This is a genomic window from Clostridium sp. DFI.1.208 (assembly GCF_024463855.1).
GTDB lineage: Bacteria > Bacillota_I > Bacilli_A > Erysipelotrichales > Erysipelotrichaceae > Clostridium_AQ.
The window spans coordinates 228,773-276,629 of sequence record NZ_JANGCA010000001.1 but is presented as its reverse complement, the minus strand read 5'-3'; the positions used below and the strand labels follow the sequence as shown (position 1 = coordinate 276,629).

Annotated in this window: 44 protein-coding genes and 1 other RNA gene (1 of these 45 only partly in view); 34 read left to right on the top strand and 11 right to left on the bottom strand. The window is 44.4% G+C overall.

What is annotated here, in order from left to right; translation table 11 throughout:
* Positions 1 to 481: 481 nt before the first annotated feature.
* The 5 genes from NE665_RS01390 to NE665_RS01370 all read right to left on the bottom strand — a co-directional run bounded on the left by NE665_RS01390 (position 482) and on the right by NE665_RS01370 (position 5,760).
* A complete protein-coding gene (locus NE665_RS01390; RefSeq protein WP_117441459.1) occupies positions 482 to 1,066 on the bottom strand; it encodes an ANTAR domain-containing protein in 585 nt (194 codons plus the stop codon).
* A gap of 28 nt (positions 1,067 to 1,094) precedes the next feature.
* Complete coding sequence (locus NE665_RS01385; protein WP_117441460.1) at positions 1,095 to 2,306, bottom strand: glutamine synthetase family protein; 1,212 nt, start codon at positions 2,304 to 2,306, stop codon at positions 1,095 to 1,097.
* 18 nt (positions 2,307 to 2,324) lie between these two features.
* Positions 2,325 to 3,047 carry a glutamate synthase gene (locus tag NE665_RS01380; RefSeq protein WP_117441461.1) on the bottom strand — a complete coding sequence of 241 codons (723 nt, stop codon included), beginning with the start codon at positions 3,045 to 3,047 and terminating at the stop codon, positions 2,325 to 2,327.
* 113 nt (positions 3,048 to 3,160) lie between these two features.
* Positions 3,161 to 4,666, bottom strand: coding sequence for a glutamate synthase-related protein (locus tag NE665_RS01375; protein ID WP_117441462.1), 1,506 nt, complete (start codon positions 4,664 to 4,666; stop codon positions 3,161 to 3,163).
* Positions 4,663 to 5,760, bottom strand: coding sequence for a glutamine amidotransferase family protein (locus tag NE665_RS01370; RefSeq protein ID WP_117441463.1), 1,098 nt, complete (start codon positions 5,758 to 5,760; stop codon positions 4,663 to 4,665). The genes NE665_RS01375 and NE665_RS01370 overlap by 4 nt, the downstream gene beginning before the upstream one ends.
* 318 nt (positions 5,761 to 6,078) lie before the next feature.
* On the opposite strand from NE665_RS01370, the gene gdhA reads away from it, so the two are divergent.
* The 12 genes from gdhA to sigK all read left to right on the top strand — a co-directional run bounded on the left by gdhA (position 6,079) and on the right by sigK (position 19,876).
* Entirely contained in the window at positions 6,079 to 7,413 is a 1,335-nt protein-coding gene (gene gdhA, locus NE665_RS01365; RefSeq protein ID WP_117441464.1) for an NADP-specific glutamate dehydrogenase, read from the top strand.
* 112 nt (positions 7,414 to 7,525) lie between these two features.
* On the top strand, positions 7,526 to 9,622 hold the full coding sequence (locus tag NE665_RS01360) for a glutamine synthetase III (protein ID WP_117441696.1): 2,097 nt from the start codon (positions 7,526 to 7,528) through the stop codon (positions 9,620 to 9,622).
* Positions 9,623 to 9,645: 23 nt separating this feature from the next.
* Positions 9,646 to 11,358 carry an ammonium transporter gene (locus NE665_RS01355; protein ID WP_117441465.1) on the top strand — a complete coding sequence of 571 codons (1,713 nt, stop codon included), beginning with the start codon at positions 9,646 to 9,648 and terminating at the stop codon, positions 11,356 to 11,358.
* A gap of 267 nt (positions 11,359 to 11,625) precedes the next feature.
* Positions 11,626 to 13,206 (top strand): asparagine synthase B, encoded by a 1,581-nt coding sequence (gene asnB / locus NE665_RS01350; protein ID WP_117441466.1) that lies wholly within the window; start codon positions 11,626 to 11,628, stop codon positions 13,204 to 13,206.
* Between the two features lie 47 nt (positions 13,207 to 13,253).
* On the top strand, positions 13,254 to 14,681 hold the full coding sequence (purF, locus tag NE665_RS01345) for an amidophosphoribosyltransferase (RefSeq protein WP_117441467.1): 1,428 nt from the start codon (positions 13,254 to 13,256) through the stop codon (positions 14,679 to 14,681).
* Between the two features lie 615 nt (positions 14,682 to 15,296).
* On the top strand, positions 15,297 to 15,614 hold the full coding sequence (locus NE665_RS01340) for an anti-sigma factor antagonist (protein ID WP_002608860.1): 318 nt from the start codon (positions 15,297 to 15,299) through the stop codon (positions 15,612 to 15,614).
* Positions 15,611 to 16,048, top strand: a complete 438-nt coding sequence (spoIIAB, locus tag NE665_RS01335) for an anti-sigma F factor (protein WP_044904946.1) — start codon at positions 15,611 to 15,613, stop codon at positions 16,046 to 16,048. The genes NE665_RS01340 and spoIIAB overlap by 4 nt, the downstream gene beginning before the upstream one ends.
* Complete coding sequence (locus tag NE665_RS01330; RefSeq protein WP_117441468.1) at positions 16,026 to 16,751, top strand: sigma-70 family RNA polymerase sigma factor; 726 nt, start codon at positions 16,026 to 16,028, stop codon at positions 16,749 to 16,751. The genes spoIIAB and NE665_RS01330 overlap by 23 nt, the downstream gene beginning before the upstream one ends.
* Positions 16,752 to 17,168: 417 nt before the next feature.
* The gene (locus NE665_RS01325; protein WP_117441469.1) at positions 17,169 to 17,825 is read left to right on the top strand and encodes a GNAT family N-acetyltransferase; all 657 of its coding nucleotides are present in this window, start codon (positions 17,169 to 17,171) and stop codon (positions 17,823 to 17,825) included.
* Positions 17,815 to 18,867 (top strand): hypothetical protein, encoded by a 1,053-nt coding sequence (locus tag NE665_RS01320; RefSeq protein ID WP_233104491.1) that lies wholly within the window; start codon positions 17,815 to 17,817, stop codon positions 18,865 to 18,867. Before NE665_RS01325 ends, NE665_RS01320 begins: the two co-directional genes overlap by 11 nt.
* An 18-nt stretch (positions 18,868 to 18,885) precedes the next feature.
* Complete coding sequence (locus NE665_RS01315) at positions 18,886 to 19,077, top strand: hypothetical protein (protein ID WP_233104937.1); 192 nt, start codon at positions 18,886 to 18,888, stop codon at positions 19,075 to 19,077.
* Between the two features lie 70 nt (positions 19,078 to 19,147).
* Positions 19,148 to 19,876, top strand: coding sequence for an RNA polymerase sporulation sigma factor SigK (gene sigK, locus NE665_RS01310; protein WP_117441471.1), 729 nt, complete (start codon positions 19,148 to 19,150; stop codon positions 19,874 to 19,876).
* Positions 19,877 to 20,084: 208 nt separating this feature from the next.
* Here sigK and NE665_RS01305 read toward each other — a convergent pair whose 3' ends face one another.
* From NE665_RS01305 to NE665_RS01295, 3 genes are all read right to left on the bottom strand, one after another.
* A complete protein-coding gene (locus NE665_RS01305; RefSeq protein ID WP_117441472.1) occupies positions 20,085 to 21,125 on the bottom strand; it encodes a M20/M25/M40 family metallo-hydrolase in 1,041 nt (346 codons plus the stop codon).
* 21 nt (positions 21,126 to 21,146) lie between these two features.
* Entirely contained in the window at positions 21,147 to 22,403 is a 1,257-nt protein-coding gene (locus tag NE665_RS01300; protein ID WP_117441473.1) for an MFS transporter, read from the bottom strand.
* 65 nt (positions 22,404 to 22,468) lie between these two features.
* On the bottom strand, positions 22,469 to 23,125 hold the full coding sequence (locus NE665_RS01295) for a TetR/AcrR family transcriptional regulator (protein ID WP_117441474.1): 657 nt from the start codon (positions 23,123 to 23,125) through the stop codon (positions 22,469 to 22,471).
* A gap of 151 nt (positions 23,126 to 23,276) precedes the next feature.
* Here NE665_RS01295 and NE665_RS01290 point away from each other — a divergent pair, with 151 nt between their 5' ends.
* The 10 genes from NE665_RS01290 to nth all read left to right on the top strand — a co-directional run bounded on the left by NE665_RS01290 (position 23,277) and on the right by nth (position 29,759).
* Complete coding sequence (locus tag NE665_RS01290; RefSeq protein ID WP_117441475.1) at positions 23,277 to 23,801, top strand: YqeG family HAD IIIA-type phosphatase; 525 nt, start codon at positions 23,277 to 23,279, stop codon at positions 23,799 to 23,801.
* The gene (locus NE665_RS01285; protein ID WP_117441476.1) at positions 23,794 to 24,876 is read left to right on the top strand and encodes a GTPase; all 1,083 of its coding nucleotides are present in this window, start codon (positions 23,794 to 23,796) and stop codon (positions 24,874 to 24,876) included. Before NE665_RS01290 ends, NE665_RS01285 begins: the two co-directional genes overlap by 8 nt.
* Positions 24,876 to 25,160, top strand: coding sequence for a ribosome assembly RNA-binding protein YhbY (yhbY, locus tag NE665_RS01280; protein WP_117441477.1), 285 nt, complete (start codon positions 24,876 to 24,878; stop codon positions 25,158 to 25,160). The genes NE665_RS01285 and yhbY overlap by 1 nt, the downstream gene beginning before the upstream one ends.
* Before the next feature lie 3 nt (positions 25,161 to 25,163).
* Positions 25,164 to 26,192 (top strand): nicotinate (nicotinamide) nucleotide adenylyltransferase, encoded by a 1,029-nt coding sequence (gene nadD, locus NE665_RS01275; RefSeq protein WP_117441478.1) that lies wholly within the window; start codon positions 25,164 to 25,166, stop codon positions 26,190 to 26,192.
* 16 nt (positions 26,193 to 26,208) lie between these two features.
* Complete coding sequence (rsfS, locus tag NE665_RS01270; RefSeq protein WP_002608873.1) at positions 26,209 to 26,547, top strand: ribosome silencing factor; 339 nt, start codon at positions 26,209 to 26,211, stop codon at positions 26,545 to 26,547.
* Complete coding sequence (locus NE665_RS01265; RefSeq protein WP_117441479.1) at positions 26,544 to 27,257, top strand: class I SAM-dependent methyltransferase; 714 nt, start codon at positions 26,544 to 26,546, stop codon at positions 27,255 to 27,257. Before rsfS ends, NE665_RS01265 begins: the two co-directional genes overlap by 4 nt.
* Positions 27,254 to 27,934 carry a 5'-methylthioadenosine/adenosylhomocysteine nucleosidase gene (locus NE665_RS01260; RefSeq protein WP_117441480.1) on the top strand — a complete coding sequence of 227 codons (681 nt, stop codon included), beginning with the start codon at positions 27,254 to 27,256 and terminating at the stop codon, positions 27,932 to 27,934. The genes NE665_RS01265 and NE665_RS01260 overlap by 4 nt, the downstream gene beginning before the upstream one ends.
* Positions 27,935 to 28,115: 181 nt before the next feature.
* Complete coding sequence (locus NE665_RS01255; RefSeq protein WP_117441481.1) at positions 28,116 to 28,574, top strand: hypothetical protein; 459 nt, start codon at positions 28,116 to 28,118, stop codon at positions 28,572 to 28,574.
* A 1-nt stretch (position 28,575) separates the two neighbouring features.
* Entirely contained in the window at positions 28,576 to 29,112 is a 537-nt protein-coding gene (locus NE665_RS01250) for a DnaD domain protein (protein ID WP_117441482.1), read from the top strand.
* Positions 29,112 to 29,759: an endonuclease III gene (nth, locus tag NE665_RS01245; protein ID WP_117441483.1), complete on the top strand. Its 648-nt coding sequence runs from the start codon at positions 29,112 to 29,114 to the stop codon at positions 29,757 to 29,759. Before NE665_RS01250 ends, nth begins: the two co-directional genes overlap by 1 nt.
* A gap of 236 nt (positions 29,760 to 29,995) precedes the next feature.
* On the opposite strand, the gene NE665_RS01240 is transcribed toward nth, so the two are convergent.
* From NE665_RS01240 to NE665_RS01230, 3 genes are all read right to left on the bottom strand, one after another.
* Entirely contained in the window at positions 29,996 to 33,460 is a 3,465-nt protein-coding gene (locus NE665_RS01240; RefSeq protein WP_117441484.1) for a transglycosylase domain-containing protein, read from the bottom strand.
* On the bottom strand, positions 33,429 to 34,046 hold the full coding sequence (recU, locus tag NE665_RS01235; protein ID WP_256302441.1) for a Holliday junction resolvase RecU: 618 nt from the start codon (positions 34,044 to 34,046) through the stop codon (positions 33,429 to 33,431). The genes NE665_RS01240 and recU overlap by 32 nt, the downstream gene beginning before the upstream one ends.
* A gap of 131 nt (positions 34,047 to 34,177) precedes the next feature.
* Positions 34,178 to 36,847, bottom strand: coding sequence for a transglycosylase domain-containing protein (locus NE665_RS01230; RefSeq protein ID WP_117441485.1), 2,670 nt, complete (start codon positions 36,845 to 36,847; stop codon positions 34,178 to 34,180).
* Positions 36,848 to 37,159: 312 nt separating this feature from the next.
* Here NE665_RS01230 and NE665_RS01225 point away from each other — a divergent pair, with 312 nt between their 5' ends.
* From NE665_RS01225 to NE665_RS01170, 12 genes are all read left to right on the top strand, one after another.
* Positions 37,160 to 37,483 carry a DivIVA domain-containing protein gene (locus NE665_RS01225; RefSeq protein WP_117441486.1) on the top strand — a complete coding sequence of 108 codons (324 nt, stop codon included), beginning with the start codon at positions 37,160 to 37,162 and terminating at the stop codon, positions 37,481 to 37,483.
* Between the two features lie 7 nt (positions 37,484 to 37,490).
* Positions 37,491 to 37,834: RNase P RNA component class B (gene rnpB, locus NE665_RS01220), an RNA gene on the top strand.
* A 295-nt stretch (positions 37,835 to 38,129) separates the two neighbouring features.
* Entirely contained in the window at positions 38,130 to 39,074 is a 945-nt protein-coding gene (locus tag NE665_RS01215; RefSeq protein ID WP_178759945.1) for a helix-turn-helix domain-containing protein, read from the top strand.
* Positions 39,058 to 39,648 (top strand): CDP-diacylglycerol--glycerol-3-phosphate 3-phosphatidyltransferase, encoded by a 591-nt coding sequence (pgsA, locus tag NE665_RS01210; RefSeq protein ID WP_233104492.1) that lies wholly within the window; start codon positions 39,058 to 39,060, stop codon positions 39,646 to 39,648. Before NE665_RS01215 ends, pgsA begins: the two co-directional genes overlap by 17 nt.
* Positions 39,649 to 39,650: 2 nt before the next feature.
* Positions 39,651 to 40,133, top strand: coding sequence for a CinA family protein (locus NE665_RS01205; RefSeq protein WP_117441489.1), 483 nt, complete (start codon positions 39,651 to 39,653; stop codon positions 40,131 to 40,133).
* A 12-nt stretch (positions 40,134 to 40,145) separates the two neighbouring features.
* Positions 40,146 to 41,198: a recombinase RecA gene (gene recA / locus NE665_RS01200; RefSeq protein ID WP_117441490.1), complete on the top strand. Its 1,053-nt coding sequence runs from the start codon at positions 40,146 to 40,148 to the stop codon at positions 41,196 to 41,198.
* A gap of 152 nt (positions 41,199 to 41,350) precedes the next feature.
* Positions 41,351 to 42,904 carry a ribonuclease Y gene (rny, locus tag NE665_RS01195; protein WP_117441491.1) on the top strand — a complete coding sequence of 518 codons (1,554 nt, stop codon included), beginning with the start codon at positions 41,351 to 41,353 and terminating at the stop codon, positions 42,902 to 42,904.
* On the top strand, positions 42,873 to 43,691 hold the full coding sequence (locus NE665_RS01190) for a TIGR00282 family metallophosphoesterase (protein ID WP_256302440.1): 819 nt from the start codon (positions 42,873 to 42,875) through the stop codon (positions 43,689 to 43,691). Before rny ends, NE665_RS01190 begins: the two co-directional genes overlap by 32 nt.
* 149 nt (positions 43,692 to 43,840) lie before the next feature.
* A complete protein-coding gene (locus NE665_RS01185; protein WP_009272164.1) occupies positions 43,841 to 44,014 on the top strand; it encodes a 4Fe-4S binding protein in 174 nt (57 codons plus the stop codon).
* A 74-nt stretch (positions 44,015 to 44,088) separates the two neighbouring features.
* Complete coding sequence (gene miaB, locus NE665_RS01180) at positions 44,089 to 45,525, top strand: tRNA (N6-isopentenyl adenosine(37)-C2)-methylthiotransferase MiaB (RefSeq protein WP_117441493.1); 1,437 nt, start codon at positions 44,089 to 44,091, stop codon at positions 45,523 to 45,525.
* A 202-nt stretch (positions 45,526 to 45,727) separates the two neighbouring features.
* Positions 45,728 to 47,386 (top strand): ribonuclease J, encoded by a 1,659-nt coding sequence (locus NE665_RS01175; protein ID WP_117441494.1) that lies wholly within the window; start codon positions 45,728 to 45,730, stop codon positions 47,384 to 47,386.
* Positions 47,387 to 47,416: 30 nt separating this feature from the next.
* Positions 47,417 to 47,857 carry the 5' end (the start) of a DNA translocase FtsK gene (locus NE665_RS01170; RefSeq protein ID WP_117441495.1) on the top strand. Its footprint extends 1,920 nt past the window's final position, so 441 of the gene's 2,361 nt are visible here — the first part of the coding sequence; the start codon lies at positions 47,417 to 47,419; its stop codon lies beyond the right edge, outside the window.

Sequence of the window (47,857 nt, the reverse complement as noted above, 5' to 3'; positions counted from 1 at the left end):
AATAGAAGTTCACTATTTGCACACACCCTTAAGTAAGTAAGAACCCAAAAAGTATAGGTGTCTTTTTATTTATGGTTGACAAAAATTAGAAAATCGTACGCTTTGTTACATTTCGCGTTATGTAAAAGACATTATACAAAAAAAAGTTCTTACTCCATTCTGGAGAGATGAAAACAGCGAGACTTAAACACTATTGTATTTATCAATAGAAGTTCACTATTTGCACACACCCTTAAGTAAGTAAGAACCCAAAAAGTATAGGTGTCTTTTTATTTATGGTTGACAAAAATTAGAAAATCGTACGCTTTGTTACATTTCGCGTTATGTAAAATGTAGGAGATGTTCTTATATGATCCTTCGTAATAAATTCAACGCTTGCTCTACCTTCCTATTCGATAAAAGAATTGAGGGGATTGTGGTATGACTTCTATCCATACATCACCATTCTTTGAAAATAATTATACGCTTGGACTTTTTTGATTTAAGAGTAGGTTTTAATGATATCCTCAGCAATGCTTCTTTTTGTTATACACTGATCCATAGCCTGTTTTTCTATGTAACGATGAGCATCTGCTTCGCTCATTTTCAATTCGCTGATTAATAGCCATTTTGCTTTATTGACAATACGTATTTCTACCATTTTTTCCTCAATAGAGAGTGATTTCTTCTCGAATTGTCTTAGACGTTCACGCATACTTTCCATCCAGTAAAGTGCTTGTGTCAAAATCGATTTAGAGGTTGGTTTTGGTAATGTAAACACTCCGTGCTCAGCTACTTTATCGTGAATAGCGGCATGTATATCGGCTTTTACTAAGAGCAATACAGCGGTTTGCTTTAGCGTGCATGTGTCAATTGCAAAACGTGTCCCTGCATCATCCGGTAACGGGGAATTAATAATAACAAAATCGTAGGATCGCTCAGCAATCATTCTTTTTGCCACACTGATACTGGTTACTTTATGTATAGGAGAATATCTGGATTCAGAAAGCAACTCGCCGATGGCAGAAGTAAAGCTGTCTGTTGCTGATACGATAAGTATATTATAGCAACGCTCTTTTAGGCTCATGCTGCATTCCTCCTTCCATTTATTGATATTATCTATTACAGTATATTTCTAATATTTTAGTGGGAATATGTTGTTTGATGAATTCACTGTTAAGGGCTGATTCACAGGCATCTCTTAATGAAGTTGGTAACATTTTTAACTTGGAAAGTACATCTGCATCAGCTTTATAAAGATCGATATCCGTAGGTTCTGCTAATTGCAAATGATTCTGAATACCATAGAGTCCGGCATATATCAGTAATGCAAATGCTAAATAACTATTGGCTGTCGGATCGGGAGAACGAAGCTCAGCACGACGATATTTTCCTACTGCAGCGGGAATTCGAATCAGTTGCGAACGGTTTTCACTAGACCAAGAAATATACTGTGGTGCTTTATCATTACCAAATCTTTGATAAGAGCAGTTTAATGGATTTAAAAAGAGAGTCATATCACAAACTTTTTCAAGAATACCTGCAATAATCAGGTGTAAATAATCTGAATCATCATCTGCCTTAGCTGAAATGTTAATATGAAAACCGTTGCCTGGTTTATCAGTAAGCGGTTTAGGGCTAAAATCAGCAATCAGTCCATTACATCCGGCAACGGTTTTCACAACTGTTTGAAAAGTCATTGCATTATCTGCGGCTGTAAGTGGATCAGAGTAGCGAAAATCAATCTCGTTTTGCCCGGGACCTTGTTCATGATGAGAACGTTCCGGATAAATGCCCATTTGTTCTAAAGTAAGACAAATTTCACGTCGGATGTTTTCACCTCGATCATCCGGGGCAATGTCCATATATCCGGCATTATCATATGGTTTTTTGGTGGGTTCCCCGGTTTCACTTAATGTAAAAAGGTAAAATTCCTGCTCAGCACCAAAGTAAAAATGAATACCTGCCTTATCTGCATCCTGAATGGCTTTTTTCAGTATGGAACGCGTATCACATTCAAATGTCCTTCCATCAGGATATGCTATATTACAGAACAATCGAACAACTCGTCCATGCTCCGGTCTCCAAGGTAGCGGCATTAATGTATCTGCCTCAGGATGAAGAAGTAAATCAGAATGTGTTTCATCGCTGAAGCCGGCAATAGCGGAGGCATCAATGGCAATACCATCCTCAAAAGCACGAGGCAGTTCATCCGGCATAATGGATAAATTTTTTTGCCTGCCGAATACATCACAAAAAGCAAGCCGTATAAACTTAACATCTTCTTCACTCACATACTGTAAAACTTCTTGTTTTGAATACTTCATAAGCGTACCTACTTTCTTTTAATTTGCTACATACATTTGTTTATATGGATTTTTGCTGTCAGGAGTAATGACGGTAAAAGCGGCATTTAATATAGTTTCTAAATTCTGTCCTAAATCAAAAGAATATTCACAAAGGTATTCTTCGATTTCTTTCATATCATCTAAAGTTGCCACTTTGGCTGTAACCTGTTTTGGTAAGTTGATATTGTCATAATTTCCACGAATATATAGTTTACCACCATGCATTCCTGTACATGGGAAATTACCGACAATATGCTCGGACTTGGAATTTAAGCCTAAAACAATAATGATTCCCCCTGCCTGATACTCACCTAAGAAACTTCCGGCAGAACCACCGATGATCATGACAGGAATCTTACGTTTGTATGCCTTCATATGGATTCCAGCACGATAACCCGCATTGCCTTGTACATAGATTTTACCACCACGCATAGCATAGCCGGCAGCATCACCGATATGACCATAAATGATGATTTTTCCCTCATTCATCGTATCACCAACTGCATCCTGTGCATTTGCCTTTACTGTGATGACTGCATCATTTAAGTACGCACCCAGGGCATTTCCGGGAATCCCGTGTATGGTGATATTTTTATTAGCCATACCGGCTCCGATAAAGCGTTGTCCACAGCACGATTTTATAATGTAGTTATCGTCTGTTTTACGGATCAATTCATTTATTGTTTTGTAATCTAAACCTGTAGCATCTATCAATTGCATTATAGCATACCTCCATTCATATTTTTATGAGTTTCTTTAGAATATCTTTTCAATGTATCGAAATTGATGCTATTAAGTGGTATCAGTTCTCTGATGAAATCCAAACAAGCCGATCATTCACCTGCATAGGAGATACCGAGAATTTCTAATTCTTTTTCATTCAGACCAATTCCACGAAGCATAAGACGATTACCGCGCAGTGCTTCTATAGAATTAATTCCCATGCCACCCATAAGTTCTTTGATTTCATGTTGCCATGCCTTCAGTAAGTTTATTAACCGTTTACTTCCAATTTTGGGATCAAGTCTTTTTACAAGGTTGGAGTTCTGCGTGGCAATTCCCCAATTACACTTACCACTTTGACATGTGCTGCAAAGATGACAGCCCAGAGCAAGTAAAGCGGCAGTGGCGATATAACATGCATCTGCACCTAATGCGATTGCTTTAACTACATCAGCGGCAGTTCGAATGCTACCACCTACCACCAGAGACACATTGTTACGGATTCCTTCATCTCTAAGCCTTTGGTCAACTGCAGCCAATGCCAGTTCGATTGGAATACCTACATTGTCACGTACTCTGGTTGGAGCAGCACCGGTACCGCCACGGAAACCATCGATGGCAATGATATCTGCACCACTACGGGCAATACCGCTGGCAATAGCGGCAATGTTATGCACAGCAGCTACTTTAACGATAATTGGTTTTTTATACGCTGTAGCTTCTTTTAGGGAAAAAACAAGTTGTCTTAAATCTTCAATTGAATAGATGTCATGGTGGGGAGCTGGAGAAATGGCATCAGAGCCTACGGGTATCATGCGAGTACGAGAAACATCACCGACAATTTTGGCTCCGGGCAAATGTCCACCAATCCCAGGTTTAGCACCCTGTCCCATTTTAATTTCAATTGCAGCTCCTGTATTCAGATATTGTTCGTGTACACCAAAACGTCCGGATGCCACTTGGACAATTGTATGCTCGCCATAGCAATAAAAATCTTCATGCAAACCACCTTCACCGGTATTATATAAAATGCCAAGCTCAGTAGCAGCAAGAGCAAGTGATTTATGAGCATTGTAGCTGATAGAGCCATAACTCATTGCAGAAAACAGTAACGGCATGGACAGTTCTAGTTGCGGTGGTAATTTACAAGAGAGATCGCCGTTTGAAAGACGCTGAATCTTTTCCGGCTTTTTACCAAGATAAACCCGTGTCTCCATTGGTTCACGCAGGGGGTCAATGGAGGGGTTCGTGACCTGAGAAGCGTTAATAAGTATATTGTCCCAAAAAACAGGAAGTGGTTTTGGATTACCCATGGAGGACAGAAGAACACCTCCGCTATTTGCTTGCTTGTAAATTTCTTTTATAATATCATTCTGCCAGTTGGCGTTTTCACGTAAAGTACAATTAGTTTTTACAATTTTTAAGGCTCTTGTAGGGCAGAAGCTAACACAGCGCTGGCAATTTACACAATTACTGTCATCACATTTCATCATGCCCTTTTCTTCGTCATAATAGTGAACCTCGTTCGCACATTGTTGTTCGCATACACGGCAGTGGGTACATCTGTTTTCATCTCTGACAACTTCAAATTCAGGATATATAAATTCTAAGCTCATTCATATGCACCTTCCTTCACTTTAACGATAACTGGTTCTCCGCCAACAGGTGCCCAGATATTTTCAGCATCTGGCTCCATCATGCGGATTGCTGCCTCCTCACTGGCAATCAACACTTTATCGTCTTTTTCGCCAACGACCATAGAGCGGAGTTTAAGACGATCATTAAGAGCCATCAGTCCTCCGTTAAAACCGAATACAATAGAAAAGGGACCTGTTATCAAGAGACTGGAAAAGATGGTTCTCAGATATTTTAATTTCTCCCGCATTTCCAAGTTTTTTTCAGTAGAAAGGGTGCTCCAAAAGGGTGCTGCAATCACATGGGCAACTTCTTCTAAAGTAAGTCCCTGTACACGAAGAAGATAATCCATCATATATGTAATCACTTCTGTATCTGTCTGTAAGGTACATTTATATCCGAACATTTCAATGAAACGTCTGTTCGCATCATAAGAGGATATTTCACCATTATGAACTATAGAATAATCAAGCAAAGTAAAAGGGTGTGCTCCTCCCCACCATCCAGGTGTATTTGTTGGATAACGTCCATGAGCAATCCAAGAATATCCTTCATATTCTTCTAATTTATAAAACACTCCCACATCTTCGGGAAAGCCGACAGCTTTAAATGTTCCCATATTTTTACCACTGGAAAATATATGTGCACCAGGCATATCTTTGTTGATTTTCATAACAGTCCTGGCTACGAATTCCTTTTCGTCTAATTGCATGGTTGTCATAACGGATTTCAGAGGATCAACAAAATATCGCCAAATAATAGGTTCATTTGTAATGGCAGGAATCTTACATGTAGGAATCAGTTCAGAATGAATGATTTCAAAGTGCTCCTTTAGAAAAGATTCACATGTTTTTCTCGTGGTTCTGCATTCATAAAACATATGGAATGCATAAAAATCCTTATACTGCGGATAAATACCGTATCCGGTAAAACCACCTCCTAATCCATTTGAACGATCATGCATGGGTTTCATAGAATCTATAATCATTTCTCCGGACATTCTGTTTCCTTCTTTGGAAATGACAGCAGCAATAGCACATCCGGACGGGATTCGTATTTGACCTTCTTTCTTCATAGAACTACATCCTTCCTTTCAAATATAACAAAAAATATAACAAAAAAACAAAGACGCTCATTTAAAACAGAAACTTACCTGTTCTTTAAATGAACGCCTTTGCTCACTTAAAGAATTTATACACCTGTTTACAGTTTTTGTCAACAAAAAGATTTGTTTTCAGAAAACGAATGAAAAAAGATGATTGACAAATGAAAAAAAACGGGTGTATAGTCTTTAAGCGTAAAGGCAATGGTGTCTTTGAGGAATATACCTTGAAGAATCTTTGCCTTTTTTATTTTAGGAAAACAAAGCAGTTTAAGAGAGGAGAAATACGGTATGACATATGTTGATGAAGTGATTGCGCACGTAGTAAAAAAGAATCCTGCTGAGCCGGAGTTCCATCAGGCTGTGAAGGAGGTACTGGAGTCTTTAAGAGTAGTGGTAGATGCAAATGAAGAAAAGTATCGAAAGGATGCCCTACTTGAGCGTCTGGTTCATCCCGAGAGACAGATTATATTCAGAGTACCTTGGATAGATGATAAGGGACAAGTACAGGTTAATACCGGTTACCGTGTTCAGTTTAATAGTGCAATCGGACCATATAAAGGAGGTCTTAGATTGCATCGTTCTGTAAACTTAAGTATCATTAAATTCCTGGGATTTGAACAAATTTTCAAAAATGCACTTACAGGTTTACCGATTGGCGGCGGAAAGGGTGGTTCTGATTTTGATCCTAAGGGGAAGTCAGATCGAGAAATCATGGCATTTTGTCAAAGCTTTATGACAGAGCTTTGCAAGTACATTGGTGCAGATACGGATGTTCCGGCAGGGGATATCGGAACCGGGGCAAGAGAAATCGGTTATTTGTTTGGTCAGTATAAGAAAATTCGCGGAGTATATGAGGGGGTTCTTACAGGAAAAGGATTAAGCTATGGCGGATCTTTGGCAAGAAGTGAAGCTACAGGTTATGGTTTATTATATTTGACTGAGGAATTGTTGAGGTTAAATGGTATTTCCCTTAAAGGAAAGACAGTTGCGGTTTCCGGTTCAGGGAATGTTGCAATTTATGCAGCAGAAAAAGCGCAGCAATTAGGGGCAAAGGTCGTGACAGTAAGTGATTCTACCGGGTGGGTATATGATGCTGAAGGGATTGATGTTGCAGTTCTTAAGGAAATCAAGGAGGTTAAGAGAGCAAGATTAACGGAATATAAGAGTTATCGTCCGAATTCAGAATATCACGAAGGTCGTGGTGTATGGTCTGTAAAGGTAGATTTGGCACTACCGTGTGCAACGCAGAATGAACTTACGTTGGAAGATGCAAAACAGTTGGTAGCAAATGGCTGTTTGGCTGTCTGTGAAGGTGCAAACATGCCTACTACACTAGAAGCTACTCAATATTTACAGAATAATGATGTTATTTTTGCTCCGGGTAAGGCAGCTAATGCTGGCGGTGTTGCAACATCCGCATTGGAAATGTCTCAAAACAGTATGAGAATGAGCTGGTCGTTTGAAGAAGTGGACTCTAAATTAAAAGATATCATGGTAACCATATGTCATAATATGTCAGATGCTACAGAAAGATATGGAGCAAAGGGGAATTATGTATTAGGTGCGAATATTGCCGGATTTGAAAGAGTGGCAGAAGCGATGAGTGCACAAGGTATTGTATAAACATATAGAAGTAAAGGCAAAGGCGTCTTTCATGCAGATACAGCATGTAAGACGCCTTTCTTTTATGATAAATGATTTAGAAGAAGGACAGGTGGAAAAGGAGGAAAACATTATGAAGAATGTTTCGGAGTATTTTGGTAATCTGGTGTTTGATGATAGGGTTATGAAAGCAACTTTATCTGCAGAAGTATATCAATCTTTGAAGAAAACGATTGATGGAGGGGAACGGTTGGATATCAGTGTAGCAAATGCGGTAGCTGGTGCTATGAAAGATTGGGCAGTGGCAAATGGAGCTACTCATTACACACACTGGTTTCAGCCTCTTACCGGAATTACAGCAGAAAAGCATGATAGCTTTATAACTCCATCACCGGATGGTGGAGTTATTATGGAATTTTCAGGAAAAGAAATGATTAAGGGGGAGCCTGATGCATCATCGTTTCCATCCGGAGGGCTTCGGGCAACTTTTGAAGCAAGAGGATATACTGCATGGGATCCAACATCTTATGCATTTATCAAGGGGAAGACATTATGTATTCCTACGGCATTCTGTTCTTATGGTGGGGAGGCCTTGGATAAGAAAACCCCATTGCTTCGTTCTATGGAAGCACTGAATAAGCAGGCTCTTCGAATTTTACGTTTATTTGGAAATGAGGATGTAAACTATGTGCGTACTTCGGTAGGGCCGGAACAGGAATATTTCTTGATTACCAGGGAGATGTTTGATAAACGTCCGGATCTTCAGTATACAGGAAGAACACTTTTCGGTGTAAAGCCTCCAAAGGGGCAGGAAATGGATGACCACTACTTCGGTGCCATTAAGCCGAAGGTTGCAGCGTTCATGGAGGATTTAAATGATGAATTATGGAAGTTAGGAATTCTCGCAAAGACCGAACATAATGAAGTGGCTCCGGCACAGCATGAATTAGCGCCTATTTATACTACAACAAACATTGCTACGGATCACAATCAGCTTACCATGGAGATTATGCAAAGGGTTGCTATCAAACATGGTTTGGTTTGCTTACTTCATGAAAAGCCTTTTGCAGGAGTGAACGGTTCCGGTAAGCATAATAACTGGTCTCTTGCAACAGATACCGGTGTGAATCTTCTTTCACCGGGTGAAACGCCATATGAAAATGCACAATTCCTATTATTCCTATGTGCAGTTATCAAGGCGGTCGACAATTATCAGGATTTACTTCGTATTTCTGTCGCAACAGCGGAAAACGATCACAGATTAGGCGCAAATGAGGCTCCTCCTGCTGTAGTATCGATGTTTTTAGGGGATGAACTGAACGCAATTTTAGAAGCAATCGAAACAGATGCACCATATATAGCAGCCGGAAAAACGAAGATGAAACTGGGAGTAAGCGTACTCCCTAGATTTACAAAAGATACGACAGATCGTAATCGTACATCACCATTTGCCTTTACCGGTAATAAATTCGAATTCCGTATGCTTGGTTCATCAAACAGCATAGCTTGTGCAAATATTATGTTGAATGCGGCAGTCGCGGAGTCTTTGAAGATTTATGCGGACCGATTAGAAGGTGTAGAAGATTTTGAATCAGCACTTCATGAAATGATTAAGAAAACAATTAAGGATCACAAGAGAATCATCTTCAATGGCAATGGATATGATGACAATTGGATCAAGGAAGCTACAGAAAAGAGAGGACTTTTGAATTACCGTACAACGGCGGATTGTATGCCGCATTTGATGGATAAAAAAAATGTAGATATGCTTACATCTCATAAAGTATTTACTGAGAGAGAATTGGAATCAAGAATGGAAATCATGCTTGATAACTACTGTAAGACTGTCATTATAGAGGCAAACACTATGGCGGAAATGGCAAAATGCTCCATTGCTCCGGCGGTTGAAAAATTTACCGCAAGCCTGGCGAAAAATGCTTCCATAAAGAAAAGTCTTGATGGTTCTCTTCCATGTGTGTATGAAACGAGTATAGTAAAGAAGTTATCTATCCTTACAGATAAGATAGACATGGCTGTTGATGAGCTAAAGACTTCTCTTGTGGAAATTCAGGATGTTACAGGAATCATAGAAGAATCTGTCATGATTAGAGATGAGATACTTAGAAAGATGAGCGAGCTTAGGATTGTTTGTGATGAAGCAGAAACGCTTACATCAAAGGAATATTGGCCGTATCCTTCCTATGGAGATATTTTGTTTAGTGTGAAATAGATAAAGAAAGAGGGATGAAGATTATGTTATACAGTCCTGTAAACACGATTTGGGTACTTGTTGGAGCTGCATTGGTATTTTTTATGCAAGCGGGTTTTTCACTCTGTGAGGCAGGATTTACCAGAGCCAAAAATACTGGAAATATTCTTATGAAGAATTTAATGGATTTCTGTATAGGTACACCGGCATTTTGGTTAGTAGGATTTGGTATTATGTTTGGTGCAGGAAACGGTATCATAGGATCATTTGATCCACTTATCAAAGAAGATTATGGCAATATACTCCCATCAGGTGTACCGCTTTGGGCATTTGCAATTTTCCAGACTGCATTCTGTGCAACATCCGCGACCATCGTTTCCGGAGCCATGGCGGAGAGAACAAAATTCAGTGCATATTGTATTTACTCCGCCGCCATTTCATTGTTGATTTATCCTGTTTCCGGTCATTGGATCTGGGGTGGAGGATGGTTATCAGAGCTTGGGTTCCATGATTTTGCAGGTTCAACCGCAGTCCATATGTTGGGTGGTGTCTGCGCAATGATCGGAGCTGCTATTCTGGGACCACGTATCGGTAAATATGATAAAAATGGTAAACCGAAAGCAATCTTAGGACATAACATTACGTTTGCAGCTCTTGGTGTATTTATTCTTTGGTTCTGTTGGTTCGGTTTCAATGGTGCATCCACTGTCGGTATGGATAGTGATGCATTGTTGGAAACCGCAGGTCGTGTATTTTTCAATACAAACATAGCTGCAGCAGTTGCCTGTTGCACTACTTTGATTTTTACCTGGGTTCGCTATAAGAAACCGGATGTATCAATGACTTATAATGCAGCACTTGCTGGTCTAGTCGGTGTAACTGCAGGTTGTGATGCTATGTCCTCAGTAGGAGCGGCAGGTATCGGTATCGTATGTGGTATTTTAGTAGTAGTATCCATCGAATTTTTTGATAAGATTGCTAAGATTGATGATCCTGTTGGGGCAGTATCCGTTCATTGTGTTTGCGGAGCTGTGGGTACGATTCTAACCGGATTATTTGCAACAGGCGTTACCACTGAAAAAGGCTTATTCTATGGAGGTGGCTTGCATTTCTTCCAGATTCAGACATTAGGTGTAATGTCGGTAGCAGCCTATGTGGCATTTGTAATTACCATTGTGTTTCTTGTTATCAAACATACGATTGGACTTAGAGCTGATAAAGAAGATGAACTGACAGGTCTGGATATCTCAGAGCATGGTTTACTTACCGCCTATGCAGGATATGCAATGCTTCCTGATACATGTGAAGAAGACAGTGTTGAGCCGGTAACGGTGTCGCAAGATGTTCCTCTTGACGAAGCGGTTGAGGTAAAAAAGATGCCAAGCTTTCATGATGAAATGCCTAAGATTACAAAGATTGCAATTATTTGTAAGGAACATAAGCTTGAGGCATTAAAAACATCTATGATGAACCTTGGTATTAAGGGGATGACAGTTTCCCATGTACTGGGGTGTGGTGTACAGAAGGGGAAACCGGAATATTATAGAGGTGTTCAGGTAGAAGCTACCCTACTTCCGAAGGTACAAGTGGATATCGTAGTAAGTAAAATACCGGTAAGGAATGTCATTGATGCAGTGAAAAAAGTACTTTATACAGGACACATCGGAGATGGTAAGATTTTTATCTATGATGTAGAAAATGTTGTAAAGATTCGTACCGGTGAAGAAGGGGTCGATGCTCTTCAGGATATAGATTAAAAATAAATAAAAGCGTTTGAGAAAAGAGAAGTAACATAGGTGATTGCTTACAGCGAGTATGGGATGGTGAGAGCCATATAGTGGAGCCTGTGCGAATAACACTTTTCGAGCTGCAATCTGAAAAGATATTCTTAGTAGGTGCGCCGTTTCGTTATGCGTAAAGGAACTAGTCTTGTTGAAGACTTGGAAAATGAGAAAAAATATAGGTGGCACAGCGAGTACAGCACTTGCCCTATAGAATGCTGAAACTGATTTTGGAGGAAAAATATGTGTTCTATAATGGGTTATTGCAGTCGCAGTGCTGCCTATGATACGTTTATGAAAGGATTTGAGGCAACGATTTCAAGGGGACCTGATGACAGTAGAGTGATGGATACCGGTAAGGGGTATTTGGGTTTTCACCGTTTGGCGATCATGGGACTTCATGACGCCGGTATGCAGCCTTTTCAGTTAGATAAAAGTTACGCTGTTTGCAATGGAGAAATATATGGATTTGAGGAACTTAGAAGCAGGCTGTCAAGAAAGTATGAATTCAAGAGTGATTCAGATTGTGAAATAATTTTGCCCATGTACAAGGAATATGGTACGGCTATGTTTGCCATGCTGGATGCGGAGTTTGCATGCATTATTTATGATGGAGATCGTGAAGAATATATCGCAGCAAGAGATCCGATTGGTATACGACCGTTATATTATGGTTATGATATGCAGGAGGTGATTATCTTTGCCAGTGAGCCAAAGAATTTAGTAGGTATAGTTGAAAATATCATGCCGTTTCCTCCCGGTCACTATTATAAGGATGGGGAATTTATATGTTACCTGGATATTTCAACAGTTACGAAAGTTTGTGAAGATGATTTAGAAAAAGTATGTAGAAATATTCGTGAAAAGTTAGTCTTAGGTGTGGAAAAACGTCTTGTAGCAGATGCAAAAGTTGGCTTTTTACTTTCAGGGGGGCTGGATTCTTCCTTAGTTTGTGCAATTGCAGCTAAAAAAAGTAAAGAAGCAATCAAGACATTTGCAATAGGTATGAATGAAGATGCTATAGACCTGAGATATGCAAAGCAGGTGGCAAATCATATCGGAAGTGATCATACTGAGATTTATATGACACCGGATGATGTAATCGCATCGCTTAGAACCGTGATATATGTATTGGGTACTTTTGATATTACTACGATTCGAGCTTCGATAGGAATGTATCTGATATGTAAAGTGATTCATGAAAAGACGGATATCAGAGTTTTATTAACAGGTGAAATTTCAGATGAATTATTCGGATACAAATATACAGATTTTGCGCCAGATGAAGAAGCTTTTCAACTAGAATCACAGAAGAGAATAAAAGAACTCCACATGTATGATGTGCTCCGAGCTGATCGCTGTATCTCTGTGAATTCTCTGGAAGCAAGGGTCCCGTTTGGGGATATAGATTTTGTAAAGTATGTAATGTCTATCGATCCCAAGCTGAAAATGAATCGATACGGAAAGGGGAAATTTTTACTTCGTCATGCTTTTGAAGTGGGAGATTATCTTCCTGATGAAATCCTGTGGCGAGAAAAAGCTGCATTTTCAGATGCGGTAGGACACTCTATGGTTGATTACTTGAAAGCATATGCTGAAAAAATATATACGGATACAGAGTTTAAGGATAAGTGTAAGAAATATGATCATGCACAACCCTTTACAAAAGAATCTTTACTATACCGTGAGATATTTGAAGAGTATTACTTGGGACAAAGCAAAATGATTGTAGATTTTTGGATGCCGAATAAAGAATGGGACGGTTGTCATGTAAATGATCCATCGGCAAGAATTCTTTCTAACTATGGTGATAGTGGAATTTAGAAAAAGACAGATATGATGTGGGCTTATAGAAATAAGGAGATGAATGAATGGCGATTCATGAGGAATGTGGCGTGTTTGGAATCTTCGGCACTAAAAGGGAAAATGTTGCAAACATTGCTTATTATGGTTTATATGCACTACAGCATCGAGGCCAGGAGAGTTGTGGGATTGTTGTAAATGACGATGGTGTATTTTCATCATATAAGGATTTGGGACTTGTGAGTGAGGTGTTTTCGAAGGACACACTATCAAGTTTATTGAAAGGAAATATGGCGGTCGGTCATGTAAGATATGGAACAACAGGAGGAACTACCCGTAGTAATTCTCAACCTATTGAAGTAAATCATCAGAGGGGAAAAATGGCAATCGCACATAATGGGAATTTGAGTAATACATTAGAGCTTCGAGATAAATTAGAACTATCCGGTGCAATTTTTAATACCACAAGTGATACTGAGACAATTGCTTATGTTATTACAAGAGAAAGGCTTAAGGTTTCTAGTATAGAAGAAGCGGTAAGTAAAGCAATGAATTCTTTGGAAGGTGCTTATTCATTGGTGTTAATGTCTTCTACCAAATTAATTGCGGCAAGAGATCCACATGGTTTCAGACCGTTATGCTATGGTAAGATGATGGATGGGAGGTATGTAGTTGCTTCAGAGAGCTGTGCATTATCTGCAGTAGGAGCAGTCTTCATAAGAGATGTTCTCCCAGGAGAAATCGTTGTTTTTAGTGAGGAAAATGTCGTATCTCGAAAAGAACACTGCAATAAAGAAAAGAGAAAGACCTGTATCTTTGAATTTATTTACTTTGCCAGACCGGACTCTGTAATAGATGCTATTTCGGTATCATTGTCAAGGTGTAGAGCTGGGGAATTATTGGCAGAGAGTTATCCTGTAGATGCAGATGTTGTGATTGGAGTTCCCGATAGTGGCATGGAGGCAGCATTAGGTTATGCAAAAGCATCAAAAATACCATATGGAATCGGTTTAATAAAAAACAAATATATTGGTAGAACCTTTATTTCTCCGGGGCAGGATGAACGTCTAGATCAAGTAAGAATAAAATTAAGCCCCGTTAAAAATGTTATAGAAGGTAAAAGAGTTGTATTGATTGATGATTCCATTGTCAGAGGTACAACCAGTAAACGTATTGTGAAACTACTCAAAGATGCAGGCGCAAAGGAAATACATATGAGAATTTCCGCGCCGCCATTTTTACATCCCTGCTATTATGGCACAGATATTGATTCTGAAGAGAATCTGATTGCTTGTCATCATAACATACGGGAAATAGAGAAAATCATAGGTGTAGATTCTCTTGGATACTTACCGATTGAAAAATTAAGCAGGTTGGTAGAGGGAACTGAATATTGTGCAGCATGCTTTAATGGAGAGTATCCGACAAATATACCGAAGGATATTCGAAAAGATCGTTTTGAAAGAAAGTTATCAGAAAAAATCAGTTCCGGGTAGGGAAAGGAACAGTTTCCATTCATAACGAGGATTGCTGATATTGATACTGCGCAAATGCATGGTTTAGGAAATGACTACCTATACAATTATGGAGAATGAAAGCATTAATCAGAGTGGGAATCGGTTCTGATGGAATCATCACAATAACAGAATCTGGATTTATTTGGTTGAGATAAAACAGTTATAATCATGGAACCTGCTTATCTGGCCAGTGTAGATGCCGATGTTATTGTAGGCAATCGTATATTCAAAAGGTTATGCAGCTATTTTTACAGAGGAAGGACAGAAACAGATTCTTCATAACAATTTATAAGCAAGATTCAGCTTGTTTAATGAACGCATTGGATATGTTGGGGTTTTGATAGCATGAAGGTAAAAATGCATCATATTTTCTAATACATTTTTCTTATCTATTTAACTTAATGACATTGGGGCTTTAGCACATCTTTTTTGTGAAATGGCAGGAATGATTCTCGATAAAGCCTTCCTGTAATCAGCAAACTTCGTCCTTATGCAAGTAGGATGAAGTTTATTCTGTCGAACCTCCGGATGCTTTGTCGAATATCCCCAAAGGCAAATGAAAACGTGGTAAGATGATGGCCGGAGGGATGAAACATGAAACATCAGTATATTGACGGTATCCTTTACTTTTATTTTTACGGGGATCTGGATAACCTTACCGTTTGCAATCTCAAGCAGATCTGCATCGACCTGATAGAAAAATATCAGCCCAAAACGGTTAAGCTTGATTTTGAAGAGGTCACCTTTGTGGACAGCACCGGCATCGGCTTTGTCCTGGCACGCTACAAGCAGCTGCAAAAGCTGCATGCCCAGCTTATTTTATGCAATCTGTCCAGAGTCAACCAGACATTGTTCAAGATGTCCGGGATCTTTCAGATCATGAAACATGAGAGAAATGAGGTAAAGCTATGAATACGATGAAACTGGAATTTGTAAGCAGACTGGAGAACGAGGCATTTGCCAGAACGAGTGCAGTAGCTTTCCTGATGCCGCTGAATCTGGATATGGAAGCGATTATGGAAATCAAGACGATGCTGGCAGAGGCGATTGTCAATGCCATGATACACGGCTATGAGAGCAGAGAGAGCGGAACAATCGTATTGCAGATTTCCTATGATGAGGAATTTATACATATGACGGTACAGGATGAGGGCTGCGGCATCGATGATCTGCAGCTGGCAATGCAGCCATTATATACGAGCAAAAAGCATATGGAGCGAAGCGGTATGGGGATGACGATCATGCAGACCTTTGCGGATGATTTCCATATTGAATCGGAAAAGGGAAAGGGAACGCTTGTCACGATAAAGAAAAGAATCCATCATGGAAAAGACAGCGAGCAATGAGGAGCTGATTGAACGGATCCGATTGGGGGATGAAGACGCGAAAAGCTGCTTTGTTCAACAGAACAGCGCGCTTGTCTATTCGATTATCCGGCGATTTTCGCGACAGCGGATATCGAATGAGGATCTGTTTCAGATCGGCTGTGTCGGTCTGATGAAGGCATTGAATAATTTCGATACCAGCTATGAGGTGAAATTCTCCACCTATGCCGTCCCTATTATCATGGGAGAAATCAAGCGATTTTTCCGTGATGACGGCAGTATCCGTATTTCCCGCAGCCTGAAGGAGGGCTATCTGCAAATGGTGAAAGCCAAGGAGGTTTTATTGCAGAAGCTGAACCATGAGCCGACCTATCAGGAGATTGCCGATGCGATGGAGCTGGATGTGGCAGATGTCATACTGGCATTTGAAGCGAATCAGTTCATCTATTCACTGGATGAAACGATTTATGAAAATGACGGCTCTCCGATTTTGCTGGAGGACAAGGTGTCTAACAAAAAGGAGGAGGATGTCGTCATGAAGGTTTCCCTGCGTGATGAAATTCAGAAGCTGGATCAGCGGGAACAGCTGCTGCTGCATTACCGCTATGATCTTTCCATGAAGCAGGAGGAGATCGCGCGAAAGCTGAATATTTCTCAGGTCCAGGTCAGTCGGCTGGAAAAAAAGATCATTAAGAAGCTGAAGGAGCGTCTGGCAGTTGCCTGATGCTTTTTTGTGCTGTCTGCTTCCTGTCATGCACAGCATACGCTTTTTGAATATCACCTGTATAAGGATATGCCGTTAAGGCGTTCAGAGTGTGATGAAAGCAATATAAGCGAACAGGTCTTTTCGGATCATCACCTCCCGCAGGAAATCAGCAGCATCGTACGGCTTTATTTCAAAGCGATGCTTGTTGTTTTTTTCACTGCTTTGCCTTCGTCAATGCGCTCATACATACCATAAGCGAATGATGAGTATCCTGCGCTTGGCATCACCTGTTTCTCATCATACAGATAGATGTATGCGCTGCTGAGGGAATACAAACGCTGAAGTGCACTCCTGCCTGTGTCATCTGCCGCCTTCTTGTACCGTGTGAAAAAACATGCTATAATATGGGTTCGAGAAAAGAATGGATGTGTAACTATGCCGTTATCAGAATTTTACCTGATGAATGACGAGCAGATTGCTTCTCTGCATACGCAGCTCGCAGAAAATTTTTACGACGACGACTTATATAAGACGGTATTTATGGATGACAGAACACGATTAAAAACCTTGCGCTACCTGTTTCGCCACTATGTAAAGGCATTGCAGCCGTATTGCCATTTTCTGGCGGATAGTGCGGAATGCAGAAGTGTCATGGTCGTATGGGATTCCACTCTGGAGCGACCGCTGCAATATCACCTGCAGCTGCTCTGGCTGAATTTGAAAATGATTCCCATGCTGGCAGGGCTGCGGTCTGTGAAAAGTATCCGGCATGTTATTGAATGCTGGGATATGTTTACGAGTCGCTGGATTCAGGAATTCGTACAGGGGGAGTATCTGCATCTGGATTTGTTTTTTACAAAAAAAGAGTATCGTGGAACCGGCATTGGCTCCACCATGCTGAGCGCACTGCTTGCGCATGCACAGGAAATCGGGAAGGATGTCACGATGGAAACGCATCATGCGGAAAACCTTTCTCTTTATTATAAGGCAGGCTTTGTGCTGATGAGTGAAATCACGCATCCCGATCATGACATCCATCAATATAATCTTATGCGAAAATGCATCAGAGAGGAGAATCTGAATGAACAGTAAACATCGTGTGCAGAATTTCTGGAATTATTTTCTGACGATTCAGCAGCCGCTGGAAACCGCTTTGCGTGAGCAGGACCGTCACGAATATGAGCATCTGCTCAATGATATCAACGAACAGCTGAAGTCTGTATGCGGCTGTAAGCTGGAAGTGGAAATGAGTGAAACCGGCTTTTTTGAAATGACATTTGTGACCGGTGGAGATAAAACAGCTCAGCTGTGCAGTGCGTTGCTAAAAAAGGATGCTCCCCAGCAGCTCAGTGAAAACTGGATCATCAATGCCTTTCGTCCGCCGTTGAGTGAGCGGGCGCTGAACAGCTATCTGCAGCTGAACGGACAAACGGTTCGCGGTGCGGATTTCAAGGTGTATTATACGATTGAAGAGGAATCCAAGACAGTGGAGCTGAAGGTTTACTGTGCGGCGTTACAGGGGCTGGAGGAAGCAAACAAGGAAAGCATTGTCGCTTATATGCTCGAGCTGTTTATCGGAGAGCTGGAATTTGAAGCACGGATTTCCCACGTGGAACTACTGGATGAGGAAATCGATGAGGAAAATGTCTGTCTGCTGCCGAATCTGTATGAGGATCTTTGCGATATTATCGTCGATCAGGAATGGATGGAATATCATGATCCCTTATCCATCTATATGGCCTATAAGCTGGATGAAAAGCCGGTCAGTGAAACCCTGCGCCGGGATATGAAGCTGATTGTCACCACCAATCCGCAGCTGCAGGAGGAGGTTCTGAATAAGGAATATATGACCTGCAAGGATTTTGCCGATAAGGGCGGAGAATACGGCTATCTGTATTATGAAAAGCTGTATGAGGATGAAAAGGAAGCGCTTGTCCGCCAGCAGCTGGAAAAAGAAATCAATGATCTATTGTATCCGATGTCCATTGCACGCACGATGGGTGGTGCTATCGGTATCTATTATTCCTATATTGATCTGGCGGTTTTTGACCGTGACGGCTTTGCAATCGCGCTGGAGAAAATCAATGAAAAAATGAAGTTTAAAATTTATTATCATTCCTTTTTGGAAGACTAGGTCCCATAGGGGCCTTTTTTGAAATGTTTTATATCGTATTGTACAGCACAGCCGCCTGCGGCTCAAGAGGTTTGGATGCTGCAGGCCGTTAAGGATGAAAAGCACAGGGAAGCGATAGCCGCAGAATCTGGTCCTCAGGCACGCCTGCGTGACATCGCTGCTTTTTCAGCTCGCAAACAGGACGGCTTGCTGCTTGCTATTCGCGCTTAGCCGCAAGTACCGTCGTATTTTCTTAACATAAAACAGAGCCTGCTTCCATATACTGGTAACAGGTGATCGTATGTTTACAACAATATTTGAAGTGCTTTCCAATGCGTTATGCTATGTGGGCTACATCCGCAGCAACTCCTTTCAGCAGCCGCTGGACAAGGAGGAGGAGGCGCGCTGCATCTCCCTGCTGAGCGAGCGAGATGAGGAAGCCAGAAACAAGCTGATTGAACACAATCTGCGTCTGGTTGCTCACATCGTAAAGAAATATGATATCAAAAAGGAACAAACGGAGGATCTGATCAGCATCGGTACCATCGGACTCATCAAGGCGGTAGATTCCTTCAAGCCGGAAAAGGGGCATAAGCTGACAACCTATGCCTCTAAATGTATTGAAAATGAAATTCTGATGTATTTGCGCAGCAGTAAAAATTACTTTCAAAACGTTTCATTGAATGAACCGATTGCCACAGACAAGGATGGCAGTGAGATAACACTGATTGATGCCATTTCCTCGCCGGAGGACAGTAGCATTATCGATGATATGATCGTGGAGGATAACATTGCACGATTAAAGCGCTATATCCATGTTCTGGATGCAAGAGAGCTTGAAATCATCACCAAGCGTTTCGGATTATACGGGCAGGAGGAAGAAACACAGCGGGAAATTGCCAGACAGCTGCATATCTCACGCTCCTATGTATCCCGTATTGAAAAGCGTGCCTTCATGAAAATCTATCGGGAATTTCAAAAGGAAGAAAAGCGCAAGGAGCGTCAGCGTCAAAATAGGGAAAAGGAATAGGTCAGACCAGCAGCTGCTGGTCTTTTCTGTGTTAAAGGATATGGGATACAGGTGCAGTTAGCTGCAGGAGACAGACTGTTGATCAGCGCATAGCGGTGCCTGTATGCAAGCTGCCCTGTGCAGTGCAGCTTATGGTCTGAAGGAAGCAGGCAGCGAGAAAAAGCAATGCCTGTGTGCATCGCTTGTTTTCTGAGATGGGATTTGTTTTCTATTTGCTCAGCAGATATGCATATAGCAGCTGAGCCGTCTGCACAACGCTTTGTATATGACAGCGCTCCATGCCGTGAGATGCAAAGCAGCCCATACCGAATGCTGCAGCATACACATTATTTCCTGCGCGTATCGCTGCACTGGCATCGGTGCCGTAGTGATAAAATACATCCACGCTGTAATCCAGCTTCGCTTCCTTGGCAAGGCGAATCAGCTTCGTTGTCAGTGCTCTATCATAAGGGGTATAGTTATCCTTTGCACAGATGCTTACCTTCGTTTCGCTGCCGCAGTAGTCCGGACCGATCAAACCGATGTCCAAAGCGACATACTCGCTGACCTCCTGTGGCAGATAGGCGCCGCCATGTCCGATTTCCTCATATAGCGGAAAGGCGAACAACGTGGTATACTGCGGCTTTCTGCCGGTTTTTTGTAAGTCCTCCAGCACAGCGAACACAGCTGCCACTGCCGCCTTGTCATCGATGAAGCGGGATTTGATGAAGCCGCTTTTTGTATACTGATAATCCGGATCGATGGAAATGATATCCCCGTGCTCGATTCCCAGAGCGCGCACCTCATCACTGCTGTGTACCAGCTCATCCAGTATGACCATCATATTGGATTCCTCGCGAACGGCGCTTCTCGCATCATCAAATACATGCGTGGAATGAGACGTACAGGCCAACAGACCGGTAATCGTGTTTCCTTCCCGTGTATGCACCTGAACGCTGCAGCCTTCAATATTGTTATAATTGATGCCTCCCAGATTACGCAAAGCCAGTGTTCCGTTATCGTTGATGTGGCGAACCATCAGACCGATGGTATCCAGGTGAGCACCGACACAAACCGTTTTTGTGGTGTCCTCGCCCTCTACCTGAATATAAGCGGTGCGCTTGCGATCGTATGTCAGCGTATACCCATACTGCTTTGCAAGGCGTTCCATCAACGGATGAATTTCCTCATAATAGCTGACCGGACTCGGCGTTTCAATCAGCGTCCTTGTCAATGCCGCGATTGTTGTTTCTTCTACATGATATTCCATGATATGCCTCCTTAAACGTTTTTATTGTATCAGGACAGCCTCCTTTTCACAATCATTTCCAATCGTTTTTAATGCATTTCTGCTAAGGAGGGATATGATAAGGGAGGCGATACAGGCAAACAGTATCAGAAGATCGACGCGTTCTGCAAAGGTCTCCAGCAGAATGCCGTACAGGGACTGACCAATCGGGTAGGAGCACATCACCACCATGGTGACCATGGATGCCACCTTACCCAGTAGATGATTCGGTGTGGATTTTTGCAGGAAGGTCTGGGCATAGATATTGAATAGAGCCGCAAACAGCATGATGCAGATGCTGGATACAAAGATGCAGCCATATGCGATATATACGGGGGTCTTTAAGAATAAAACCAGTGCCATTGGAAGCAGAAACAGACTGCCGCTCAATAGAAAGCGCCATGCCCCTGACATATCCACCCGCTTTAAAAAGAACGGAAGTGCAATGCTGCCGGCAATGGAGCCGATACCGGTTGCGGCTTCCAGCCAGCCGTAAAAGGTTGGCGGCAGCTGCAGGGTGATATTGGAAATCACAGGAAGACCGACAGTGATAAAGCTGGAAAGCACCAGATTCAATGCCGCTAAGAGCAGTAACAGATGAATGAGGGTCGGATTATCATGCCGCAGAAAATGCAGGCTCTGGCGACTGTCATTTCGTATAATAGAGAGCATGGAGCCATTTGCCTCCACGCGCTGAAAGGGGATGCGCATGATGCATTCCAGGATAGCGGAAAGAAAGAAGGCGGTCGCAGCGATATTCAGCAGCAGAGAAAACGGCAGGAAGGAAAACAGAAAGCCGCCCAGAATAGGCCCGAGCAGTGCGGCAAGTGCATTGATCTGTACAACGATGCCGTTTGCCTGCATCAGCTGTTCCTCAGAAACAAGCAGGGGAATGCTTGCCTGTACGGAGGGCTGATAAAACGCCTGTATGATGGACAGGGATATCATGAGAATGGCAACCAGTACGACGCTGAAGCCCTGTGCGCTCACCATGGAAAAGCCGAAGATGAGAAAGGACGTCAGAAAATCCAGACCGAGCATGATGCTTCTTCTGCTTACGCGATCTGCCAGAATACCGCCGAAGGGGGAAAGCAGAATGGTAGGTAGAATGGAGACTGCCAGAATGGTGGCGAATATGGATGCACTGCCGGTAACCTGCAATACATAGAGGGATAAGGAGAAACGCAGAATTGCGTTGCCGAACAGGGAAATGATCTGTCCGATGATCATGAGTATAAAATTACGATTGTATGCCTTCATAAGGGAACATCCTTTCTTCATGATACCAAACGACGGTATGTATAATGATTAAGAGAAACTACCCGTCAGGGTAGCTCATGCATGGATTGTGCAAGGATACGGAAATAGCTTGTCAGCTCCTGCTCCAGAGGGTCATCGATGACCGGTATGCCCATGGAATCACACAGCGTGCGAAAGTAGGCAACCTTCGTTGGAATCGCATCCAGCTCCTTTAAGACGATAGGGGAGCAGATCCAGTAATTCAACAGCAGCATCAGCACCTGTGCGGCACAAAGCGGATCCTGACTGCGTATACTGCCATCTGCCATCCCCTCCTGCAAAATGCGTTCCACGATTTGCGAATTGACACTTAAATTCTCAGCCATACCGCTCATGAAGATTTTCGGATTCTTCCAAAGATTTATGGATATGGTGTCGATCTGCTGCTTCTCTTCATTTTGAATCTGCCGGTAAATGATGGCGCGCAGCTTTTCAATACCGGTTTTATCACTGGCATTTCGCAGCAGCTCCATCTGGGTATCATTGTGATAGCAGCGCTCACTCAATGCTTCGATAATTTCATCCTTGGATTTAAAGTGATGATAGATGGCGCCCTTGCTCATACCGAGGGCATTGACGATGTCCTGTATCGTTGTTTTCTCATAGCCCTTCTCATTGAAGAGTGCCAGAGAAACCTCCAGAATTTTCTCCACGGTTCTCTGCGGGTATTTATTGCGTGCCATAGCTCCTCCTTTATCATACATACGTTTGGTATGTATACATCCTACCATATCCGGCAGGAGTTGTAAAGCACGCGTGTGAAAAATCAGTTTGAAGTGAGAGGGAAATATGATAAAATAGATATGGTTTATGCGAAAGATAGGAGAAATGAGGATGTTGAAGCTGTTTACTCCCGATTATTATATCCATAGCTTTTCGGCGCTGCGCCCAGAGTATCTGTTAAAGCGTGGTATCCGTCTGCTCGTCTGTGATATCGATAATACACTGGTACCGCATGATGTGGCGGTGCCCGATGAAAAGGCTGTACAGTTTATTCGCGGTATGCAGGAGGCGGGGATTCGGGTCGTATTTATCAGTAATAATGTGGAGGAGCGCGTTGAAACCTTTGCGAAGGGACTGCAGGCGGACTGTTATCCGTTTGCCATGAAGCCTCTGCCGAAAACCTACCGGAGAATGCTGAAGGAACAGGGTGTTGATAAGAAGGAGGTCGCTGTGGTCGGGGACCAGCTGATGACGGATATTCTGGGAGCCAATCTAGTGGGGCTGCATACGGTTCTGACAGCACCTGTCGTGACCAGGGATTTGTCATTCACAAAGTTTAATCGGGTTTTTGAAAATATCGTATTTAAGCTGCTGCGCAAGACCGGGCGGCTTCGTAAAGGAGAGTTTGATGAGTAATAAAATATGTAAGGGCTGCGGTGTCGTTTTGCAGAGCAAAGATGCCGCCGCAATCGGATATACACCGAAAATGGAGGCAGACTATTGTCAGCGCTGTTTCCGTATCCGGCATTATGATGATGTGGTCATCAGTATGAAGCAGGGAATCGACAGTGATGCTGTATTGCAAAAGATCAATGCCATGGATGCGCTTGTAGTCTGGGTGGTCGATCTGTTTGATTTTGAATCCAATCTGCTGCCGGGAATCAACCGCCATCTGCTGGGCAAGGATATCCTTATGGTGGCAACCAAGCGTGATCTGCTGCCGGCAACCCTGGGCAATGAGAAGCTTTCACAGTTTTTGCTGCGCCGATTAAAGGAAGAGGGAATCTGTGTACAGGGAATCGTGGTCTGCGGGGATTTGGCTGAGCATGCACGGCGTGAGGATAATGCATCTGTCGATGAGGTGTGTGCGGCAATCGCCCATTACCGTCAGGGGCGCGACGTCGTTGTCATGGGCATGGCGAATGCCGGAAAGAGCACTCTTTTGAATGCAATCTGTGATGGCGTTGATCTGACTACCTCACGTCATCCGGGTACTACACTGGATTTCAATTCCATAGCGATGGAGGGCTATCAGCTCTATGATACACCGGGATTAACTCGTATGGATTCCCTGCTGACGCACGTGGATGACCGTTTGCTGAAAACGGTGATTCCCTTAAAGCCCTTAAAGGCCAGAGGCTATCAGCTGAAGGGCAGTCAGACACTGTCGCTGGGCGGTCTTGTCCGACTGGATCTGATTGGCTGTGAACAGGTCAGCTGTGTTGCCTATTTTTCGGAAAGGCTGCCGCTGCATCGCAGCAAGCAGGAAAAAGCGGATGAACTGTGGGCACAGCATTATGATGAACTCCTTTCTCCGGTGATTGGAGAAAGAGGGCAGATGAAAAAATTTTCATATGGACATGTGCAGGAGCACAAGCTGGATGTCGTGATCCATGGCTTAGGCTGGTTCTGTATCAGCGGGAATGTGGCTGGCCTGCATGTCTATGTGGCACAACAGGGCAATGTAACGTTTAGAAAGGCGATGATATAATGTTGACAGGAAAACAGAAAAGTGAACTGCGTGGGATTGCGCAGACAAGAAAACCGCTCTTCCAGATGGGGAAGGATGCTGTCAGTGAAAATCTGATCAAGACGATATCCGATTCTCTGGAAGCGCATGAGCTGGTCAAGGTGTCTCTTTTAAAGACCTGTGCGATAACGGCTAACGAGGCTGCCGTTACCATCAGTGCGGCAACACACAGCGAGGTGGTACAGGTGATCGGACGTACCTTTACGCTGTATCGGCGAAGCAAGAAAAACAAGCTGGGGTTATAGGATATGCGGATCGCGGTACTGGGCGGAGCCTTTGATCCGATACATAACGGACATCTGCAGATTGCAAAGCAGGCATTAAAGCAGCTACACGTGGATGAGGTATGGTTTATGCCGAGTGCAGCAACGCCGTTAAAGCAGGAGCAGGCTGCCTCCTTTTCAAAGCGGGCGGCTATGGTAGCTCTTGCAATCAAGCCATATCGTCATATGAAGCTGTGTACGCTGGAGCATGAGCTAAAGGGTATCTCCTATACCATACGTACGGTGAAGGAGCTGAAAAAGCGCTATCCAATGCATTCCTTCTGCTGGCTGATCGGGGATGATCAGGCAAGGCAGTTCGACCGATGGAAAGACAGCGAGGAGTTGAAGAAACTGCTGCCCTTTTATGTGTTTTCAAGAGAGCAGCATGCTGAAGCGCTGCCCGCTGGTCTTCAGCGTGTCGTCATGCAGCTGATTCCGGTATCCAGCAGCGAAATCCGTAAGGGACATAAGCTGTATCAGGTGCCGGAAGCTGTCCGTGCATTTATGGGGGCACATGCGCTGTATCTGGAAAGCATGGTGAAGGAGCAGATGAATGAACACCGCTATCTTCACAGTCAATCGGTTGCACAGCTGTGTGTCGAACTGGCGCAGGCTCATGGTCTGGATGCTAAGGCTGCCTATATTATGGGAATTGCACACGATGTATGCAAGCAGCTTCCATACGAAAAGGCGAAGGCATGGATGCATGCACATATGCCGGATCACCTGGAGGAAGCGGCCGCTATATGGCATGGCTATATCGGAGCGGATTATGTGAATAAGGTTTTTCATATTCGTGACCGGCGGATTCTGCAGGCGATCTATCATCATGTGAAGGGAAGAAACCGAACGGATTATGATCGTATTCTGTTTATCGCAGACAAGCTGGACCCATCGCGCGGCTATGATTCCAGCAGGGAAATTGAAATCAGCAGGAAAAGCCTGCGGGAGGGCTATCGTGTTGTGAAACAGCAGCAGGAGGCTTATTTAAAAAAAGAAGGCACATTGAAATAAGGTAAGGAGCTACTATATGGATGAATTATTGAGCATTGTACAAAAGGCAGTCGATGAAAAGAAGGGGGAACGCCCACTGCTGTATGATTTTCGCGAGCTGAATCCCTTCATTGATCACGTTGTCATCTGCAGTGCGCCAAGTGTACGGCAGACACATGCGATTGCCGATAATATCAAGGATCGGGTTCGTGAAAACGGCTACGAGATTCGTGCGATGGAAGGAAACAGTGAATCTCGCTGGGTGCTGGTCGATTTAAACAGTATCGTCGTTCATGTATTCATGAATGAGGAGCGTGACCATTTCCAGCTGGAGAAGCTGTATGCCGATCTGCCGCATGAGGACTTTTCATTATGATGTATGAGCTTCTGGCACATGTCTATGATGCGCTGGTAAAGGATGATGAGGCGACTGCCTGCTGGGTGGAGCTGATCAAGGCGCATATCAAGGGAACAGAGCTGCTGGAGCTGGCCTGCGGGAGCGGAGAAATTACCATCGCTCTGGCACAGGAGGGCTATCACGTTGCTGCGAGTGATCTTTCTGCTGCCATGATCGAGGAAGCAAAAAAGAAGCGCGGCAGTGAACAGGTGACATGGAGTGTCATGGACATGTGTGATCTGCATATGGATAAAAGCTATGATGGTATCCTTTGTCTGTGCGACAGCTTCAATTATCTATTAAAGGACGAGCAGGTGCGTGCGTTATTTCAGGGCGCCTATCAGCATCTGCGCGATCACGGTGTTTTTCTTGTGGATATGCACTCCATGGATCGTCTGGAGGAATTTGCAGAGGAATACAATGAAGCAGGTCATGTTAAGAATCTGGAATACCAGTGGACCATCACCAGTGAGGATGACCGAATTTATCAGAACTTTGCTTTTTATGACAGCGAAGGCCGTGTGACACTGGAACAGCATGAGCAAAGAGTTTATGAGCCCGCCTGGATTCTTGCGGAATTAAAAAACGCCGGCTTTCAGGTGGAGGTTTATACGGATTTCACACAGGCGGGAATCTGTGAGGGAGAAAAGCAGTTTTATATCTGCACGAAAGCAGGAGGTACACAATGATAGCAGTTATCGCAGCAATGGATAAGGAAGTGGATGCGATCGTATCCATTATGGAAAATCATGAGCATCTGATTCAAAGCGGTATCGACTTTGATAAGGGAACACTGGCCGGCAAGGAGCTGCTTGTGATGAAAAGCGGTGTCGGCAAAGGAAATGCCAGTATGGCAACGACGATTCTGCTGGAGCATTTTTCGATTGATTGTATCGTCAATATCGGGACAGCCGGGGGTCTGATGCCGCAGCAGAGCATTCTGGATGCCGTTATCAGTACACAGGTCGTTCAGCATGATTATGATACGAGTCCTGTGGATGGAGCAGAGGGAATCGGTCTGTATTTTGAAGCGGATCAAGACCTTGGAGATATCTGTGAACAGGCCTTAAAGCAGCTGGGAGTAGTGGTGCATCGCGGTTTGGTGGCAAGCGGAGATCAGTTCATTGCACAGGAAGCGCAGCTGCAGCGGCTGAACGAGCTGTTTCCGGAAGCGATTTGTGCGGAGATGGAAGCCGGTGCGATTGCACAGGTGTGTGCGCACTATCACATTCCCTTTGTTGTACTGCGCTCACTTTCCGATGTTGCCCATCAAAAGGATTCCCACATGGATTTCATGACCTATGTAAAGCATGCCTCCTCACGCAGTGCAAGCTTTTGCAGGGAGCTGATGAAGCGCATGGCATAAGACGGAAAAACCCGTCTTTTTTCTTACAATTTTATCCGGCACATGGGCAGGGATAGCGAATTCTGGTATAATGATAAGGTCGGCGGGAAAAGCAGCTGTTTTGGGAAACTGAGAGGGTTTTTCAAGACAAATCCTCTGAAATTGTGTATAATAAAAGACAGAAGTGAACAGGAGGTACGAAATGAAAATCAATGGTAAATCGCTGGCAATCAGTATCGGACTGCTTGCTGTACTGGCGATTGTACTGCTTGTGGAATCCTCGATCTTTATCAGCGGACCATCCCGTAAATATGAAGAGAAAATTAATGAACAGATGAGTGCCATCCGGGATACGTATAAGGAAATAAAAAACCTGCGGCGTGATGCCTTCTATTACATCACCTATGTGGGGGAGGATGCGGACAATTATGTCTGGTTTAATGATAAAGGCAAGGCAATCGTATCCAGAAAAAAGGATACAGAGCAGACGGAAAAGGTAAGGCAGGAAGTGCAGAAGCGCTATGGCGCAAAGGAAATACAGGTTGCACTGGGGTATGGATATGATAATCCGGTGTATGTTGTGGAATGCTCTGCCGGAGAGATTCTGCTGGATTATGATAGTCTGAAGGAAGTGTATTATCTGAAAAAGGGAGAAGCATAATATGGAAAAGTGGTGGAATGAGCGTTGTATCAACCGCAGAGACTGGATTTTGGATCATTTGAAGGAGCTGAGTCTTACCATTGAGGAAACCATGGTGGTTTTAATGATCGATTTTATGAATGAGCATCAGATTCCAATCACACATGGTATACTGGCAGATAAGCTGAAAAAGGATTCCGATGAAATTGATGATATCCTTTCTCATTTAAGTGCCAAGGGCTATCTGGCTCTGCAGTTCCAAAATGGGAAAATCCTGTTTAATATCGATGGTGTATTTGCGGATAACAGTGAAAAAAGTCTGGCGTTTGATCAGTCTTTATTCGATCTGTTTGAATCGGAGTTCGGCAGACCGCTGTCACAGATGGAGCTGCAGCGTATGGCTGACTGGCTTAAAGACTATGAGCAGAAGCTGATCTGCTATGCGCTGCGGGAAGCGCTGACCTACGATCATAAAAGCTTTGATTACATAGAGCGTATTCTGGTGGAATGGAAAAACCGCGGTATGACAGCGGAGAAATACGAAGGGGGAGAGCGCTGATGACAACGGATGAAATTCTGGATATTCTGGAAGAAATGTTTCCGGATGCCCATTGTGAGCTGGAGCATAGAAACGCTTTTGAATTGCTGGTAGCTGTTGTTCTGTCAGCGCAGACGACGGATGCGGCAGTGAATAAAGTAACGCCTGCATTGTTTGAAGCCTTCAGTACGCCGCAGGCGATGGCGGAAGCAGACATACACGATATTGAGGATAAGATTCGCAGAATCGGTTTGTACCGCAACAAGGCGCGTTCCATTCAAAACCTCAGCAGGTCGCTGCTGGAATCCTTTGACGGGGTAGTGCCGGAAAGCATGAAGGAGCTGACCTCGCTGGCAGGTGTTGGCCGTAAGACCGCCAATGTCGTTCGCAGTGTCTGCTTTGATATTCCGAGTATCGCGGTGGATACGCATGTAGAGCGCATTTCCAAGCGACTGGGGCTTGCTAAGGTGCAGGATAGTGTGGAGGTCGTAGAACAGAAGCTAAAGCGTAAGCTGAAGCGGGAACGCTGGAACCGGGCGCATCATCTCTTCATCTTCTTCGGACGATACTTCTGTACGGCACGAAATCCGAAATGTGAGGAATGTCCGTTTAAGGAGTTTTGTAAAAAGGATAAGCTGGAAGCATATCGAGCCTCCAAAAAGGCATAAAACGATCCATAGCGGGTCGTTTTTTTTGTTTATACAGATCGAAGCTCAATTCAATATGAATATCGAATTGCCTGCTGCAATCTTTGTAGGCAGGTTAACGAGCTGCAAAAAATTCTAGAGCATCGCTGTACGGTATATCTTTATGCAAAGAGGGTATGAGGTACGTAGTACGCATGCTTGTATGCGAAAGGATGAAAAAAAGGATGATGCAAGGGAGAATCATCCTTTCCTGATTTTTATTGTGCAGGCTTTAAAACCTCTGTCAGAGCAGCGTTTACCTTCGCTGTCTGTTCATCGATTTGTGCCTGTGTGGCATTTGCATCACCATATACCGTTTTTGCGGTGTTCAAGATACTTTCAAAGCTCAGAATACTTTCTACCGTATAGGAGTTGCGGTTAATGGCATTTCCTTTGTTGATAGCTTCATTTAATGCATCCCGGCTGATCACCGGCTTCTGTACCAGCGTGTTGATGGCATTGTTCACGGCAGAGGTTTGTGCATCAATTTGCGCCTGTGTGGATTTTTTATTGTCATATACAGATTTTGCGCTGTTTACGGCTGCGTTTAATGCGTTGATGCTCTCTGGTGTATACAGAGAGGTATTGATGCCTGCAGCCTTTGTAAGGGCAGCATTCAGGTTGCTCTTATTTGCGCTGGATACCAGAGCGTTCATTGCCGCCTGCAAATCCGCCTTCGCTTTATCAATATCCTCCTGTGGAGCCATATCATCCTTTAGAATTTTTTCTGCAGCTGCAATTGCCGCCTGCAGCTTGCTGTAGGTTTCCGCCGTATAATCGGAGGATTTCATACCCTTGGCAGAGCTTACTGCAGATTTCAATGCCTTATTGTTTGTTTTGGAGTTTGCTATTGTTAATGGATTGTTCTGCTTGGCACTTGCCAGCCATTCAGATTTGATCATCCCGCCGCCATAGCTGCTAATGCCGCCTGGACTGGATATCATATGCTCATTTCCGGTTGCGATGCTGTCCAGCATATATTTGTTGATCCAGCCCGGAATATTGGCATTCAGAATATCCTCGCTGATATATGTAGGCTTGCCTTCGATCCCGCTGTCAAAGCCGCTCCACGTAGCGATGGTGTATTCGCTTGTGTAATTGATCATCCATTCATCCTTCATAGGACCGCCATACTTCCAGGCATCATCCGCCCAGTCACTCGTTCCGGTCTTTCCATATACCGGATAGGCACCAAAGCCTAATTGACTCATTAAATTCATTCCACTATCTTTCCCAAAGATTGCCCGATAAAGCAAATCGCTGGTCATGTAGGCAGCCTGTGGAGATAGCGGCTGATGTGTTTGAACCTTGGCCTTGATGGTTTTATCTTCGTTCTTGTATACGATTTTCCGTACCAGGTGCGCCTCATTATAGGTGCCGCCATTCGCTAGTGTCGCATAAGCCGCTGCCATTTCGGTCGGGGAGGCCATCATACCGGAAGCGCCTATGGAATACTGAATATCCATATTTTTTGCGACATTTGGATCAAAGCCCATTTTCTTGGCATAGCTGATCATTTCATCATAGCCAACGCGATTTAACAGGGCGTCAAAGGTTTGTACAGCAGGGGTGTTCAGGGACTGTGCAATCGCACGCTCCATGGATACTTTACCATTGTATGTTCCATATGCATTTACAACATTCCAGTTACCGAAGCTGATCGCCTTGTCCACAAATACACGGGAGGTACAGTAGCCAATCTTATCAAAGGATGGAGCATAATCAAAAATCGGTTTAATACTGGAACCAGGCTGATGCGGCTCACGGAATCGGAAATGCACCTGACCGTCTGCGGATTTGATGTCGGTTCTGCCTGCACTCACCGCGATGACTTCACCGTTTTTGTTATTCAGGACAGTAAAGCCGATTTGATAATACTTGTTATCGGTCAAGCCGACAACTTTTCCGCTGGATGCCTTGTTTGCGGCTTTTTGTGCATTGATGTCCAATGCGGTGTATACCTTCATTGGCGTTGTAGCCGGATCGACCCCGTATTTATCGATAATTTCATCCGCTGCAGCACGCACGTAGTCCTTATAGGGATCCAGCTCAGCAGCATCCGGCTCTCCAGCAATCTGGAACGCCAGCTTTGTTGCTTTTGCCAGCTTGTATTCGGTCTTTGTTATGTAGCCGTGATTCAGCATTTGATACAGCGTTTCATCCCGCCGCTTCATAGCCTGCTGATAGTAATTGTCACCGTCGATGATGCCGTTGTAGGGATTGTTGCTGTTTGGTGCATTGATAACACCGGCGAGGAAAGCACTTTCCGACAGGTTCAGATCCTCTACATTTTTGCCAAAGTAATATTGTGCACCTTTTTGGATTCCACGGGTATGCTGACCGAAGTTGATCTGATTCAGATATCTGGTCATGATATCTTCCTTGCTCAATTCATCGTCCAGACACATGCTCAGATAAATTTCCTGAATTTTGCGTTCGATTTTTTCCTTGGTGCTGAAATATTTTCCTTCCTGCTGCATCTTATCTTCCACCGGCTTCATGATGAAATTGTCAACCGTCTGCATGGTCAGCGTAGAGCCTCCCTGCGAAAGATCTCCAGATTTCATATTATTGAATGCACTGGAGATAAAGCGGGGAAGGTCAAAGCCGTTATGAGAATAAAAACGGGAATCCTCAATCGCCAGAAAGGCATCTATTGTAGATTGCGGAACCTGTTCATAGGTGATGTTTTCACGGCTTTCTTCTCCCAGCTCTCCGATGATTGTCTTACCGTCACTTGCATAGAATACAGACGGCTCATCACTTTTCATCTTTTCTACCATGCCATCCGGATCAGCCTTATGTGCGATATGGTAAAGCAGATAAGCACCTGTCCCGCTGCCAAGCAAGGTAACTGTCAGAAACGCGATGATAATGCCATTGACGATTTTACGCCCTCTGCTTAGCTTACCTTTGTCTTTCTTAGGCTTCTTTTTTCGATTGGCAGAGCCAGCTACAACAGCTTCCTCACTGACAGGTGCGTCCTCATTTCGGTTGTCCGTTTCAACGGCTTCTAGTGAAACAGGCTCCTGCTCAGCTTGCTCTGCTGAGGTCTCAGCTTCCAAAGCGGTGTCTTCTGGACGCTCTTCGGAAGTATCTTCTGCAGGGATAGCTTCCTCATTCCGACTGTCTGAATCAACAGCTTCTGCCAAAGCAGGCTCCTGCACAGTTTGCTCTGCGGAAGCCTCAGCTTCTGAAACGGCGTCTTCCAGACTCCCTTCGGAAGTGCCTTCTGCAGGTGTAGCTTTCTCAGAAATGGGTGTATCTGCGGCTGTGATTTCCTCGGTGTCATAAGCAGACGGCGTCCCTTCTGCACCAGCTTCTGTCTTTGCAGCTGCAGCATCGGATACTGCGGTTGCGACTGACTCCTCGCGCAGGGTATCCGCGGTTTCTGTCTTTTCTTCTTCCGCAGTATTTTCTGTGGCGCCAGCTTCCGTATCAGCCTCGGCATCCGCTTTTTCTGTATCCTGTGCAGGTTCGGCTTCCAATGCTGTATCTTCCGGTATGGCTTCCTTTATAGCTTCTTTATCCTGTGAAGCTACTGTATCAGCTTCCGTGGAACCCTCCGTTTTCACGGAAGCCTGTGAATCCATGTCATCTGTTGTTTCTAAGGTGTCCTTTGCTTCTGGTTGCTGCGGTGATGCATTCACATCAACCGTTTCCTCGTTTGGATTTTGTTCCATATGATTTTTCCTCCTTGAAGTACAGGGCATCGACGTTATCAAGATAACATAATCTCGGTGTCAGACCCATACGGATAAGGGAACCTACTTCCTTCACTTTCATGTAAGATATTGATTTGCGTTCTCCCTCATAGTACATGTCAATCAGTATAGCGGCATCAATCAGATAGGTTTCTTCAAAGCAGGTAAAACGGATAATGAAAAAACCGATTCCTCCATGCTGTATCACCTTTTTTAAATGCTCAATCTGATGCGGATGTATGCTTTTGAAGGGGAACGAGGTTTTCTGTCTTGTTTCCTTGGCTTCAAAATCGATTGCTCTTCCACGATAGATACCGTTGTAATCTGTTGTACTTGGTGTTTTATAATAGGCTTCCGTAATTTTGGCGGCACTGCGCTCAGGGTAATCGACCTTGACAACCTGTATCGGTGTCGGCTTCTTATGTATCAATGCACGATCACAGCTGCAGTAATATGCATTGGAATCATTCAAATCATTCTCCAATGACATCCCTCGTCCCATGTGGTTATCCTGGGCTTTAACAGCTGGTGTCGGCATCGCTTTTCTATTTGGATATCCTATCACATTTATCACCTTTTTCTATTATATACAAATTTCCTTCTTATTTCTACTTTTGAGGGCAATGTTGTTGGAAAATTTTACTTTTATAAAGGTGAAGAATAAAAGACAGGATCATAAATTGATCCTGTCCTGCTTTATGGTGCTGGTGTTTGATTATTCTGGTTATTTTGGTTGTTCTGCGTGTTTTGCGAATTGTCCGGAGCCGGTGTTGTTCCGTTGCCGTTGTTCGTATCGCCTCCGGTATCTGCCGGCGGTGTGGTTTGCACAGGGGAGCTGATACAGTTCTGTACAGCCGTGTTGATGGCAGCAGCTGCCGCATCAATCTGTTCCTGTGTGCTGTCCTTATTTGCGAGCACACTGTTTCCGCTGCTGATCGCACTTTGCAAAGCCGCAACCTTATCGCTTTGATATTTGGTGGTATCCACATAGCCCTGTGCACTGTTCAGGGCCGAGCTTAATGCCGAGGTGTCCGTTTTCGGTGTTTCCTCTTTCTTCACAAGTCCCTGCATGGCGGCTTCCAATGCACTTCGTGCCGCATCGATTTCCTCCTGCGTTGCCGCAGAGTTCGCCATCACTTTTCGTGCGGCATCCAGAGCTTCCTTCAGCTTGGCATAGCTTTCTGCCGTATAATCATCGGCATTCATGCCTGCAGCGCTGGATATTGCCGCTTCCAGCTTGCTGTGAGTGATGTTTGCATTTTGTTCCGTCATCGGGTTGTTCTTAGCTGCGGAGGAGAGCCATTCTGTCTTGATCAGACCACCACCATAGGAGCTGATGCCATCCGGCTGCTGAATACGTACAGCGTTGGAGCTGATGGTATCCAGCATGGATTTGTTGATCCAGCCGGGGATATTGGCGTTGATCATATCCATCGTGAAATATGCGCCTTCCTTTGCGGCGTCAAAACCTGACCAGGTCGCGATTGTATATTCGCTCGTATAATTTATCATCCATTCATCCTTCATTGCAAGAACGGGAATACCATATGCCACACCCAAGTCAGCCCAGTCACTGGTACCTGTCTTACCATAGACAGGGTAGGCGCCAAAGCCCAGGGAACCCATCAGGTTTTCTCCCTTTGTTTTACCGTTTACTGCCTTGTACAGCAGATCACTCATCATATAAGCTGCCTGCTCCGACATGACGCGCGTTTTCTTTGGCTTGTTGTCGAAGGTTCTGGATTCATCCTTATATTCCACCTTTGTAACCATGTGCGGCTCAATATAATAGCCGCCATTAGCCAGCGCTGCATAGGCAGCTGCCATTTGTGTTGTGGAGCCCTTCATTTCCGAACCACCGATGGAATACTGAAGACTGAAGGCATCGGCAACCTTATCACTGAAACCTAAATTCTTTAAATACTGTATCATCGCATCCTGTCCTTCACTCTCCAAAAGAGCCTGCAGGGATTGTACAGCTATCGTGTTCAGGGATTTGGATACGGCACGCTCTAAACTGACCTTTCCATAGAAATTGCCATCGGAGTTCTGTACGGACCATCCCGTGATATTCAACGGCTTATCCTCCATGACACGGGAGGTAGCCCATCCCAGCTTGTCGAAGGTTGGTGCATAATCCAGTAAGGGCTTGATTGTGGAGCCGACACTCTTCGGTTCTGTATACCGATTCAAATAGGTCTTGGATTCCACGTCACTTCGTCCGCCGGAAACGGCAACAATTTCTCCGGTCTGATTGTTTAATACGGTAAATCCGATTTGGAAATTGCTGTCCGAGAAAAATTCGACAGACTTTCCACTGGACAATTCATTTGCCTGATCCTGCGCATTGATATTCAGTGAGGTATAAATTTTCATTGGAACAAGGGCAGGATCCTCTCCGGTAAGTGCCTGTACCTCCTTCGCAGCCTCATAGACATAATCGTAATATTTATCGGAGCCGGCGGATGATTTCTTCTTTTCTCCGGTCAGCTGAAATGCCAGCTTGGTGCTTTTTGCCAGCTTGTATTCCGTTTCTGTAATATAGCCGTGCTTCAGCATCAGATTCAGGGTTTCATCTCTACGCTCGCTCGCATACTGATAAAAATTATCACCGGTGCTCTTATCATAGCCGCGGTATGGGTTATAGCTGTTCGGGGCATTGATGACACCGGCCAGAAAAGCACTCTCCGCCAGATTTAATTCCTCTACGTTCTTGCCGAAATAATACTCCGCACCCTTTTGAATACCGCGGGCACTGTCGCCGAAATTGATTTCATTCAGATACTTCGTGATGATTTCTTCCTTGGACAGGTCCTTTTCCAGACTCATACTCATGTAAATTTCCTGTACCTTACGATTAACCTTTTCCAGAGAAGAGTACGCCTTGCCTTCTTTTTCGGCCTTTTCCTCCTCCGGCTTCATGATGAAATTGTCGATGGTCTGCATGGTCAGGGTGGAACCACCCTGCGCAAAGCTTCCGGACTTTACATTGAATAAAGCACTGGAAATAAAGCGGGGAAGGTCGAATCCGTTATGGGAAAAATAACGGGAATCCTCGATTGCCAGAAAGGCATCGATCGTTGACTGGGGAATTTGCTTATAGGTGACATTTTCCCGGCTGACACCGCCCCATTCATAAATTTTCGTGCCGTCTGCCGCATAAAATGTCGATGGCTCGCGATTGACGATTTTATCCGCCAGATCATCCGTATCCACAGAGCCGACAATCGTGCTCAGCATGAAGAATACGGAAACCCCTCCGACCAGTACCAGTGCCAGAAAAACGATGACGATGCTGCGGAATATCCTTCCACCACCCTGGCTTGACTTCTTGCGGCCTGCCTTTGGCTGTTGCTTTTTATCCATATGATGTTTCCTCCTTGTCGTATCGAATGCACACGATCGGTGTGTCTGATATTTAAAGTTATGATTGTGTCATTTGCACATCCTATATCATAATCTACTATAAACAATTTTACAAACGATTTCCACCGCTTTAAGAAAATCGTTTGAATTTTCACATAGAAATCCCATCGTCCCATGTTTCCATAGTGTGCCTGCAGCAACCTTATAATAATATACAGGTTTGTCGAAACGTAGGAAAGTGTGCGTTTGTGCAATTTTCCCTTGCTTTTTTCTGGAAATTCTGAGAAACTATGTAAGTGGAAGGTGAAATTCATGGAAAAAAGATTCAAGCTAAAAGTGGAAGATGTATTGAATAAACAGTTTAATATAGATTTCAAGGGATATTCATCCGTAGAAGTGGATGAGTTTCTGGATCTTGTCATCAATGATTATCAGGAATACGATGCCATGATTGAGAATCTGGGGGAGCGTCTGCAGGAATATGAAAAGCAGGTTGCTGCCATGAAGGCGAAAATCATCGAGCTCGAAGGGAAACAGGGAGCTGTTCAGGAGGAAAGCACTGCTACAAACGGCAATGTGGACATTCTGAAGCGTCTGACCCGTCTGGAAAACGCGGTGTTTGCCAGTAAAAAATAAACTGCTTCTTCTGCGGCAGTCGCTGGCCCGTACGGTCAGAGGAAAGTCCATGCTCGCACATTCTGTGATGAATGTAGTGTTTGTGCTGGATGAAACGATAAATCCAGGCAGCGTAAGCTGACGGCTGGAGAAGGCCTGTGGTGAAAGCTATGGCGGACTCCTTTAAAAGTGCCACAGAGACGAGCTTTTCGGGAAACCGGAAAGATGGAACGGGTAAACCCCGCAAGCGAGAAACCCAAATTTGGTAGGGGAATCTAATCACGGCAAAACGAAGCCAGTGATCGGAACGTGGAAACACGTAGATAAATGGCTGCCACTTTCGTAAGAAAGTACAGAACATGGCTTATGCAGTGGAAGCAATCAGCGAAGGCGCGTCCTTCGCTTTTTCATTTCTTTCCATGCAGAGAAAGCCGGCTTACAGAAGCCTTGGTAAGCGAGAGGGGAGCGAAGGCGGATGACATCCGGTTCACTCCAGCTGTTAGCTGCATTCCGGTATGAAAATGAGGGATTTATGGGATAAAAAAGTGAAAGACGAATTTTGTGAACGTTTCATTTACATAAAAGAATTTGACTGATATAATAATAGAGATTATAAAATCTGTTCATACTGATATGTGACAAGTTAAGATAAATAAAGAGGTGCTCTATGGAAGAAATCGGTAGACTGTTAAAAGAGAAAAGATTAGAGCTGGGGCTGACCATCGAAGAAGTGAGCGATCAGACACGCCTGACTCAGAAACATATAAAAGCGCTGGAGGAAGGAGACATCGGCTTTTTTCATGATGATCTGTCTTATCTGCGCTTCTTTGTGAAATCCTATTGCGATGTACTGGGACTGGATTTTGAGGACATCAAGGATGAACTGCGGAAGGACGTTAATGATTATACGATGACCTTTACTACGTCGGCGCAGATCAATCACGAGGAAATTGAGAAGAATATCGCGAAGTCGGAAAAGCTGAGCAAGGTTTCCACAGCGAATGTCAAAACGCGGCAGAAGCGACGGTTTCGCAAGCCGGATATGTCCCTGGTATCCCTGATTGCCATTGTGGCAGTCGTGGCAATCGTTATTATGTTTGCGTTTGTTGTATTTCTGAAATCGGATGCCGGAAAGGGAAAAACGGCGAATAATGCACAGCCGACTGCACCGGAGCAGACGGAAAACGGTACAAACAAGTATCCAAGCAGCGACGAAAAAGATAAGGAAGAGGAGCAGCAGAAGGAAGAGGAAAAGGAAATCAGTATTTCCAAAACCGATGCTACACATTACACCATTGAAAATCTGAAGGACGGGGATGAGCTGAAATTTGAAGTTACCTTTGCAGGAAGCTCCTCCGGATTCAGTGCCAGCGTTGATGGGGATGTCCTTAAGGACCCCAAAGCTCAGATTTATGAATATAATTCCACAGCCAAAGGAAATATTAAAGTGAAAAAGGGTATGAAGCTGGAGCTTTATGTCGGCTACATGTATAATACACAGTTAAAGATCAATGACAAGAATGTAAAGCTGGATGATTCCATTGTGAATTCTAGTGAAACAGTTACAATAGTGTTTGAGATTGTGGGTGACAGCAATGAATCTTCCAAATAAGCTGTCGATGTTTCGCATCCTACTGGTTCCGATTATCGCCTGCATCTATCTGTTTACAGATTTACCGGAAGCCTTCGGTGCTGATGTGAACGGCGCGCATATTGCCGTCAGCATGACGGCGCTGCTTGTGCTGGTTTTGTTTGCGATAGCAAGCTTTACCGACTATTTGGACGGACATATCGCAAGAAAGCACAATCTGATTACCTCCTTTGGGAAGTTTATTGATCCGATTGCGGATAAGCTGCTGGTGAATACGATGTTCATCCTGTTTGCGGTGGACGGTGTGGTGCCTGCGGTATTTGTGCTGATCATGATATGGCGGGATATGATTGTGGATGGACTGCGCATGAATGCCAGTGCTAAGGGCAAGGTGGTAGCTGCCGGTATGATGGGTAAGGCGAAAACAGTGCTGCAGATGTTTGCCATCATCTTTCTGCTGTTGAACAACCTGCCATTTGCGTTTGTATCACTTCCTGTTGCCGATATTCTGTTTTATGCGGCAGTGGCGGTGTCTGCGGCAAGCGGCGTGCAGTATTTCCTGAAGCTGAAGGATATCGTCATGGAGACGATGTAAATATGAAAGCATTGATCGAACGCCTGAAAAAGGACAAGCTGACCATTGGCAGCTGTGAGAGTCTGACGGCTGGTCTGTTCGCAAGTTCAATAGCAGAAGTCAGTGGTGCTTCTGCTGTTTTAAAAGGCGGTATTGTCACATACTGGACAGAATGCAAGGTCAACGTCGTGCACGTGCGTGAAGAAATTGTAAGGGAATACGGGGTCGTCAGTGCTCCCTGTGCAAAAGAGATGGCAGAAAAGGCGAGAGTGCTGCTGGATGTCGATCTGTGCGTATCCTTTACCGGTAATGCGGGGCCGGATGCCATGGAGGGAAAGCCTGCCGGTCTGGTTTATTGTGCGATTGCAGATCAGCATCGCTGTGAGGTCTATGAATTTCATCTTGCGATGGAACGCAACGCATTGAGAAAAACAATTGTAGAGGAAATGGGGAAGCAGGTCATTCGCTTTCTGGATGCTACTGAGTCCCTGAAAATAGACGAATAAAAGGAGAGACGAATGGAAAAAGAGAAAAAGTCCCAGGATAAGGACGCAAAGAAAAAGGATTTGCTGGATGATACATTAAAGCAGATTGAAAAACAGTTTGGAAAAGGCTCCATTATGAAGCTTGGAGATCGTGCTTCTGTGGAGATTGATGCAATATCCTCCGGATCCATCAAGGTGGATGAGGCATTGGGAATCGGCGGATACCCGAAGGGGCGAATCGTGGAAATTTATGGTCCGGAGTCAAGCGGTAAGACAACACTGGCTCTGCATGCCATTGCAGAGGTACAGAAAAAGGGCGGACGCGCAGCCTTTATCGATGCGGAAAATGCCATTGATCCTACCTACGCCAAGAATCTGGGAGTCAATATCGATGATTTGATTCTTTCCCAGCCGGATAGCGGAGAGCAGGCGCTGGATATAACAGAAATGCTGATCAAGAGCGGGGCAATCGATCTGGTTGTTGTCGATTCCGTTGCGGCGCTGGTACCGCAGGCGGAGCTGGACGGTGAGATGGGGGATGCGAATGTCGGCCTGCAGGCTCGTATGATGTCCAAGGCCATGCGGAAGCTGAGCGGTATTATGAACCGCAGTGAATGTACGGCAATCTTTATAAATCAGCTGCGAGAAAAGGTCGGTATCATGTTTGGAAATCCGGAAACGACACCGGGGGGAAGAGCACTGAAATTCTACTCCTCTGTACGTCTGGATATTCGACGCAGTGAGGCTATCAAGAACGGTACGGATATCATCGGGAATAAAGTGAACGTCAAGGTTGTAAAGAATAAGGTTGCACCTCCGTTTAAGGTTGCGCAGATTGAAATCATGTATGGGGAGGGAATCTCCTATGTGGCAGAGCTGCTGGATCTTTGTGTGGATCACGATATCGTTATGAAAAGCGGAGCATGGTTCTCCTATAACGGCGAGAAAATCGGACAGGGCAAGGAAGCTGCCAAGACCTTTATTAAGAGCAATCCTGCACTGATGGAGGAGCTCGGTGCAAAGCTGCGAGAGAAAACCGCACCGCAGAAAGCGGAAGCAGGTGAGGAGAAAAAGGAGGAAGCATAGGCTTCTTCTTTTTATGTAAATATGGAAACACTTACATAAATTCACGCATTTTTGTGAAAAGTGCGCTTTTTTGTTGAGAAAAATGTGAAAATTATGTACAATATAATACAGAGAGAAAACTCTCTGAGAAAGACGAATGGAGGAATTGTGGTATGGATAATCCACTTATCATCTTTTTGTCTGTGTTGACAGGTCTTGTCATTGGTGTGGTAATCATGGTGATTATCTCCAAGGCGGGTTTAAATAAAGATCAGCAAAAGGCATCCATGCTGTTGAAGGAAGCGGAAACAAAAGCCGATTCCATGGTAAAACAGGCAGTGCTGGATGGTCGTACACAAGCTCATGAATTAAAGATTGCGGCTGAGAAGGAAATTAAGGAACGCAAGCAGGAAGTGACCGATATGGAAAACAAACTGCTGCGCAGAGAAGACAACCTGAATTTCCGTGATGAAACATTGACCAGCAAAGAAAAGCAGATCGATGTGAAGAGTGCGCAGTTAGCTGACAAAATGGCAATGCTAGATAAAAAAGATAAAGAATTACAGGAAAAAATTGATGTGCAGGTAGAAGAACTGGAGCGTGTTGCTTCTTTGACGACTGCCGAAGCAAGAGAAGAATTGATGGCCATCACAGAAAAGCGTATGGAAAAAGAAACGATGGCGTATATCAAAGAAAAGGAAGAGGAAGCGAAGTCCATTGCGGATGAGAAGGCACGCAATATCGTTGCTCTCAGCATTCAGCGGATTTCCTCCGATGAGGCGGTAGATCGTACCGTATCTGTCGTATCCTTGCCAAGTGAGGAAATGAAGGGCAGAATCATCGGACGTGAAGGAAGAAATATCAAGGCGATCGAACAGGCAACCGGTGTTGATCTGATCATTGATGATACTCCGGAAACGATTACCGTTTCCTGCTTTGATCCGATTCGCAGAGAGGTCGCAAGACTGGCTCTGGAGCATCTGATCAAGGACGGACGTATTCAGCCTGGACGCATTGAAGAGGTTGTACACAAAATCAAGAAGGAAATGGATACCAATATCATGAAAACCGGTGAAGATACTGTCTTCAAGCTGGGAATCGGCAGAATCGATCGTGAAATCATTCGTCTGATCGGACGTTTGAAGTATCGTTTCTCTTATGGACAAAATGCACTGCAGCACAGTATGGAGGTTGCTCACCTTACCGGAATGATGGCGGCAGAGCTGGGCTTGAACCAGCAGCTGGCGAAGCGTGCAGGTCTTCTGCATGATATTGGAAAGGCACTGGACTTTGAAGTCGAGGGCAGTCATATTGAGCTGGGCTACAAATTCTGTAAAAAGCATGGAGAGCGTGAGGTTGTCTTAAATGCCATCCAGTCACATCATGGGGAAGTGGAACCGCAGTTCTTGATTTCCAATCTGGTCATTGCAGCGGATACGATTTCCGCAGCCCGTCCGGGTGCGCGCTATGAAGCCCTGCAGAATTACATCAACCGTCTGGAGGAGCTTGAAAAAATCACAAAATCCTTTGATGGTGTAGACAGTGCCTATGCGATTCAGGCAGGACGTGAGGTTCGCGTAATGGCTGTACCGGAGAAGATGGATGATCTGGGATGCCATAAGCTGGCACGTGATATCAAGGATAAGATCGAAGCGGAGCTTACATATCCGGGACAGATCAAGGTGACAGTGATTCGTGAAACCAGAGCCTGCGAACTGGCGAAATAACATGAATATTCTGTTTCTTGGAGATATTGTCGGCTCTGTTGGAAGAGAGTGTGTGCGGGAGCAGCTGCCGCGGCTGAAGGAGCAATATGAGATTGATCTGGTTGTCGCCAATGCCGAAAATTCGGCACATGGGAAGGGCATTACCAGAAAGATTTATCATCAGCTCCTTGCTATGGGGATTGACGTATGTACCATGGGAAATCATACCTTCTCGAAAAATGATGTTTATCAGTTCATCGAGGAAGCGGACCGCATGGTGCGCCCGGCGAATATGGAGCCGTTGGAATACGGTCAGCATACACTTGTCGTAAGAGTCAACGGAATGCGCGTTGCCATCACCAATCTATGCGGTGAGGTCTGGATGAACAATGTTGTGGATTCCCCGTTCTTCTGCATGGAGGATATCCTGAATGACATTGATGCGGATATTTATCTGGTTGATCTGCATGCGGAAACGACCAGTGAAAAAATCGCCTTTACCTATCAGTTTGCCGGAAGAGTGCAGGCGGTTGTGGGAACCCATACGCATGTTCAGACGGCGGATGAGCGTTTGGTATATGGAACAGCGGCAATCACCGATTTGGGAATGTGCGGTGCGTATACCAGTGTGCTGGGACGCGATGTGCAGGAAATCCTGACACGCTTTACAACCGATGAGAAAACGAAGTTTAAAATAGCGGATGGTCCGGGGATTCTGTGTGGGGCTGTGGTTCGTATTGATGAAACCATAAGAAAGGCAGTTCACATAGAACGCATCCAGATTCGTCCCGAACAGACAGAATGTTAAAGCCGTGAGTTTCACGGCTTTTTTCTTACCTTTGGCATAGGATTTGACTGTGAAGGATGAAGAAAAATTCACATCTTTTTCATAGTGAAAAGCTTGCACTGCGACGGGTATATGGTATAATAGAGGAGGTTGTAAAGGAGGAATAAACAATGGCAGTTAAAGTAGATGTAGATACTTGCATCGGTTGTGGTGCATGTGTAGGTGTTTGCCCAGTTGGTGCTCTGAGCATGAACGATGAGGGTAAATCCGTATGTGATGAAGGAACTTGTATTGACTGTGGATCATGCGTAAGCGCTTGTCCAGTTTCTGCAATCTCTCAGTAAACCAAGCCAATTAGCTTGGTTTTTTTAAGTAAGTCAGCCATTGAAAATGGTTTATGATAGATAGGAGTTTGAATATGAAAAAACAACCGGGATGGGCGCTTCCAAACCTGAAGGACGCTCAGATAAGAACTACAAAGGAAGCTGTCATTGAGAAATCGCTGTTTCAGATACCGGAGCAGATTCGATTGCTGGGACAGGGAAAGAAATATTATCTGCGCACGTATGGCTGTCAGGCAAATGAGCGAGACAGTGAAACACTGGCCGGTATTCTGGAGGAGATGAATTTCACTGCGGTGGAGCATCCCGAGGATGCGGATTTGATTTTGATGAATACCTGTGCTATCCGGAAAAATGCAGAGGACAAGGTACTGGGGGAAATCGGCTCCCTGAAGCGTTTGAAGCGTAAAAATCCGGATCTGCTGTTTGGGCTGTGCGGCTGTATGGCACAGGAGGAGGACGTTGTCGCGAAGCTGCTGGAAACATATCGTCATGTGAATCTGATATTTGGAACGCACAATATTCATCGTCTTCCGGAGCTGTTATACGACGTCATGGTGAATGGAAAACGCAGTGTTGAGGTGCTTTCCAAAGAGGGGGATGTGATCGAAAATCTGCCGGTTCGCCGCTTTGGCAAGCACAAGGCATGGGTAAACATCATGTACGGGTGCGATAAGTTCTGTACCTACTGCATTGTGCCATATACCAGGGGGAAGGAGCGTTCCCGTATGATGGAGGATATTCTGGAGGAGGTTCGCATTCTGAAAGCGGAGGGCTTTAAGGAAATCACGCTGCTTGGTCAGAATGTAAATTCCTATGGAAAGGATTTGCATATGGAAGGCGGCTTTGCAAGATTGCTGGAGGAAACGGCAAAGATCGGGATTGAACGCATCCGCTTCACGACGAGTCATCCATGGGATTTTACAGATGAAATGATAGATGTGATTGCACGCTATGAAAACATCATGCCGTTTATTCATCTGCCGGTACAGAGCGGGGACAGCGATATCCTGAAAATCATGGGAAGACGCTATACCAGAGAACAATATCTGACGTTATTCCACAAGATTAAGGAGCGGATTCCATGTTGTGCAATCTCTACGGATATCATTGTCGGATTCCCGAATGAGACAGAAGAACAGTTTCAAAACACGTTGTCACTGGTGGATGAATGCCGGTTTGATAATGCCTTTACCTTTATCTATTCACCGAGAGAGGGAACACCGGCGGCATCCATGGCGGATAATGTTGCGCTAACGGTTAAGCAGCGTCGTCTGCAGGAGCTGAATGAGCGCTGGAACCTGTATGCCCGAGAAAAGAACGAGGCATATCTGGGAACTGTCGTTAAGGTGCTGGTAGATGGCGCGAGCAAGAAGAATCCGGATGTGTTCAGCGGGTATACGGAAACCAATAAGCTGGTGAATTTCAAGCGGACAACTGCACAGAGCGGGGATATCGTTTCGGTGAAAATCACAGCCTGCAAAACATTTTCACTGGACGGGGAACAGATATAAAAGTGAGAAATCACTTTTTTTCTTGTCAAAATATGATAAAATAGGTCGTATGGGCGTAATTTTCTTATGAGAAGGGCATATTTTTGTTTTTTTTCATGGAACTAATGGTATAATAGGAATAGTTTATCATGGGGTTCAATATTCCTTATTGCATAGAAATACGATCATCATAATAACAATAAAAAACGGAGGTATTTAGATTATGGATCAAGTACGCATTTTTGCGCTTGGCGGACTTGACGAAAACGGAAAGAACATGTACGTTGTCGAAGTCAATGAAGCCATATTTATTATTGAAGCCGGATTGAAGTATCCGGAATCGGATCAGCTGGGAGTGGAATTCATCATACCGGATTTCTCTTATCTGATTCAAAACAAGGACCGAGTCAAAGGGATTTTTATCACGCATGCGCATGATGATGTCGTAGCGGCCCTGCCATATCTGCTGAAGCAGATCAATGTTCCGGTGTATACTGGAAATCTGACGGCAAACATCATTCATGATATGCTGAAAAAGGAAGGCATTAAGAATGTTAAGATTCACCGTATGAAACGTGCAAGCAAGCAGACGATTGGCGGAGTGAAGGTTCGCACCTTCCCAATGACGCATGCCTTTCCGGATAATTTCGGACTGGCTATCGCAACGGATCAGGGCTATATCGTTTATACCGGTGAGTTCATCATAGACTACGATATGCTGCAGCAGGAATATCTGTGTGATCTGAATGAGCTGAGCGATATCGGAAAGCGCGGTGTGCTTTGTCTGCTTTCGGAATCACAATCCGCAGACCGCATCGGGCATACGGCACCAAAGCATCGCATCACCAATCTGATTGAGCCGATCTTTGAAGCGAGTCACAGCCGTATCCTCATCTCGTCATATTCGCAAAGCCTGTTTCGCATTATCGAAATTATCGAGCTGGCAAAGAAGTATAACCGCAGGATTTTCTTCCATGATAAGGGGATGCGCGAGCTCCTCCATCAGCTGGAGCTGGTGAAGTATTATCAGGTACCTAGAGAAATGGAAGTAAAGGAAAAGGAATTCCGTGATGATATGGAGGATGTTGTTGTTCTGATTACTGGTAACGGAAAAAATCTGTTCCGTACGATGTCCAATATCGCCAACCATGAGGATAAGTTTGTGAGCTTCCGCAAAACGGATACGATCATTGTCGCATCACCGATTGTCAGTGGTACGGAGCTGGATGCGAACAGCATGGAAAATGAAATATACAAAGAAGGCGGCAGAATTTTTACGCTGGATTCCAAGACGGTGCTGTCCATGCATCCAAGCAGTGAGGATTTGAAGATGATGCTGTATCTGTTCCAGCCGAAATATTATATTCCGGTCAAGGGAGAATACCGTCACCTGTTTGTGAATGCCAATCTGGCAAGCAAGATGGGCTATTCTCCGGACCGTATCCTGATTCTGGAAAACGGACAGGTTGCCAAATTTGAAGAGAAAATTTTAAAGAGTGTCGCAGAGCATCTCGAGCTGGAGGATACGCTGATTGACGGAAAAGAGAACTGGGATGTCACCGGAGTCGTGTTGAAGGATCGTGAGGTGCTGTCCACGGATGGTGTCATGATTATCGGTGTCGGTGTCAGTCATAAGACAAAGGAAGTTATCAACGGACCGGACGTGCAGACACGTGGTCTGATCTACCTGAAGGATGCGGATTACATCATCAAGGAGGTCGGCAATATCATGGAGAAATGCATTGAAACAGCAGTCAAGGAAAAACGCTATGACAATCTGACTGTGCGTGGAGAGGCCCGTGAGAAAATAAGCAAGTATCTTTCAAAGGAAACCGGTAAACGACCGATGGTGCTTCCAGTTATTCTGGAAATCAATATTTAGGACGATAAAAGAAGGGGATAGGAGGCGCTTATGGCGAAATCGAAAACAAGAAAATCGCAGAAACAGAAGCAGATGGTAGAAAATGAAGTCCTTGTCTACATTTATTCTCTTGTCCTGATTACCTTGTCGATTATCGGAGGTTTGCAGATTGGCTTTATCGGAGAACTGACGACGAGCATTATCAAATATGTGTTTGGAAATCTGTATGGGGTAATCTATGGTGTGATCATCGTGCTCTGTGTCATGATGATGCTGAAGAAATCCGTACGGGATGTCCCGATGAAATACCTGATCGGCATCGGTGTGCTGTTGTGTGCCTGGATTATTGCCGCCAGCATTCCGCAGAACGAAACGCTGAAGGGGATGGATATCCTGTCACGTTATCTGCAGGATTCCATGCTGATCTTTCGAGGGGAAATTGCAGCCAAGGGAGGCCTGATTGGTGCCTTCCTGGTTTCTTTATGTACGTTT

Excerpts from the sequence above, each read along its gene's own strand:
- miaB (WP_117441493.1), top strand. The coding sequence starts at position 44,089 with ATGAAAAAACAACCGGGATGGGCGCTTCCAAACCTGAAGGACGCTCAG.
- NE665_RS01300 (WP_117441473.1), bottom strand. The coding sequence starts at position 22,403 with ATGAAGGCATACAATCGTAATTTTATACTCATGATCATCGGACAGATC.
- NE665_RS01375 (WP_117441462.1), bottom strand. The coding sequence starts at position 4,666 with ATGAGCTTAGAATTTATATATCCTGAATTTGAAGTTGTCAGAGATGAA.
- gdhA (WP_117441464.1), top strand. The coding sequence starts at position 6,079 with ATGACATATGTTGATGAAGTGATTGCGCACGTAGTAAAAAAGAATCCT.
- nth (WP_117441483.1), top strand. The coding sequence starts at position 29,112 with ATGACAACGGATGAAATTCTGGATATTCTGGAAGAAATGTTTCCGGAT.
- recA (WP_117441490.1), top strand. The coding sequence starts at position 40,146 with ATGGAAAAAGAGAAAAAGTCCCAGGATAAGGACGCAAAGAAAAAGGAT.
- purF (WP_117441467.1), top strand. The coding sequence starts at position 13,254 with ATGGCGATTCATGAGGAATGTGGCGTGTTTGGAATCTTCGGCACTAAA.
- NE665_RS01260 (WP_117441480.1), top strand. The coding sequence starts at position 27,254 with ATGATAGCAGTTATCGCAGCAATGGATAAGGAAGTGGATGCGATCGTA.
- NE665_RS01355 (WP_117441465.1), top strand. The coding sequence starts at position 9,646 with ATGTTATACAGTCCTGTAAACACGATTTGGGTACTTGTTGGAGCTGCA.
- yhbY (WP_117441477.1), top strand. The coding sequence starts at position 24,876 with ATGTTGACAGGAAAACAGAAAAGTGAACTGCGTGGGATTGCGCAGACA.
- NE665_RS01205 (WP_117441489.1), top strand. The coding sequence starts at position 39,651 with ATGAAAGCATTGATCGAACGCCTGAAAAAGGACAAGCTGACCATTGGC.
- NE665_RS01255 (WP_117441481.1), top strand. The coding sequence starts at position 28,116 with ATGAAAATCAATGGTAAATCGCTGGCAATCAGTATCGGACTGCTTGCT.
- NE665_RS01175 (WP_117441494.1), top strand. The coding sequence starts at position 45,728 with ATGGATCAAGTACGCATTTTTGCGCTTGGCGGACTTGACGAAAACGGA.
- spoIIAB (WP_044904946.1), top strand. The coding sequence starts at position 15,611 with ATGAATACGATGAAACTGGAATTTGTAAGCAGACTGGAGAACGAGGCA.
- NE665_RS01240 (WP_117441484.1), bottom strand. The coding sequence starts at position 33,460 with ATGGAACAAAATCCAAACGAGGAAACGGTTGATGTGAATGCATCACCG.
- NE665_RS01265 (WP_117441479.1), top strand. The coding sequence starts at position 26,544 with ATGATGTATGAGCTTCTGGCACATGTCTATGATGCGCTGGTAAAGGAT.
- NE665_RS01390 (WP_117441459.1), bottom strand. The coding sequence starts at position 1,066 with ATGAGCCTAAAAGAGCGTTGCTATAATATACTTATCGTATCAGCAACA.
- rsfS (WP_002608873.1), top strand. The coding sequence starts at position 26,209 with ATGGATGAATTATTGAGCATTGTACAAAAGGCAGTCGATGAAAAGAAG.
- NE665_RS01230 (WP_117441485.1), bottom strand. The coding sequence starts at position 36,847 with ATGGATAAAAAGCAACAGCCAAAGGCAGGCCGCAAGAAGTCAAGCCAG.
- NE665_RS01360 (WP_117441696.1), top strand. The coding sequence starts at position 7,526 with ATGAAGAATGTTTCGGAGTATTTTGGTAATCTGGTGTTTGATGATAGG.
- nadD (WP_117441478.1), top strand. The coding sequence starts at position 25,164 with ATGCGGATCGCGGTACTGGGCGGAGCCTTTGATCCGATACATAACGGA.
- NE665_RS01370 (WP_117441463.1), bottom strand. The coding sequence starts at position 5,760 with ATGAAGAAAGAAGGTCAAATACGAATCCCGTCCGGATGTGCTATTGCT.
- rny (WP_117441491.1), top strand. The coding sequence starts at position 41,351 with ATGGATAATCCACTTATCATCTTTTTGTCTGTGTTGACAGGTCTTGTC.
- pgsA (WP_233104492.1), top strand. The coding sequence starts at position 39,058 with ATGAATCTTCCAAATAAGCTGTCGATGTTTCGCATCCTACTGGTTCCG.
- NE665_RS01285 (WP_117441476.1), top strand. The coding sequence starts at position 23,794 with ATGAGTAATAAAATATGTAAGGGCTGCGGTGTCGTTTTGCAGAGCAAA.
- NE665_RS01225 (WP_117441486.1), top strand. The coding sequence starts at position 37,160 with ATGGAAAAAAGATTCAAGCTAAAAGTGGAAGATGTATTGAATAAACAG.
- NE665_RS01330 (WP_117441468.1), top strand. The coding sequence starts at position 16,026 with ATGGAAAAGACAGCGAGCAATGAGGAGCTGATTGAACGGATCCGATTG.
- NE665_RS01295 (WP_117441474.1), bottom strand. The coding sequence starts at position 23,125 with ATGGCACGCAATAAATACCCGCAGAGAACCGTGGAGAAAATTCTGGAG.
- NE665_RS01305 (WP_117441472.1), bottom strand. The coding sequence starts at position 21,125 with ATGGAATATCATGTAGAAGAAACAACAATCGCGGCATTGACAAGGACG.
- NE665_RS01185 (WP_009272164.1), top strand. The coding sequence starts at position 43,841 with ATGGCAGTTAAAGTAGATGTAGATACTTGCATCGGTTGTGGTGCATGT.
- NE665_RS01325 (WP_117441469.1), top strand. The coding sequence starts at position 17,169 with ATGCCGTTATCAGAATTTTACCTGATGAATGACGAGCAGATTGCTTCT.
- NE665_RS01215 (WP_178759945.1), top strand. The coding sequence starts at position 38,130 with ATGGAAGAAATCGGTAGACTGTTAAAAGAGAAAAGATTAGAGCTGGGG.
- sigK (WP_117441471.1), top strand. The coding sequence starts at position 19,148 with ATGTTTACAACAATATTTGAAGTGCTTTCCAATGCGTTATGCTATGTG.
- NE665_RS01340 (WP_002608860.1), top strand. The coding sequence starts at position 15,297 with ATGAAACATCAGTATATTGACGGTATCCTTTACTTTTATTTTTACGGG.
- NE665_RS01380 (WP_117441461.1), bottom strand. The coding sequence starts at position 3,047 with ATGCAATTGATAGATGCTACAGGTTTAGATTACAAAACAATAAATGAA.
- NE665_RS01385 (WP_117441460.1), bottom strand. The coding sequence starts at position 2,306 with ATGAAGTATTCAAAACAAGAAGTTTTACAGTATGTGAGTGAAGAAGAT.
- NE665_RS01320 (WP_233104491.1), top strand. The coding sequence starts at position 17,815 with ATGAACAGTAAACATCGTGTGCAGAATTTCTGGAATTATTTTCTGACG.
- asnB (WP_117441466.1), top strand. The coding sequence starts at position 11,626 with ATGTGTTCTATAATGGGTTATTGCAGTCGCAGTGCTGCCTATGATACG.
- NE665_RS01250 (WP_117441482.1), top strand. The coding sequence starts at position 28,576 with ATGGAAAAGTGGTGGAATGAGCGTTGTATCAACCGCAGAGACTGGATT.
- NE665_RS01290 (WP_117441475.1), top strand. The coding sequence starts at position 23,277 with ATGTTGAAGCTGTTTACTCCCGATTATTATATCCATAGCTTTTCGGCG.